This is a genomic window from Luteibacter sp. 621 (assembly GCF_050435445.1).
Lineage (GTDB): Bacteria > Pseudomonadota > Gammaproteobacteria > Xanthomonadales > Rhodanobacteraceae > Luteibacter.
This window is the reverse complement of the sequence record NZ_JBNDKI010000001.1, coordinates 281821-338456: the sequence shown is the minus strand read 5'-3', so window position 1 is coordinate 338456 and position 56636 is coordinate 281821. Positions and strand designations below refer to the sequence as shown.

Sequence of the window (56636 nt, the reverse complement as noted above, 5' to 3'; positions counted from 1 at the left end):
CCATTGCTGCGAGTATCTTGATGCGAACCGTGATGCGCATGACGTTTCCCCTTTTGAAACGTACGTGTCCAGGCCACCGGCCAGAGCGCCGTCGGCGGTACTTCGCCGAATCAGGCGTCCGGTGCTGGCTTGGGAAAGGTGGCGCCCGGTGAAGTGGCCCATGGCCCCTGCACCGGTCGGTTTTGATAGCTGGCCGGAGCGGACGTCAGATGCCCTGGAGTGCCGAGACGAGTTCTTCCGTCGACAGGATGGCGTGGGCGTACATCGGCGCATTGATCTTCGCTGCCAGCATGCCGTCTTTGCTGAATGCGGCCGTCGCGTCGGTGACCAGGGTCACGTGGTAGCCAAGCTCCATGCCGAACCGTGCCGTCGATTCAATGCAGCTGTTGGCGATGAGACCGACGAGGATGATGCGCTGGATGCCGTGCTGCTTGAGGAGGTGGTCGAGGTCGGTGTTGGCAAAGCCGCTCTGTGCCCAGTGCTCCTTGACGATGATGTCGCCGTCCTTCGGGCCGAACTCGGGGTGAAACTCACCGCCCCAGCTGCCGACCTCGAAGGCCTTGTTCGGCAGACCGGCCTTCTGGAACATGTTGAGATGCTGCCAGTGGTCAAAATCGCCCGGATGCGAGCGGTGGTGGGGGACGATGAAGACCTTGATGTCTTTTTCGCGGACCAGGGGAATGATCTTCCGCAGGTTGTCGAACAGGCCGGCTTCCGTGGCGGTTTCCTTGATGGCATTGAACAGCTTGCCACCCTCGCTCATGAAGTCGTTGTACGGGTCGACAATCAGAAGGGCGGTGCGGTCTGCCTTGTATGCGGTGTCAGTCATGGTCTTGTTTCCGGTGGATGGGGCAGGCTGGCCCGTGAACGTTGGATGCAACGACCCGCTGCGGCGACGTAACGGTCGCTTCAGTCCAGTTATGGGTTGTCGCTTTGGTAAGTGAAGCGACTATATCTTGCGGTGTCAAGAAACTGTGTGAAGCGCCACAGAAAAACCGTCCGGGACGACGGGATTAGCCAAGGCGGGGCAGCTTTTTTCATGCGCCCGCTGCAGGCAGGGGCGCTGCAATGGTTTGGTCCAATTCGGCACCGGCCTGCAAGGTACGATGAGAAAGAGCAGGGCCCGTCCGTCCGGTCCTTGGCCAACCCGCATCCACATCCAGGAGACTCCCAATGCCCCAATCTCCCCCAACGCCGCGTCGCGCGCTCATCATTGGTGCCAGTCGGGGCCTTGGCCTCGGGTTGACCGCACGGTTTCTCGAACGCGGCTGGTCCATTGTCGCCACCGAGCGCGAGGGCCGGCCGAGCAAGGGGCTCGGCGCGTTGCTGGTCGCCGAAGTGCCCCTTTCCATTGAGCAAGTCGACATCGACGACGAGGCCCAGATCCTCTCCCTGCGCACGCGGCTCGCAGGCGAGCGGTTCGGCCTGGTCTTTGTCAACGCAGGCATCCTCAGCGACCCGGCACTGCCCTATGCAGAGCAGGTCTTGCAGGTGATGCGGACCAATGTTGCTGGTGCGATGCGGGCGGTGGAGGTGTTTTCGGATCTCGTGGTCCGGGACGGGGCCCTTGCCGTGATGTCCTCCGGCCTTGGCAGCATCTCCGGGAATGTTATGGGCGGGTGGGAGCCGTACCGCTCGAGCAAGGCCGCGCTCAACCAGTCACTTCGAAGCTTTGCCGCCGAGCATCCCGACATGGGGTATGCACTCAGCGCCGTGGCACCAGGGTGGGTGCGCACCGAGATGGGCGGGCCGGACGCGGCGCTTGATGTTGAAACAAGCACCTCGGGCATTGCAAAGGTCATTGAAGGACGGCTTGGCGACCGAGGGCTTCGCTTTGTAAACCACCAGGGTGCTGACGTCGTCTGGTAGACCCTTGAAGCGTCCGGGACAACATGCCCCGGACTGGCATCCATCAGGGAATGGCGGTCCAGATGACCTTGCCCTGGTAGACGATTGCCGCCTTGCCGTCGTTTCTCATGTCGAGCCAGGCGCCCGGATGGCCCGCCGTGTTGCTTGCCCAGCGCGGCGTCCCGTCGGTCGCATATTCGACGAGGTTGCCGTCCCCCTGCATCACCACCGTTGCCACCGGCTGGCCGCCAGTACCGCTCGAATAAAGCGGCGTATCGCCCCGGAAGACCACAAGGTCGCCGTTCTTTTCAAGGCTCGCATGCACGAGCTGGCTGCAGGAGAACAGGGGTTTGCCCGGGTTGATGACCCCATTGGGGCCGAGAACGCCACAGGAGGGTGCGGGGTCGAGCGGGCCCGGGTCGCTCGGGACCGTGTCGGTGAGCGGGTCTTCCCCTCGCAGCACGCGTCCGGCGTTCCAGGCGAGGCGCAAATACCAGTCGGACGGCAGCTGATAGCCATCGGCATCAAGGTTGAGCCACGTGCCCTGGTCTGGCGCCTGGCTTGCGTTCTCGGCAACCTTCAGGATGGACGTGCCCTCATTGACCTCGTCGAACATCGCAATCTTGATGACCTTCGCACCGACGCTCTTGGCCGTATAGAGCTGGTGCCAGAAGAAATCCCCGCCATTTCGCGCCGCGCCCTGCCCGACGACATCATTGCTGTCGCGGCCGGCGACACCGGGTTCGATGACCGGCATGTAAATTTGCCCGTTGGCTTCGGTGGCCTTGATCTCGGGGATGAACTTGTTGGTCTTCCACCAGTCGATGTTGTCCCTGTTGCTCAACGCGCCGACGGTCCACGGCTGGATGATGTCGGCTTCCTTCAACACCTCCCCCCAGGCAGGGTCCCCGCCGTTGTCCGGCGCATCGTAGTTGTTGGCCACGCCGGCCATGACTTCGACGTGGGCGACGGTCTTGAACCAGTGGATGATGCGCCCGGCAAGTGCTGCCCGCTTCGGTCGGCTGTCGTCGTTGCTGAAGCCAAGCCCCCAGAGTGAGACAAGCGGCTTGCCGACCTCACGTTGATAGGCTGGAGAGTCGGTGACGTGCACGTCGTTGACCAGATGCAGCCAGTCATTGGTGATGTCGGCAACCACCTGGTCATCCGGGACGACATCGTAGTAGTCGCCGTGGGAGAGATCGTATTCGATGGCGAACGTTCGCCCGTTTTCCTCAGCCGCCTTCATGGCATGCCGGACGATCGCCTCATTTTCCGTGATGAGGTCCGGTATGGTGCCGGTGAAGCGCTGGAGCAGCGCGCCATCGATGCCGTACTCGCGCATCCAGCGGAAATGGATGTCGGCCGTCTCCTGGGGGAATGACGAGAAGAAGTAGGCAGGCTGGCCGCCGATGGTCAGGGTATCGACCTTGCAGCGGGCCGGCCCGGTCCATTCGGTGGTGATGGGATAGTTGGAGATATAGAGGTTCTTGCCATTGGGCTGACCCTCCGCCAGATGGCTCCAGCTGCCCGAGGGGCTGCCGTCGCCCGGGCAGCGGAACCATCCCTGGTAGCCGACGAGGATGTGGCCCGTGATGGTGCTCGCGTCAGCGGGAGCCTGCTGCGCGTGGAGGGCACCGCCACCCATGGTCAACAGAATGGCGCTGGCGAGCCTTGCAGCTGTGCGGCGCGGCGAGCGCCGGTGCGGAAGGGTATGCATGCGAATCCTTGGGGTTGGTTGAGGGAGGCGCAGCCGACGCCCGACGGCCTTCAGGACGCGGAGCACCGCTGCCGCAGCATCGTCCCCGAAAAGAATTGCGACAACCGTGCACAAGAGCACAAGAACGTCATAGGCTTCAGAAAGCAAAGCATGTATACATGCCGCTTCCAAACCACCGTCTTCCCGTCATGGACAAGCCAATCCCGCGCCGACCCTCCACACGGTTTGAGGCCGCCCGCGCAGGTGCGTTTGGCGTCCTCGGCTGCATCAACCCTGTCTTGCGGGCCGCTGGAGGGACGGGCATGTGTTGCAAGGCGGCGCAGGATGCCGGAGACCGCATGGACGTCATCCGCCGTGCCTTCGACTTCGACGCGAGGACCTGTGAGCAATCGGAGGGCGAGTTGCCAAAACAGCAGGTTTACGCGGCCGGGAGCGGCCTCACGGCATTTTATCCCATCGACATTCCCGGGCCTGGCCTTGACGCATGGTCGGAATGTTTCCTCGACGCCCTCATTGGCATCGCCGACGCCCAGGCTGCAAGTCTCCTCCTGCATGGGGAGGTGCTGTCGGGGGTGTTGGGGTTGAGCGGCGAGGCGACCTGCGGTGCGGTTGGCGCCAATGCCGGTCTGACGAAAGGCACCAATCCCGGGCTCCCCGTGTTTGCCATCGACGCGGCGCTCCTTGCCCATGCAGATGCCCATGCAATCCTTCGCGGCCATGCGCACGAGCTCAACCCGGTTGCCTCCCTGGTCCGCACCTTCAGTGGCCAGGTCCGTGGCCAGCCCGTCAGTTTCTCCCACCTCGATTACATGCGCGTGTGTATGGAGACGGTCGACTGGCCGGATTCCGGGGCGCGCCTTGCTGCCTTTGAGGCTGCACCGCCCGGACCCATGCGCCGCGCCATCGTCGAGGCGGGTTACCAGGCCAGCGTGCGCCAATGGCTCTTGGCCCACGCGGCGCGCATCACCATGGCCTTCTCACAGGCATCCGTGGTTGAGCGCGAAGCCATCGAATGGCTGGCCGGGTATCACAACGTCACGGTGAAGGAATGGGGCGGTGACGCGCTCTGCCTGTGCATTCTTGACCCCGAGGCAGAGCCCACCCGCCCCCCATTGTCCAACGAGGAGTAACCATGAAAATTTTCGTGACCGGAACGTCAGGCTACATCGGCGGGTCCGTTGCCAAGGTTCTTGTCGATGCGGGCCACGAGGTCCGGGGCCTTGTGCGGCGGCGGGAGAGTGTCGGATCGCACCGTCAGGCGGGCATTGAGCCGGTTGTTGGCAGTCTTGACGACGCCGAGCTCCTCGGCAGCATCGCCAACTGGGCGGATGTGACGGTCAATGCGGCAAGTTCCGATCATTTCTGGGCCGCCCACGCCTTGATTGAGTCCCTGTCGGGCACCGGCAAGACGCTCATCCACACGAGTGGCTCGAGCATTGTGGGGGATGACGCCGCCGGCATGTATGCGTCAACGGTGGTTCATGCCGACGACATGCCCTTCGAGATGATGCTCAACCGCTCCCCGCGCAATGAAATCGACCGCCTTGTGCGCAGTGCCGGCATTCACCGGGGCATCCGCACGGCCGTCATCTGCCCGACGATGGTCTACGGGCGGGGCCTGTTCGAGAAAGCCGACAGCGACCAGATCCCGAAACTGCAAAAGAAATCCGCCCAAGCCGGTGCCGGCGTCTACATCGGCGAGGGCAAGAACATCTGGTCGAATGTGCATATCAGGGACCTCGCCGAGCTCTATGTCCTCGCCATCGAGCGGGCGCCATCGGCATCGTTTTACTTTGCCGAAAGCGGTGAGCTTGCCCTGCGCGACGTTGCCGGTGCCGTGAGCGTTTCATTGGGCCTCGGCGGGAACACGCAGAGCTGGAGCGTGGACGATGCGGTCGCCGAGTTGGGACTTTGGCCGCGCATTGCCCTCGGCACCAATTCCCGCGTGCGCGCGACCAATGCAAGGCGTGCGCTCGGCTGGGTTCCGACCCAGCCAGGGCTGATTGAGACGGTGTCGAACAACCTCTGACAAGGCGGGCCCTCACGCGGCCCGCGTTTCCCCGGGACGATGCCCGAAGCAGGCCTTGAAGGCGCGACTGAATGCGGCATCGGACGAATAGCCCACGCGCTGGGCAACGTCACTGATTCGCGCGTTTCCCGTCTTCAGCATCTCCGCTGCAAGGTGCAACCGCCACCGGGCGAGGTACCGCAGCGGTGACTCGCCCACGACCGATGTGAAGCGCTCGGCGAAGGCCGAGCGCGACATCGAAGCGGCCCCGGCAAGTTCCGCCACGGTCCACCGACGAAGCGGGGCGTTGTGGATGGCGGCAAGGGCATGGCCGACCCGCTCGTCCGTCAGTCCGGCAAGCCGGCCGAAGCGGCCGTCCCCGACCGTCGCCCATGTGCGAAGCGCGCGGATGACCAGCAGGTCGATGAGGCGCGAGACCATCAGGCGTGACCCGGGTTCCCCGTGGGAAGACTCCTCAAGCAAAAAGTGCGTCAGCGCCATCAGCCAGTCCGGCATTGCCCCGTTCGCAGCAACGTGGACTCGTCGGGGAAGCGCGGCGAGCACCGGGGGCAGGGCATTGCCTTCGAAGCGGTAGAGCCCCTCGACGTACCGGACTGAAGGGGGCGTGGAGGGGTCATCGGCCAGCGCAGTGAGCTGATGCGCGGGCCCTCGCGGCAGCAGCACGAGGTCTCCCGTGCCCATCGTCAAGGCATCGCATCCGGCGATGGCAAGCGTGCAGCGGCCATCGGCGATGAAGTAAAACCGCCCCGGTCCGGTCGGAACCTGACGTGTCTGTCCCGGGGCGAGGGTGCCCGTAAACACGGCCTCCCCCGTCAGGCGCACCCATGTGAGCGCCTGCGACAGAACGTCCAATGCACCATCCCCACGATTTGTGGACGACGAGGCAAAAAGCGCGGCGTTTGGGTCATTTTTTGTCGACTGCATCCTACCCACCTCTTGGGTGTCCAACCAACCGAGACACCATCATGAACAAGCTTGCTTCAATTGTTGCACTCTCTGCCATGGTCGCTGCTGGCGGCGCCGAAGCTGCCACCAAGCCGACGATCGCGCTCGTCCACGGCGCGTTCGAAAACGCCCAGGTGTGGCAGGGCGTCACCGCCCAGCTCAAGGCGGATGGCTACACGGTGATTGCCCCGAACCTGCCGGGACGGCCGGGCAATCCGTTGTCCCCGGACAAGGTCAGCCTTGATCTCTACCGCGACACCGTCATCAAGGCCATCGACCAGAGCAAGGCGCCGGTGGTGCTCGTCGGCCACAGCTTTGGTGGCATTGTCATCTCCGACGTTGCCGAGGCGGCCCCGAAGAAGGTGCGCACGCTCGTTTACCTTGCCGCCTACCTGCCGAAAGATGGCGAGTCCCTCATGAGCCTCGCGCAGACCGACGCAGACGCGAAAATCGGGCCGCATCTGGTCATTGACAAGGAACATGGTGTCGCGTCCATCGAACGTTCGGCACGCGCCGACCTGTTCGCCAACGATGCGCCTGACGCCGTCAAGCAGATGATCCCCGACCAGATCATCGACGAGCCGCTTGCACCGCTGGCCACGCCGGTCAAGCTCACGGCCGCAAATTTCGGCTCGGTCAACAAGGTCTATGTGCACACCAGCCTCGACCAGGTTGTGAGCCCGTCCCTGCAGGCGCGCATGGTTGCCGCAACCCCCGTGCGCTCCGAGACCACGCTCAAGACCGGCCACACGCCGTTCATCACGGACGTCAAGGGCCTGGCGAAGGCGATTGAAGACGCCGCTGTGCAGAAGTAATCCAACGGGCGGGACGGGCCAGCGCCCGTCCCGCCAGAGGCTTTGAGATGTCGATCAACAAATCCGCAAGACCCCTCGACGGGCTCGAGAAGGCGTTCTGGCTCCTCGACCAGCATCGTCCCACCCACTTCGTCATGGCAGGCGATGTGCGCGGCAAGACAACCGCTGACGAATGGATTGAAGCGCTCGACCTGACGGGGCGTCAGCTGCCCCAGCTCGCGCGACGGATTGCAACCGTCGAAGGGCAGCCGGCTTTCGTTCCCACCGACCCGCACGGTATCCCCGTGCAGGTGGTGGACGGTGAGGCCGGTGACTGGAAGGCGCATGCCGAAGCGGAGCTCTCCTCGCGCTTTGACACCGAAAATGAGCCCCTTGTCCGTGCGCGTCTGCTGCATGGACGACACCGCTCCGTGCTCTTGCTGGTTTTCCACCACACGATTGCCGATGGTCCGTCTGCGGTCTGGTTGCTTCGTGACATTCTCCATCGCGTGGCGGGCAAGCGCGTGGTTGCCAGTGACGAAATGCGCTCGCTTGAACAAATCGTCGACGACGGCGGCTTTGAGGGCCTTGACATCCCCGATCTGTTTACCGACGGGACAAGGGCGCCGCCGGGATTCCGCTCGCCGGCGAAAGACAAGGCCTCCGTGTCCAACGCGATGCTCGATGACGCGTCGACCGCCGTGCTTCGCGAGCGCGCCCGGTCGGAGGGAACCACCGTGCACGGCGCGCTCGCCGCCGCTGCCATGCGGGCCCTCGCGTCGCTGTCTGGAGCAGATGGCCACCCGCCACGCGTCTTTTCGCCCATTGACGCACGGCGACGGGTGATGGACGGCGCCGAGCACCTGGCGGTCCACGTCAACGCGCTCACGGTAAGGCCGGACAGGGTTGCAGACGATTTCTGGGATGACGCCCGGCGATTTGGCGGGGCAGTCGGCCGCTTCAACCAGACGGAAATCCTCGCCACCGGCATACGCGCTGTGCGCGAGGCGGTCATGCCGGTGTCTGACCCTGTGGAGATGGCGGCCGGCTGGGCGTTCGTCTACGGCGCAGAGATCCTCCTGACAAACCTTGGGGTGGTCGACATGCCCCGCCGTTACGGCGAGCTTGCCCTCGATGCCGTGTGGGGACCGATGGTGTCGACCGGCATTGAAGGGGAGCAGACGCTCTCGGCCCTCGGCTTCGATGACAGGCTGCATCTTGTCCATACGAGTTTCGAGCCGGCGTTTGGTTTTCTCGATGGTGTCGTCAGGGAGCTGCAACAGGCCACCGGCGAATGAACAAAGGAGGCCCCTCGGTGGGGCCTCCGAGCCATGCGGCAAAGGGGTGTTTACGGGACGATGTCGCCGATGTCGCGGCCGAGGTTGTACTCGAGCTCACTTTTGGTCTGCAGACCCTTTTCCATCAGCTGGCGCGTGACGGAGCCGAACTGCGGGTGGGCGGTTGCGCCCCAGAAGGCGTCCGAATGCAGCGGATACTCGCTGTCGGGCAGGCGCGTGTACTTGTTGATGTAATCCTTGATTTCGGAGATGACGCGGCGGTCCCACTTCGATACACGGGTCGCCCATGCATCGACAAACGCCTCGAACTCGGCGTCAGGGATGGCACGGTTGATGTAGCCGTACTTCTCGGCGAGCGGAGCAGGGTAGTCCTCGCCGCTGAGGAGGATCTCAAACGAGCGTGCGCGGCCAACGAGTGCCGGAAGGCGGCCGGGTGCGCCGCCACCGGGCAGCGCGGTGAAGCCCACTTCCATCTGGCCGAGGATGGCCTTCTCGAGGCTGCCGAATCGGATGTCGGCCGCAAGCGCAAACTCGCTGCCGGCACCACGGGCAATGCCGCGAATGGCGGCAACGGACACGGCGTGGATATGCGACAGGCGCACCGTCACGTCGACCCAGGCGGCATAGCCCGTCTTGCTTGGGAGGGCCTCGGTCGCCTTGTGGTCGGCGGCAAGGTCGTAGTGGGCGAGGTAAAAGTCCGGGTCGGCGCTGTCGAAGACGACCACGTTGACGGTCTGGTTGGATTCGAGTTCGGTCAGGAGCTCCTTGAGCTCCTTGATCATCTTCGTGCCGATGACGTTGACCGGCGGATTGTTGAACGTGACCTTCCAGTACTGCGGGGTCACGGCGGTGACCGTCAGGTGCTCGGGTTTGAACGTGTCGAGAAACATGGGTGTCTCCTGCCAGGCACGGCCATGGGCCGGCCTGGCGTGTTGGGGAAGGGGCAGTCGGCCGGTCAGGCCAGCCGGCTCTCTTACGGCAGGAGCGTTGCGGTCATGCCAAGGTCGAGCTTGAGCAGGAGCGCGATGGTGCACGTCGTGCGTGCCCGCTCGACGCAGTAGTCGAACTTGTCCTTGGGGATACCCGGGACCTTCGCCTCGGTCGTCACGGCGGCGCCGAGAATGGCCGGGTGGCCATTCTCGCCATAGCCGAGCTCCACGGTCACCGACGTGTGGATGCTGTCGGCCTCAAAGCCAATCATGCCGAAGTTGTTGGCAAGCGCCTGGTTGAAGCAACCTGCCTGGGCGGTGGCGAGAAGCTCCTCGGGGCTGCCGCCGGGCGTCCCTTCAAAACGGCTCGAGAAGCTGTAGGGTTTGTCCTTGAACGTGTCGGTGGTCGTCGACAGGGTGCCTTTGCCCTGCTTCCAGTTGCCCTGCCAGGTGGAAATGCCGGTGGCCTTCATGGTGTCACTCCGGGTTGTGGATTGCCCTCAGGCTAGGCCGGTGGTCGCTTTGTTTATTGCAGCAGACTGAGGCGGAAGAACCTGCGGTCTCTTCCGCGTCGGTCAGCGCCCGGCGGTCCCTGTCGACCAAACGGCCCCCTGGGGGCTGTAGATGACAAGGTTTCCGTCTCCCTGCAGATACAGGTGTGCACCGGACTGGCCGCCTGAGCCCGACGACCACAGGAGTTCGCCCAAGGCGCCCCGCAGCTCGAAATTTCCATCGGGCGTCAGCCACGCCTGCGCCGCATCCGAGCCGGACGTGCCCGTCGCGACCAGCGTCTCTGTCCCCGACGTGAGAACCAGGTCCCCGTCTGTCTTCAGCGTGACCGCATGGGTGCCGTCACAAGACAGCAGGCTCTGGCCGGGCTTGAGACCCTGGCCCGGTTCGATGGTGCCGCACCCGGCCGGTGGATTGACGGGTGCAAGGTTGACCGGCGGGAAGAACGCGAGGTCGACCGCATTGGCAAAGGCCTGGTAGCCAGCATCGGATGGATGGAGGTTGTCGGCGGCCACATAGGCCGGCAACGTGTAGGTGGGGCGATTGGGGTCTTCCAGCACCTTGTGGAGGTCGACCACGCCGTCGCATCCGCTGTCCGGCGACAGGATGAAGGCATTGAGCGCGTCCGCCCGGCGCTGCCCCTCCTCGGTCCAGTTTTCAGCCGCATGGAACGTCGGCATGGTTGTGCAATAGAACTTGATGTCCCGGGCATGGGCCTCGGCAATGAGTGTCCGGTACGCAGCAATCATGTCGTCGGCCGTGGCATTGGCGGCCACAGGCAGGATGTCGTTCATCGGTGCGTCAGAGAAAATCACCCATCGCACACCGGGCTGGTCGAAGACGTCGCGCGAGAAGCGCTCCAGGATGTTCGGGCCATTGTTGATGAGGCCGTTGCCGCTGATGCCTTCATTGACGATGCCGACTTTCATGTCTGCGGCATTGAGGCGACTGGCCAGGAAGTTCGGATATCGGTGGTTGGCGCCGTAGGTCGACGCATACCCGTCGGTGGCCGACGCGCCGAGGGCGACGAGGGTGCCCTGCAGGTCGTCCCCCTGGACGTCCATGTTCAGCAGGAACTGGTAGTCGCCTTCCTCCGTTGCCTGGATCTGCGGCTGACCGCTGACGTCTCCCGTGGCCACCCATTTGGACTGGTTGCTGTAGCTGTGCCCGGTCACCGCGTTTGTCGCTTCGGGGACATAAAAGCTCACCGCCACGTCACCCGATTGGGGGATGGAGATGTCTACGGCATCGGTCGCCACGCTTTGTCCGACGGGGATGGTCACCGAGCGCTGCCCACCGAATGTGGCAACCCGGTCCGTTGCGCCGTCGACCGTCGACCCCGTTGGGTTCAGGGCCAAGTGCACATCGCTGATGACAAGGGGGGCGTCGCCATAGGCGTTGGAAAAGCGCAGCCGCGCATGGTTGCCGCCGACGCTGGTGTGGACAATCTCTCGCAGCGTTTTGCCACCGTAGTTGACCGGACCCATGGGAACGGGCGCAACGCCCCATGTGCCAATCCAGGGCAGGTTGCCCGACGCGTGGGTGACGAGGGGAGTGAGGGCGAGCATGGCAACGACGGCGATGCTGCGTGATTTCGACGGGATGCGGTGGGGAAGGGGCATGATGTGGCTCCGGCGTGGGGACGGCGGGGATGAGGCGTCAGGACGCCTCGACGAGGGTTTTCATGGCGCTGACGCCGCCTTCGAAGCGCTGCGTGAGTCGTTCGTGCTCAGCTGCCCGTTGCTCATTGGAAAAAAGGGTCTGGTCGAAGGTCAGCGTCCATGTCAGCTCACACGCATCCGGACCGTCTGCTTCGACGGCCACACAACCGTGATAGCACAGTGTTGCCATCGGGCCCTCAATCTGGGCATAGGTGTAAGACGTCCGGGTCTGGCCGACCATGACTTCGACAACGGTGTCGCCCACTTCGCGGACGGAGCCGAGGTTGCCGTCTCCCTCGGTGACGCGGCTTTCGATGCCAAGGAAGCGGCCAGCGTCGGCAAAGTTGCCGATGCGCGCCCAGGCCACACGGGCGCTGACGGACAGCTTTCTGCGGACGACCACCGTGGCGAACTGCGGAAAAATGCTCATTGGGGCCCTTTCAAAGGAGGGGCCGGCAAAGCTGCCAGCCCCCTCGTTCTCAACCGTGGACGACCGGGCTCTTGCCGGTGAGAAGGTGCTGGAAGGCCAGCGCATACTCGGACGCCGACTGCTGGTTCTGCCCGGTGACGAGACGACCATCGACGACGACGCGTACGCCCTGGGGCTCGACGTGCACAAAGTCGATACCCGCCTCTTCCATGACCGGCTGTGGATAAAAGGGGATGAACTTCGGTCCGTAAATCGCTTCCGCCGCGATGTCCTCGCTCAGGGTAAAGCCGGTTGCCTTGCGGCCGGTGACACGGTCGGGATTGTTCGCCAGTGCAATGGAGCCATGGCAGATGGTACCGACGACCTTCCCGGTTGCCCAGAAATGCTCGAAGAGATGTGCAAGCTCTGCGTTCGGATAGAGGTCCACCGCTGCACCGGTGCCACCCGCGACGTGGATGGCATCGAACTGCACGGGGTCGACGTCCGCGAGACGAATGGTGTTGCCGAGGCGCTCAACGAGTGCAGCGTCGGAGAGGAAGCCCTTGCTCACCAGGTCATTGGCCTCAAAGGAGCCGTCCGTCGACGGATCGCTCAGCTTGTCCCAGATGACCTTACCGCCCTTGGGACTCGCGAAGGTGATCTCATGGCCGCGTTCGGAGAGATGCCAGAACGGGCGGGTGACTTCCGCAAGCCAGGTGCCAAGGGGCGCGCTGGTAATGACAAAGAGAACTTTCATCAGTCGAGGAACTCCGTGAGGTACGTCAAGAGGGCATCGGGCTTTTCTTCAGCGATGAAATGACCGCTGCCTTCCACCCGATAGGTGGTCGAGGTGGTCGCCGTAGCCTCGAGCGAGGCCTTGAGGCGGGTGTAGCCGGGGCCGCCGAGACCGAGCACCGGCATCGTGAGCTTGGCGTAGGTCTCCGAATCGGCGATGTCCTGGCTGAAGGCCTGGTACCAGCCGTTGCTCGCACGGATGGCGTCACGGCTCGCGTAGGCCGCCTTGTAGACAGCCCGGTCGCGCGCATCAATCGCGGCTTCGTTCTTCGTCATGTAATGGAAAAACCATGCCTGCTCGCGGTCCTCCCGTCCTTCCATGAGGTCTTCCGGGAGGCCCTTGACCTGGTGGAAGGCAAACCACCAGAGGTAGGGATGCTCCTCGTCAATCTTGTCCGCGAAGGTGCCGGCGTCGGGAAGCATCTTCAGCTGGAGGTATCCCTTTGACGGGTGGCCCACGTCGAGCAGCACGAGCTTGTTGACCACCTCGGGATGATTGACGGCGAGGCTGAAGGCGACCATCGCGCCAATGTCGTGACCGACGACATCCGTCTTTCCGCCGCCGAGCGTCTTGATGAGCTCGGCGATGTCCTGGGCCATCGTCTTCTTGTCAAACCCGCCAGTGGGTTTGTCGGAGGCTCCCATGCCCCGCAGGTCGACGGCGACCACGCGATGGGTCCTTGCCAGTTCCGGCATGACCTTGTGGTACGACCACCAGGTCTCCGGCCAGCCTGGCAGCAAGACAATGAGCGGGCCCGCGCCGCCGGCGACGTAATGCAGATGGATGCCGTTGACGGCCACGGTTTGATTGGCGAACCCGGGCAGCGTCTTGACGAGGGCCGCGTCCGAGGTCGCCTGCGGGTTTGGTGCGGGATGGGCCGCATGGGCGGGAAAGGCGAGAGCAAGGCAGAGCGCTGCAACAGCAAGCGGGGATTTCATGGAGTGGTCCGGGATGAGAAGCCGTGATTACGCCGACGGGAGACAGGGGCGTCTTGGACCGGGCTGCGGCAGGAAAAATGTTTGCGTTTGCAAGGCTGAAGCGGTTGCTTCAATTACAAAAGCCTAGGATAGTCGGGAGGCATTCCCGTCCCCATCACAGGCAAAGCCCCATGAAAACCGTGCGCTTCCACTACACCGGCGGCCCCGACGTCCTGCAGTACGAGGATGTTCCCGAGCCGGTTCCCGGCCCCGGTCAGGTCAAAATCAAGGTCGATGCCGCCGGCATCAATTTCTCGGACATCCTTCGTCGGCGCGGCGACGATTACCCCGAGAGCTCACCGACCCCGTTTACGCCCGGCAGCGAGATTGCCGGCACCGTCTGTGCGCTCGGCGAAGGGGTCGAAGGGCTTTCCGTGGGCGACGCCGTGTATGCCGCACCGAGGAAGGGCGGGTACGCGCAGTATGTCGTGGTCGATGCCGCCACAGCCGTGCATCTGCCGGACGGCATCGAGGCGGCCGAGGCAACCTCGCTGGTCATCCAGGGGCTTACCGCACTGCTGTCATTGCGCGATGCGGGGCGTCTTCGCGCGGGCGACACGGTGCTCATCGAAGCTGCAGCAGGTGGCGTCGGTGCCTATGCGGTGCAGCTCGCCAAACTGTCGGGTGCCGGCATGGTCATTGCGGCGGCAAGCACGCCCGAGAAGCGGGCGTTTGCCGAATCCCTCGGCGCGGACGCATCGGTGGACTACACCCAGGAAGGTTGGCCGGAGCGCGTGCGCGAGCTTACGGGCGGGCGGGGTGTGGACATCGTCCTTGAGATGGTCGGCGGCAAGGTCCTCGGTGAGGCGCTCCGTGCCATGGCCCCGTATGGCCGGATGGTCGTCTACGGTCAGGCCAGCGGTGAGCGCGCGTTTGTCAATCCGCAGGATCTGACAATCGACAACATCTCTGTCATCGGCTTTTACATCGGAGGGTACTTCAAGCACCGGCCGGATCTCATCAAGGGTTTGCAGGAAATCATCGGCCACGCCCGGGCAGGTCGTCTGTCCATCAACGTGGGTGGGCGCTTCCCCTTGTCGCGTGCCGCAGACGCCCATCGCTTTGTCGAGGGCCGCCAGAGTTCCGGCAAGGTCGTCCTCGAACCGTGGGTCGACGCCTGATGGAGACGGTCATGAAGGCCATTGGTTACTCCGACTGGTCGGGGAGCTGGAAGGAAGGCGCGGGCAGCATCTCCACGGAGAGCCTGACCGTGCCCAAAACGTATTACAGCTATGCCACGCGTTTTGAGGGCGCAAATGGCGCCAGCCCCGAGGAACTGCTTGCTGCGGCGGAGGCCGGGTGCTTCAACCAGGCGCTGGCCAACAACTTTGGCATGAACAACCTCAAGGCCGACTCCATCGCAACGAGCGCGGTGGTCGAGATGGGGCGCGACGAGAAAGACAGCCCGGTCATCGCCGGGATCGTCCTGCAGGTCGAGGCTGTCGTTCCTGGTGCGACCACGGACGTGTTCGATGCGTGCGTCGAGCGGGCAAGGACGCGGTGCAGCATCGCCAAGGTGCTCAAGGTCGACATCAGCGTCCAGGCGACGCTGCGGCCGGGTTGAGTACCGCCCGGGCGGTCGCCGTTCAGCCGGGGGCCGCCCGGGGCGCTGCCATGGCCGGATGACTGGCGAATCCGATGGCCATGAGCGCGGCAACACAGTCAGCAGGCTCGATGATTCCTTCGCGGGTTGTCGAATCGATGGACCCTGCCAGTCGCGCCAGGGCGGAGGCGGGCATGGACGGGGCGACGTGCAGCGCATGGGCAAGGAGTGTGGGTGCCATCGCCAGACGAGGCCCCTGGGGCGTGTCAATCGACGCGGTCACCCAGGAGGCGCTGGTCGCGCCGGGGAGCGTCAGGCTTCCACCCGATTCGGCGACAAGCGCACAGGCGTCATGGGGGGCGTTGTCAGACCCTTCAAACGACGCGCACACGGGCAGCAACGCCCCAGGGTTGGACGTCTTGCCGATGGGGGAGAGAACGAGGACCTGCACACCGTCCCTGACCTGGGTTTCCCCGATGAGAAAGGGAATGCGCGACTGCAGGGCAAGCGTGCGCCATGCAGCCGAAAGAGCACGGACGCTGGGTATGGTTTCCGTGGACGCCGGTGGAGGCATGCTCCGGGGCGCGTTGGCGAGCGTTGCCCACACCGCTCGCGCAGCACCTTCTCCCGTGTGCCATGCAACGCGCGCAATCAACGTCGCTGCGAGCACCGGCCGGGGCAGGCCATTGGGCATCTGGCAGGTCGTCGGGGTTGTTGAACCGGCCCGGACGTCCGTTCGTGACGACGGGTGCATCGCTGCGTTAGAAGTGCTTGCGAACGCTTCCGGCGACGGGGCGAACCACCCCGGCAACATGCTGTTGAAGCTGGCCGGTGTTGCAACGGTGGCCACGGCAAGCAGGAATTTGGCTCGGGTAAACATGGGGTCCATGAAGGGATTGGCACGAAGGCGTGGCAGCAGCGCGGCTTTGAACGCGTCACGGGTGCGAAAGTTCACAGATTGAAGTGACAGGGGCAACAGCGTCACTCTCCTCCAAGGTCCGCGACGTGACGAGGTCGCACGATGGGCGCCATTCCCCAACTCCCAGTCACCATGCTGCGTCGCCACACCTTCTTCGTCAGCGCCGTTGTTGCACTCATCCTCGCTGCGTCGCCCTGGACCACGCCATCGGCTGCCCCTGTTGCTGCGCAGGCGCTGTCAGCGGGAGGCCACGACGCGACCGTCAACGGCGTCAGGCTCCATTACGATGTTGGCGGCAGTGGACCGCTTCTGGTCATCCAGGCGCCCGGATGGGGCGTTGGCAGCAGCTACCTTCGAAAGGGCCTTGCCCCGCTCGAGGCATCGTTCACCGTGGTCACTGTCGATCCGAGAAACAGCGGACAGTCCGACCGCGTGCGTCAACCCGAAAAGCTGACCGACATGCAGATGGTCGACGACCTCGAGTCGTTGCGCAGCGTCTGGGGTGTTGAGCGATTCGCGCTGCTTGGACACTCCAACGGCGGCGCCATCGCGCTGGCCTATGCAGAACTTCATCCTGACCATGTCTCCCGGCTTGTCCTCGTCGGAACCGAGCTGCCGACCTTCGCGCGGCGCGGTGACCATGCGGCGCTGGACCATCGGCGACATGGTGACAAGCGGTTCGAAGACGCCTACCGGCATGTCGATGATGCGACCGAGACCGACGGTGCGTTCCTGGCCAATCTCAAGGCCACATTGCCATTGTATGTCTCAGACCCGGACCGGTCGGTGAAAGCGGTGGCCGAGACCCTGCCCGAGACGGTCACGGTCTCCTCGACCGCCGTCTATGCAACCGGGCATGGAAAGCCGGCGCTGCCTGCATCGTCTGCCGCCGCGCACATTCGGATACCGGTCATGCTCATCGTGGGCGAGGACGATTGGCCCTGCACCCCGGCCCCGTCGCGCCTCATCCATGAACGCATTCCGGGGTCCGTCCTCCGCGTGTACCCGCAGGCGGGCCACTTTACGTGGATTGAGCGCGCGGATCTGTTTTTCCCCGACGTCATCCAGTTCCTGTCCCCGCAATTGTCCCAGGGACGCTGAACGGAATTCGTCAGGCGCGACGGCGCGCGGCCTGTTCCTCGCGCCACCGGTTGGGAGACTGGCCGTGGATGCGGCGGAATGTATTGGTGAGGTGCGCCTGGTCGAAGAAGCCGCAGTCGGCGGCAATCGCTGTCAGGGACGACGAGGAGCTGAGAATCATGTCCCGGGCGCGGCGAAGCCGGAGCTCCATGACCCAGGCATGGGGCGTTTTCCCCATGCGGAGCACGAAGGCGCGGTGGAAGTAGCTCACGCTCAATCCGGCGACCTCGGCAAGACGGGACGTCGGGAGACTGACGTCGATGGACGCCTCGACAAACCGCCGCAAATCCGCAAAACGGTCGTCCGACAAGGCGAGCGTCCGCCGGTGACGTGCCACGCCACGCACAGGGGAATCGTACGGCGAATCAATCCGAACGAGGCGAAGGGCGGGCGGCGTGAATTTCGTTGAGAGCGGTCGCGCCGTGCATGGGCGCCCGGTTGCGGTAAAGCAACGGCACTCAAACAGTCCACGCGCGGCCAGGGGCACGGAATGCAATCGCAAGTTCGCCACTCTCCCCCACATGAATGTGGGCCAGTCGGGGTGCATCGCCTTCCTTCCTGCCCGGAGGCCGAAAGCGGACCATGGATTGAGGTTACTGTAAAAACTGAAGTGGCTCTTGGACGAAAATCGCCTCTTCGCCACATCACGACGTCTTGTCCATTTGCGACGTCTGGATTCGGACCATGGAGCGGCGACCTCCATGGACCCACTTGACGACGTGACATGCGAAAGCTCCCTTTGCGCCCCGGATGTTTTGCCTTCTCGCAACGTTTTTAGACGGATGACGACGACTTTGCGCCAACGGTGAGAATTTTCTCACGCGTCCATTGACAGCCTCGCGTTTGGACGTCTAATTTGAAACACGGTCTTAACGTCCTGTCCGCGATTCGTTGCTCGATCGCCGACACCACTGCCGCGATTTGCCAGTGCTGTGTGCCCGTACACCCGGGGAGGGTGGGGCGTCTTCAACCAGCCGGTGATATCGGTGCCATCTTCTGGCCATATGGCCTTTTGCAACAACGGTCCTCATTGGGCCTTTCGGGGAGTGTCTTGATGCACGTTCAATCCTTCCGACGCCGGGCGCTGATGCGTCCGACCGCGCTTTCCTTTGCACTCATGATGGGGATGGGCGCAGTTGCGCCTGTGTTTGCCCAGTCGACCACCGGCGCCATCTTCGGCCAGGCGCCCGCCGCCTCCGGTGAGACCGTCCTCATCTCGGGCTCGACCGGCTTTAGCCGCGAGGTCCCTGTTGACGCGCAGGGCCGTTACCGTCTCGGCAATCTTCCGCTTGGCAGCTACAACGTGAGCCTCAAGCGCGATGGTGCAGTGGTCGATTCGCGCAAGAACATCCAGATTACGGTCGGCGGCAGCACGGACGTGTCGTTTGACGCCGCTGTGGCGTCGACCGCGAACGCCCAGTCGCTCGACTCGGTGACGGTCGTTGCCAACAGCCTTCCGCCGATCGACACCACGGCGGTCGATTCGCGCACCGTGGTGACGTCCGAGACGCTTGCGCGTCTTCCGCTCGGTCGCAACGCCGAAGCCATTGCGCTGCTCGCACCGGGTGCCGTGCCCGGGTCTTCAAACCTTGGTAACGGCCGCTTCCGCACGGTGTCGTTCGGCGGGTCCGGTGCGTCGGAAAATGCTTACTACATCAACGGCTACAACACGACCGACCCGTACAAGAATCTCGGTGGTGTCGGCCTGCCGTACGGCGCGATTGACCAGCAGGAAGTCTATACGGGCGGCTACTCGGCCAAATACGGCCGTTCGGACGGCGGCGTGATTTCGCAGGTGGGCAAGCGCGGCACGAATGACTGGCATTTCGGCGCGCAGATCCTCTGGGAGCCAAAGTTTGCCGCCTCGGCACCGGGCAGCATCTACTACGGCAACCGGCAGCTGCCGACCGGCTATGGTTACCAGGACCCGTCGAAGGCCGGTGCCATCTACAAGTCGGGTGAGGACAACACCAAGTGGACGACGACTTACAGCGCTTACGTCGGCGGCCCGCTCATCAAGGACAAGCTGTTTTTCTTCCTGGCTGCGGAAGCTGAAAAGTCCGAAGGGGAGAGCACCAACTCGGTGGAGGCCAACCCGGTTGGTACGAACCACTACACCTACAAGCTGCCCAAGTATTACGCAAAGCTCGATTGGAACATCAATGACTCCAACATCCTGGAGTTGACGGGCATCCATTCGACCGACGAGCAGCGCGGGTACTACACCGGCTACGATTACGACACGCGCACCAACACGGGCCGCACGGGCGGAGACGCCGATACGTCGAAGATTGAGTCGAAGTACGCCATCGCCAAGTACACGTCGTACATCACCGACGACCTGACCCTGTCTGCGACATACGCCAAGGGTTGGACGGACGACTACCTGTCGAACCCGACGCCGAATCTTGACCAGCAGCCGTACATCTACAACCCGTACCTGCAAAACCCGGCGCTCAACGGCGGCAATCCGACGTCGAACCTCAACGCGTCGAAAGACACGCAGGACCCGTCTGCGGGCAGCCGCACGCATGGCCTGCGTCTTGACCTCGAGTGGCAGGTCGGTGACCACCACCTCGCCGGCGGCATCGACAACATGCACTACAAGGGCATTGACGAAGGCACGGCCACCAGCGGCCCGGGCTATTACTGGCGCTATTTCCACTCGGCCAACCCAGGGACGCCCATCAGTGTCTCGCAGGGCGTCGGCGCGCCGGGTGGGGCGGGCTACTACGTGCGCAAGGTCATCTTCTCGACGGTGACGAACATGTCGCTTGACCAGCGCGCGCAGTACCTTGAAGACCGCTGGCAGGTCAACGACAAGGTGCTCGTGAGCATCGGTGTACGAAACGATCGGTTCAAGAACTTCAACGACGAAAACAAGCCCTACGTCAACCAGGCGGCCCAGTGGGCGCCGCGCCTCGGCGCAACCTGGGATGTGTTTGGCGACTCCTCGCTGAAGATCTACGGCAACCTTGGCCGCTATTACCTCGCGCTGCCCAACAACGTGGCCGTCCGTGGCGCCTCGCCGTCAACCTACACGTTTGAATACTTCAACTACACCGGCATCGACCAGAACGGTCGCCCGACCGGGCTGACTCCGCTCGGCAATGGCCCGGTCTCCCCCGACGGTGAGTACGGCCAGCCGGTGGACGCCCAGGCGGTCGCTGCCCGCGATTTGAAGTCCCAGTACCAGGACGAAGGCATTCTCGGCTTTGACAAGACTGTCGGTGACGGTTGGGTGGCTGGTGCGAAGCTGACGGTGCGAAAGCTCCGTACGGCCATTGATGACGTGTGCGACACGGGCAAGATTGGTGACAAGCTCTCGGCCGAAGGCATCGACCCCGATTCGGTGGTCATTCCCGGCTGTGTCATCTTCAATCCGGGCAGCACCAACACCTTCTCGCTGGCCAACAGCAATGGTGTCGGCCGCACCGAGGTGAAGATGAACCAGTACGACTGGGGCTTCTCCGACAAGGCCAAGCGCAGCTACTACGCGCTCGACATGTACATGGAGCATCCGTTTGACGGCAAGTGGCAGGGACGGATTGACTACACGTTCTCGCGTTCCTACGGCAATACGGAAGGCCAGACGAAGTCGGACATCGGCCAGACCGATATCTCGAAGACCCAGGACTGGGACTCGGCCGAACTGATGCGCTACTCAAACGGCCTGCTGTCGAACGACCGCACGCATCAGATCAAGGCGTATGGGTCTTATCAGCTGACCCCGGAATGGCTGCTGTCGGGCAACCTGCGCCTGGCTTCCGGTGCGCCGAAGTCCTGTCTTGGCTATGAGGACGGCGAGGCGGACCCGGATCCGCTGGGCTACCAGTCTGCCTATCACAACTGCAACGGCCAGCCGTCGCATCCGGGCGCCAAGCGCAACGCCTGGTACCGCCAGGTGGACCTCGCGACCACCTATCGCCCGGCGCGTTTTGACAGCAAGCTGGCCTTCGGCGTCCAGGTGTTCAACGTCACCAATGAGCGAAAGCCCCTGAACTCGTTCTCAACGTACGAAGCGTCTCCGCAGACGGTTCTCAACAACTACGACCTCGGCGAGTACTACCAGACCCCGCGCTACGCGCGCATCACGGTCTCTTACGACTTCTGATGTGAGCTGACGCGCCAACAGGCCCCGCCTGCACGGATGCGGGCGTACAACAACAACAGCAACTCCCCATTTGTTGGTCGCCTGCTCCCACAGGCGGCCTTTTTTTGTCGGGGAAAGCGAACCATCCCTAAGGATAGGTTGTCTTATTCGTCATCCACTTCAAAAATGAGAGTTTCGTCCTTCGGGGCACCCAGGCGGCACATGGCGCATGATTGACAGACCTGAATTCGACCCGGTGGACACCGCCGGCATGGTTCCCGAACCGTATCCGCGCCTTGCCGAGGAGATGGTCGAGCGCATTGGCCGGCATGGCCTGTTTGATGCTGTTGAAGAGGGCGCGTTCCTCTATCAGCGCGGGCAACGCTCGGTGGATTTCTTCGTCCTGTTGTCAGGCACGGTAACCGTGTTTGACATTGATGCACGCGAGCGGGAGCGGACGGTCGTCGTCCATGAGGCGGGCTCATTTACCGGTGAGCTCGACTTGTTTGACGACCGGAGCATTCTCCTCAACGGTCGTGCGGGGCCTGGGACAACGGCGTACCGATTGTCCCGCGAGCAGTTCCGCCACATGGTCGCCTGTGAGCCGGACATTGCCGAATTCCTGACCCGTTGCATTATCCTGCGCCGGTTTGGTCTTGTGCGCCGGGGATTTGGAGGGGTCATGCTGGTCGGCCACCACACCTGCATGGACACGGCCCGCATCCGACGGTTCCTGGCCCGGAACGGCTATCCCCACCGGTTGCTTGACTCAACGAAGGACCCCTGTGCGCTGGAGCTCATCGAGCGCAGCGGCCTGCATGCCGGCGACCTGCCAGCGGTCATCACCGGGGGTGGGGCGGTCGTGAGGAACCCGACCACACCGCAGCTGGCCGACTTGCTTGGATTTTCGGCCCCCGGCGAGCCGGGTCACGTCTACGATGTGGCGGTGGTCGGCGCCGGTCCGGCGGGGCTTGCCGCAGGCGTTTACGGGGCGTCCGAGGGACTCGACACCATCGTCATCGAAGGGCTCGCTCCGGGCGGGCAAGCGGCGACGTCCTCAAAAATTGAAAACTATCTCGGCTTCCCGTCGGGGGTCTCGGGACACGCACTGGCGAGCCGCGCCCAGGTGCAGGCCCTGAAGTTCGGGGCAAGACTGACCATCTCGCGCACCGTCTTGCGTCTGCGGCAGTTTGAGTGCCATTTCGAGCTTGACCTCGACGACGGGACCACCGTCCGCGCCCGGGCCGTTGTTGCTGCAAGCGGGGCCCGGTACCGCAAGCTCGAGCTGGACGACTTTGACCGGTTCGAGGGACGTGGCATCCACTATGCCGCAACGGCCATCGAAGGTTCGGGGTGTGCGGGCAGTGACATCGTGGTCGTCGGGGGCGGGAACTCGGCGGGCCAGGCGGCGGTCTATCTCTCGCGTCTTGCCGCGCACGTCCACGTGGTCATCCGGTCCGGTGGGCTGGCCGAGACCATGTCCGATTACCTGGTCCAGCGCATCAACAACTCGCCTCGAATCACACTCCATGTCCACAGCGAGGTCGTCTCCCTGTCTGGCCGCGAACGCCTGGAGCACGTCTCCTGGCGCAATGTTCGCTCTGGTGAGCAGACCTGTGTAGATGCCGACAACCTGTTTGTGATGATTGGCGCGTCCCCCAACACCGAGTGGCTGCGGGATGCACTCACCCTGGATGCCAAGGGGTTCGTTCCGACCGGTGACCAAGTCCTGTCCCACCGGACGGGTGTCTTTGGCACCGAGCTCCGGGGGCTCTTTGCCGTGGGCGATGTGCGTTCGGGCTCCGTCAAGCGTGTCGCGTCGAGCGTCGGGGAAGGCTCGGTGGTCGTCCAGGCCATCCACCAGTTCCTCAGGCCGGAACTGGCCTAGGGCCGGCTCAGTCGGACTTCGTGGCGGCAGCCCGTCGTGCGGCCCGGAACGCAGCGGCCCGCCCCTCGCGTTCCGCCTTGAACTTTCGGCCCACGGTCGCGTCGCAAAGGTCGAAGGTGAACGGCGTGTCGGCCTTGCCCGGCACCCAGTCGGCATCCACGACGTCTCCGTTGCGCTTGAGGGTGAGAAGCACCGCCGGTGGCTCGTTTTTCCGGTACTTGCCCCATCGCATGCCCCAGCTGCGGAGCGCGAGAAGAACCGGGTCGAGCTCCTTGCCTTTTTCCGTCGTGAAGTACTCATAGCGGACGGGGCGGTCGCTGTAGGGAACTCGCTCGATGACGCCGTCCGCCTCAAGCCGCTTGAGCCGGGTCGACAGGAGAAACGATGACATGCCCGTCTGGGCCTGGATTTCGTCGAACTTCGACGAGCCCATGGACAGTTCACGGAGGATGAGCAGCGTCCATCGGTCGCCGACGACGGACAACGACCGGGCAATGGGGCAAACGCTCTCGTCGACTTCGTCCCAACTCATGAGGGGCTCCTTCAGAATTAGCAGCAGATTCTCCGCCGATTCTCGGGGCGCCGCAAGGCGTGGCACAGTAATTTCCAAGACCTTGCGATCCGAACCCTGTCGCGATGGCGCCTAGACGACGAGTGGCGCGACCTGCAGGGGAGGGAGTGTGACGGCGTCCGGGGAGGGCGAATGCGGAATCTCGGCAAGGCCTGGCCCATCAGGATCGCCGTGGACGCGGCGCCAGCGGCTCGGCGACATGCCATGGAGACGCCGGAATGTGTTGGCCAGATGCGCCTGGTCGAAAAATCCGCCCGCAGCGGCGATGTCCCGGAGCGGGAGGTGGGTGCGCTCAAGCAGGGATGCAGCATGGCGAAGCCTCGCATCGAGCACATAGGCATATGGTGTCAGGCCGAAGGTGGCCTTGAACGCGCGATGGAAGTGGTTGACCGACAGACCGGCGACCCTTGCGAGATCAGCCGGTCCCAGAGACTCGTCGAGATGCGCGGCCACGTGCGCGCGCAAGCGGTCGCACACGGCGGGTGTGAGCAGCCTCGCCCGACGGATCCTCGGTGGAAGGGGCGTCACGGGGCCCGGATGCCCCGTGCGACCGGGCCGCCGCTGCGCAGGACGCTGCCGACCAGGGGTGCGTTGGTCAGGAACAGGCTTGCTACGGGCGGAACCACCGCAGGTTGGCCGAGGCGCGGGGGCACGACGCCGGCCTCACGCGAGGATATGGACAACGCAGTCCATCGCCCTTCCCCGGAGGGCAAGCAATGCCTGATAGGCCGGATCCGAGTGCCAGCGTTCGGCACTTTCGCGGTCAGGGAAGGAGAACAGGGCAGAGCGGCTGTGGGTGGATGCACCGAAGAATGTGGCAGCGGGCGCAGTTCCGACCAAAGTGCCGCCATGAGCGGATACCAGGGGAAGGGCAGCTTGCGCATAGGCGCTGGCAGCGCTGGCGTCGAGGACATCAAACATGAAAAGGACATGCGTCACGGTGTGTGTCCTGTGTCGGTGAGCGGGCGGTTCGGGTGTCGGATTACCAGCGCGTTGCGTTCGAAACATGCGCCGGAGATGACGGCGGCCAGGAACGTGACATCGGGGCGGACGAGAAGGGCGGCGTCACTGGGCGAGCGGGTTTCGGCGATGGTCATTGCAACTCCGGCGTCATTGGCGCAGTCCTGGCGGTCAGCCGGACAGAAACCACGCTCTTTCGAGCTTGGCTTGGGTTGCGGCATGGCCGCTTGGTCATGACTGCGGCACGCCCATGTTCATGACCGTGATGGAGGTCATACACACGTGTGCTTGACGGTGCTTTGTCAGTGGCTTCAGGATATGAAGCAAATCTGGGTTGTCTGTCCACGCTGTTGCCTCGACGCGGGCAAGGCTGGCTCCTGCGTGACGACCTGCCGTTGCACCACCTGGACCCGTTCATGAACCAACCCGCCCCCGTGCCGGCATCGCCGTCTCCTTCTTTCGCAACCCGCTGGCTGGCCATCGGTGTCAGGGTGCTTATCGTTGTTGTTGCCATTGCCACCGTGTGGATCTTCGCTGCGCGCTGGAACATGTGGTCAGGCGCTGCAGCCCGGCAGCGAACCGATGATGCATACCTCGAAAGCGACGTTGTCCCGCTGTCGGCACACGTCCCGGGCTACGTCAAGGCGGTCCATGTCGGCGATTTCCAGCAGGTGAAAAAGGGGGACGTCGTCGTAACGCTTGCGAGCGAGGATTACGAGGCGCAGGTGGCACAGGCCGAGGCGGCTTTTGCCCAGGGCCAGGCACAGATTGCCGTCCTCGAGCGCCAGCGCGACCAGCAGGGCGCGACCATCTCGGCCACGGTGGCAAGCGTCACGTCTGCCAATGCCGGTACGAAACTCAACAAGCTGGAAGTCGAGCGCCAGCGCAACCTTTTCTCGACCGGACACTTTGCCTCACGGCAGGCTGTCGACCAGGCCGAGGCAAGCAATGAGCAGGCAGCGGCCGCCCATGCGCAGACAATGGCGCAGGAGTCGGCCGCACGGAAAGTGCTCGGCACCCTCGACGCGCAGCTCGCTGCGGCACATGCGTCACTTGCGTCCGAGAAAGCCGCACTCGACCTTGCGCGCATCAACCTCGGGTACACGAAGATTCGGGCACCAACCGATGGTGTCGTTGGTCTCCGCCAGGTGCGACCGGGCCAGTACGTGGGGACGGGTACCCAGGTCATCAGCGTGGTCGCGTTGCCCAATGTCTGGGTCGTGGCCAACTACAAGGAGACACAGCTCACGCGCGTGCGGGTCAACCAACCGGCCAGGGTGTCGGTCGATGCCTTCCCGGGCAAGGTGTTCCACGGTCATGTCGACAGCTGGTCACCCGCGTCGGGCGCGCGCTTCTCGCTCCTGCCCCCGGACAACGCCACCGGCAATTTCACCAAGGTCATCCAGCGGCTCGCCGTGAAGATTGTCCTCGATGATGTGCCGGCAGAAAGTCGACCATTGCTCCGGCCGGGGATGTCGGTGATTGCAACCATCGACACGCACGGCACGGAGGACTGAGGCGTGCTGGAGGCTGGACAGGGCCCGCAGCGCATTGCCACTGGCCCCGTGGAGAATCCGACGAGCCGGCCATGGCTTGGTGTTGCGGCAGTCATGCTCGCCGCGCTGCTCTCGACAATGTCGGCTCGTCTGACGAGCTTCGGCCTCGTCGATATCGGCTCGGCCATCGGGGCGGGGGTCGATGAGCGCGCCTGGATTACAACCTCGTTTAGCGTCGCGCAGATGCTCATCGGGCCCGTCTCTGCATGGCTCGGCTTTGTCTTCGGGTTGCGGCGCACCTTGATGGGGGGCGCCATCCTCTATGCGGTGTCCCAGTTGTTGCTGCCCTTTTGCCCGGGGCTGCCGAGCTTTTTGTTCATGCAGTTCCTCGCCGGCCTTGGGTCTGGCACCTTCATCCCGCTGACCATCGGTGTCGTCGTCAAGACGCTGCCCAAGCCTTTCTGGGTCCTCGGCATCAGTGCCTACGCACTGAACCTCGAGCTCACCCTCAACATCGCCGCAACGCTCGAAGGCTGGCACATCGACCACGGCGGATGGCGATGGATCTTCTGGCAGAACCTTCCCGTCGCGCTCATGCTTATGTTCTGCATCAGGGCCGGCATCCCGAGGGAGCCCGTCAACCGGGACGAGCTCGGCAAGGGGGACTACTGGGGCATGGGGCTGGCTGGCCTAGGTTTCTCACTCATCTATGCCTGCCTTGACCAGGGCAACCGGCTTGACTGGGCGTCGTCGGGTCTCATTGTCGGTCTGGGGCTTGGCGGGCTTGTGCTGCTGGCCGGTTTTGCCTTCCACGCGTCGACCAGTCCCCACTCGGTCATCGACTTCCGCTTCCTGACGAAACGCAACATCCTCATCATGACCATGTTGCTTGCCCTGTCGCGCATGCTCGTGCTCAGCAGCAACTTCCTCGTTCCCCAGTTCCTGACCACGGTCGCTGGGTTTCGCCCCTCCGAGGTCGGTGACCTGCTGCTGTGGGTTGCACTGCCCCAGGTGCTCATCGGACCAGTCGTCGGCGCCATCCTGCTGCGTGTCGACGCCCGTTATGTGCTGGCTGCCGGGGTGGGATTTGTCTGCACCGCCTGCCTGCTTGCGAGCTTCGTCACCCCCGACTGGGCCGAACGCCAGTTCATCCCCTCGATGCTCCTGCAGGCGGTCGGACAGACGATGGTGCTCACCGCCCTCGTGTACTACTTCGTCTTGCACCTGACGCCGGCGCTCGTGCTGACATTCGGCGCCATTGCGCAGACAGCGCGACTGTTCGGTGGCGAGATTGCAGTGGCCGTCATCCAGACCTACCAGCGCGTCGCCGGTCAGGTGCGTTCCAACCTCATCGGGTTGCATGTAGGTGCAGGGGAGCCGGACACGGTTGCCCGGCTCAGCCAGTACACGAGCGGGCCCTTGGCGCGCTTTGGCAGCCAGGACCCTGCAAATACGGGGCGGTCCGTGGCCTTGCTCTCCAATGCGGTCCGGACGCAGGCGCAGACGATGAGCTACGCCGATACCTTTCTCATGGTGGCGGGGACCGCAGCGGCCGGGCTTGTGCTTGTTGCCCTCCTGCAGCGTCCGCCCCCGCCACCGGAGGCCGCCTGAGGGCGGCCACGGCCTGACCTGGGAAGCGTGATGGCCATTGCAGACAGTGGACTGGCGCTTGGCGTTGGTCTTCTCCTCGTTGACTTCCTTGCCTGGCGCTTTACCCGTGTCGACCGCAAGGCCACGCGCATTGCCATGCGCCTTTTGCTGTTTGCCGGCCTAAGCTATGCGCTCTGGCTGCTCGGCATCCATCCGTTTGACCCGCTTCCGGACGACCCGGATGCTGTCGAAGGCTCGGTCGACGCGGCCCTGGCACTCGTGTGGTGGTTCCAGGGAGCCCATCTGGCCGCCCTCATTGCAAGGCACCTCTTGCCCGCAAGCTGGCGGGAGGAACGGCTGACCCAGGATCTCGCCAGCGCTCTCGTGTTTCTTGTCGCCCTGCTCGGGGCCGTCCGGTCTGTTTTCGATGTGCCCATCCGGGGCGTTCTTGCCACATCGGGCGCCGTGGCCATTGTTCTTGGCCTCGCCGTGCAAAGCACGCTTGCCGATGTGTTTTCCGGTCTTGTCCTCAACGCGACCCAGCCCTTCCGCCTCGGGGACCTCGTCAGGATTGGCGAGACGGAGGGGAAGGTTGTCCAGCGCAACTGGCGTGCGACGACGCTCCTCAATGAAAACGGCAATCACGTGGTCGTGCCCAACAGCGTCGCGGCAAAGGCTGACATTCTCAACTACAGCCAGCCGTCAAACCTCCACGGCGTCACGGTCAGCATCCACATCCCGCACGTCCACAGCCCAGGCGTCGTGCTGCCTGCGCTGCGCCATGCGCTTCAGGCATCGATGCGTGCACTGGCCGACCCGCAGGCCAGCGCGACGGCGGTGAGTGTCGGAGACCGCAGCATCGCCTATGAGCTTGTGGCCTACGCGCCCACGGCCGGGACACGCGGCGAGGTCAGAAGCGAGCTCATCGAGCTCGCCTGCCAGCACCTTGCAGCCGAGGGCGTGATGACCGTCACGGCAAGCGACGAGGGGCGCCGCGATACACGTGCCCTGGCGCTTCTCGCCGGGCTCGAGCTTTTTTCGCCGCTGACGATGGACGAGCTGAGGACGCTTGCGGCCACGGCAACATGGGTGCATTTCGGGCCGGGTGAGACCATTCTGGATGATGACCGAGACAGCACGGATGGTCATGCGCTCTTGGTCTTTGCACGCGGGGTCGGCTCTCTTGACAAGCCTTCCGGCCCGCACCGCGAGGTCAGACGTCTGGGTCCGGGGGAGGCCCTCGGCCGCGCAGGCATCCTGACTGGCGCTGGCGCCGGCGTGCGTGTCCGCGCCATCACCGCCGTGGATGCGCTCCGTCTGGCCAAGGCAGACCTTACGGCGCTTCTCGCATCCCGGCCCGAGGTCGCGCGGTTGATGCTCGACTCGCTCCTTGACTACCAGGCGCGCGCCGAGCGGCAGGGGAATGAACCCGGCCGTGGCCCGCAGCACCCGGACGGGTTCATCCGCCGCCTTCTCGAAGGCGTCTTCCGTTTCCACGGCCTTGCGCTGCCGAAGGCGGACGCATCGCCCGCTGCCAAGCCGGGAGATGGTGCGCTTTCGTGACTTCAAATAATGAAGTAATATGACCCCGTCATGCCCGGGGTCTGTCTGCGAGTGACCCCGCATGGCACCACGACCATGCGGCGCCGGAGGGGCCATGAGCGGACGAATCAACCAATCAGTGGTCCCCATGCGGGCGGTGCCCCGGAGTGCGCAGGATGAACCCGGGGAAGGGGCGCGTATGGCGGGGCGTTCTGGCCCACCTTCGGCCTCTGTCACCTGCCTTCACGCCTTGCCGTCCGGAGCGCTTACCGAGCGTCGGCGCAAGGCGGTCCTTGCCATGATTGAGCAGGGCTATGACCGGGCGCTGACGGGTGGCGAACTGGCCGCATGCGCCGGCTTGAGCAAGGGCGCGTTCCACCGTGCATTCAAGGCCACCTTTGGAACGACGCCGTTCCGGTTCCTGACCCGTCGGCGGGTCGAGGCGGCGGCTCGCTTGATGGTCACGACCGACATGAGCCTTCTGACCATTGCCGTTGAAACCGGCTTTTATGACCAGGCCCACCTCTGCCGCCAGTTCCGCAAGGCCTTCGGGGAGTCGCCGGACCGCTGGCGGCGTCGGGAGCGCGAAGCCGGCCGCCTTGCCGCACACGGCTGACTACCCAAAGGTGGTCGCCGAGCGCCGCCAGACGCCGGGCGGCGTGCCCGTGGTGTTGCGGAAGATGCGAGTGAAGTGGCTTTGCGATGCAAAGCCACACGCGAGGGCGACTTGCAGGAGGGGTGTCGTTGTCATGGCCAGCAGCCGCTGGGCCTCGGCGATACGGCGATCGAGGAGCCAGCGGTAGGGCGTCTTGTCGGTGCTGGCCTGGAATGCACGGGCGAAGTGACCCGGCGACAAGGCGCAGGCGGCCGCCATGTCGGCAAGCTTCAACGGCTCGCTGAACCGTTCCTCGATAAAGGCCAGTGCCCGACGCAACTGCGCGTCCGACAGGCCCGAAGCGGGGGGCCCCTGTGCGGCGCCCCCGTCACCGGCGAGGGCCTGGAGTGCGAGGGCAAGGTGGGCAAGAAGGCGGCTGTTGGCGGGCATCGTGCGCACCGCGTCGTCCAGGGCGTGCGCGAGGGCTGCGGTGCCTTGCTGTGTCCGGGCCGCCGGGCCGTTCGTGAAATTGACGAGAAGCGGGCGGGGCACCGGCGCGCTGGCAATGCGAAGGCCTGCAAAGGTGATGAGGAGCATGTCACGTCTCCCTGCCGACGCGTGGACATGCAGCACAAGTGCCCGCTCCTGGACGAGGGCCATCTGGCGAAGCGAGACGGTCTCCTGGCGGGCGCGGCCTTCGCAGCGGCGGGTGTCTGCCACGACGGTGGTCAGCCTCACCAAATCATCCCGGGGCCCGGGGCCGGGGCCGGGGCCGGGGCCGGAGGCAGCGGCATCCGGCTCGTCCGGCGCGCGCACGGAAGACATCAGGCGCTCGCCAACGCCGGTGTGGCGGGCGTCGGTGCGTGTGCGGGGATAAGTCCGGCCGCCTTCAGCTCAGCCCAGAAGGCATCCGGGATGGGCTGGGCGAGGAGCGCGACGTTTTCGGCGACTCGTGCCGGCGTTGACGTGCCCGGGATGACCGATACAACGGCCGGATGGGCTTCGCAAAACTGCAGGGCCGCCGCGCGCAGGTCGACACCATGGCGTGCTGCCACCGCCGTCAGGGCGTCGCGCGCAGCCACCTCGTGCGTTTCGGCCTCGCGGTAGTTGTAGTTGTTTCCACCAGCAATCAGTCCCGAGTTGTACGGTCCTCCAACGACCACGTCCACGCCTCTGGCGAGGCAGTCCGGGAACAACTTGTCGAGTGCGGGCGTGTTGAGCAGGCTGTAGCGGCCGGCGAGAAGGAAAATGTCAGGATTGCTTTGGCCGAGCGCGCGCTCGCAGGCCTCGACAGTGTTCACGCCCAGTCCCCAGGCCCGGATGACACCCTGGCGTTTGAGGTCATCGAGCGCTTGCGCAGCGCCAGTCATTGCCTCGTCAAAAAGCGGCTTCCAGCCCGGACCATGGACGTCCTCGGCAATATCGTGGATGTAGACGATGTCAATGCGTGACATGCCAAGGCGTTGCAGGCTGTCTTCCACCGAGCGTTTTGCGCCATCGGCACTGTAATCATAGGCAACATCGAAGGGCAGGCCGCCGACGAAGGGACCCACGTTGCCGTCAGAGCCAGGGTTGGCGCGCAGCATGCGTCCCACCTTCGTCGACAGGACGAATTCGTCGCGCGGACGGCTCCTCAGGGCGTGCCCGAACCGGTGCTCGGAGAGCCCGGTGCCGTAGACCGGTGCCGTATCGAAGTAGCGGATACCGGCATTCCATGCGGCATGGAGGGTTTCCTCCGCCTGCGCTTCGGTGACCGCACGGAACATGTTGCCCAGCGGCGCGCCGCCGAAGCCGAGGGGGCCAATGGAGTGGCGGAGAGAGGGCAGGTCGGACATGGCTTGGCTCACTTGATAGACACTTCAGATATTGAAGCGAAGGAAAAAACATGTCAAGGAGGCGTTTGTAAAAACCCGTTGTTTTCGTTGGATGCTTCGCGTGAAACATGGCTTGACATGTCAATGTCATGGAAACGTCTCGGGACTGCCATGGAGAAAACTGAGCATTTGCGGCGGTTTGGCGCACCATCGCGCCAATTAGACGTCCATCAGGGGTATACCTTCCATGTCATCCGTCCCGTCCGCCAGGTTGGCGCTTCGTGCTATTTCCGCCTGCGTATGCATCGCGCTCGCATCGCACCCTTCTTCCGTCATCGCAGCGACCAAGAAGTCGATACCGGCTAAATCCGGTACAGACAGTGATGAAGTGCTTCAGGAAATGCAGCGTCAGATTGCCGTTCTTCAGGGAACCATCGCTGATCTCAAGGCAAGGCAAGACGCGCAGGCGGACGCCCAGGTCGAGACGGCAAAGGTGGTCAATGATGTGCAGATGGCGACCGCAAAGCCGTCAGACGCCCTTGCCAAGAAGCTCGACGCACTCGACAAGCTTGTTGCCAACACCAGGGTTGGCGGAACAATGTTTTTTGATGTGACCAACCAAAGTCACGATGAGAAGACCGGCACGGGCGCAAACAGCAAGCGCGACGGACACGGCGCGGTGAACGGCACTGGCTTTGATGTCAAGCGTTTTTACCTGACGGTTGACCACACGTTCGATGATGTCTGGTCGGCGAACCTCACGACCGACTTCAACTACATCGGCAACATCTCCTCGTCGTCCGGCACGGTCAACTTCGGCTCGACCATTCTCTTCGTGAAGAAGGCTTACGTGCAGGGCAAGTTCGACAGGCTCTTTACCGTCCGCTTCGGTGCGGCGGACATGCCCTGGATCCCGTTCGTCGAGAAGTGGTACGGCTACCGTTTCGTCGAAAACACCATCACCGACCGTTCGTTTGAGGGTGGTCGCAGCGGCAGCACGGCGACGGCGGGCGGCGTGGGCGCGTTTGGCAACTCCTCAGACTGGGGCATCCACGCCCTTGGCGCAACAACGGGCGACAACTCGGTCAACTACCAGGTCTCTGTGGTCAACGGGCGCGGATACCGGAACCTCAGCCGGTCGAAGTCGGTGGACACGGAAGCGCGCATCGGGTACTCGCCCATCGAGCAGATGGTTGTCGCCGTGGGTGGCTACAGCGGCAAGCGCGGGAATGACACGGACGGCGGTGCGCCGACCCGCACGGCGACCCGTGGCGATGCCTTGCTCGCCTGGCGCGACGCGTCCTGGGGTATCGGTGGCGAGTATTTCCACACCGAAAACTGGGACGACATCCTCAAGTACCAGGGCGCGGGAGCGGGGGTCGGTACCGCGTCAGGGACCACGAAGGACAAGGCTGACGGGTACTCCCTGTGGACTGACTGGAAGTTTGTTGATCAGTGGGCGGCCTTTGCCCGCTACGACAACGTGGACTACAAGTACGAAAACCTCGCCAGTGTCCAGCGGAAAATCAAGGACAAGTACTGGAACGGCGGCGTGTCTTACGAGGTGCTCAAGAACATGAAGCTCGCGCTTGTCTACAAGCACAACAAGCTCGATGGACCGGACGCCACGCCCTATCACTACAAGACGAACGAAGTGGGCGTCTGGGGCATGCTGACGTTCTGAGGTTTCCACGACAGGCAAGGAAAAGGAGGGGGCCATGCGGCCCCCTTTTTTTGCTGTCTCTGGGTCGCACAGATGCGTTTGCCGTAAATGTGTACGATGTGGCCGCTGACGGCGTCTTCCATCGATGGGCACATGAAGCAATAATTGAAGTGGCATCTGTCCGGGTCTGGAAAATCGCCACGCGGTGGTGGCAGACTGTGTGACTGGCGCGTCGTGTCGACCCAAGGGAAACAGGAGCGTTGCATGAACTGGGAGGAAATCTCCGGGAGCCTTTGCCCCATTGCGAGAACCCTTGCGGTGGTCGGTGACCGTTGGACCCTGCTTATCCTCCGGGAGCTGGCCATGGGCAATGCGCGCTTTGACGAGATTCAGGCGCAGACCGGGATGTCCTCCTTTCTCCTTTCCACCCGTCTCAAACGGCTCGAGCACGACGGGGTCATCGAGCGGCGCCAGTATACCGACCGTCCTCCGCGCTATGAGTACTACTCAACGGACAAGGGCAAGGAGTTCGATGCCATCTTGCTGGCCATGCGGGACTGGGGCGTGCGGTGGACGGCATACGCAGACGATGAGCCACTGCCCATCACGCTGGTCGTCCGCTGCACAGGCGAGGCCATCGAGCCTGGCGAGCGGATGCCGGAGGAGGCATTTCCCTTCCGGTTCGACGAATGCATCACGGCCATCAGCCCGTCGTTTTCGGACGAGCGCGCAAGGCGCCGTCACGCCTTCTTCGACGTGCGGCGCCATCCCCGGGGCGTGGACGCCTGAGGCGTCAGCAACAGGTCATGACGCGACGGGCACCTGCGCACCCTGACGCAAGCGTCGAGTCTGTTGCCAGGAGGACACGCCGAGGACCGCTGCGGCGACGAGCGCAATGACACCGGCCGCAACGAATGCCGGGAGGTAAGACCCTGCCGTCTGCCGGACTGCTCCGGCGCCGACGGCAGCGCCGGCTGCGCCCAGCTGATGGGCGACGACGACCCAGCCGAAGACGATGGGCGCGTCCTGCTCCCCGAATGCCTCGTTGGCGAGTCTGAGCGTGGGGGGGATGGTTGCTATCCAGTCGAGGCCGAAGAACACCGCGAAAACCGTCAGGTTCGCGGTGGAGAATTCGACGAAGGGCACGATGAGCAGCGAGACGGCCCGGAGGGTGTAAAAGCCGATGAGCAGGCGTCGGGCGTCGTAACGGTCGGTCAGCCAACCCGAGGCGGTCGTGCCAATGAGGTCGAAAAGCCCAATCATCGACAGGAACCCGGCCGCATGCACAGGGGGTATCCCATGGTCGCCACAGTAGGCGATGAGGTGGGTGCCAACGAGCCCGTTGGTGGTCAGGCCGCAGGCAAAGAAGGTTCCGGCAAGAAGCCAGAACGCCGGGGCCCGCCAGGCGCGGGACAGCACATGGATGGCGGCCATGGGCGTCTTTGCCTGCCGGGGCGCGGGCGGCGGCGGGGATGCGTCGGTCTCGCCCACGCGCCGTGCGCCGACATGGTGGGGATGCTCCGGCACGAGAAAGTACACCACGGGGACCATGGCGAGTGATGCGGCGGAGACAGCGATGGCGACCGGCTGCCACTGGGCATTGCGGGACAGCCAGGCAAGAAAGGGCAGGAAGATGAGTGAGCCGGTCGCCGTGCTTGCGCTGAGAATGCCAATCATCAGGCCCTGGCGCGTGGCAAACCAGCGGTTGACCACGGCGGCGCCCAGCACGCCGGCGAGGGCGCCCGAGCCAATGCCCGAAAACACGCCCCAGGTCAAAAGGTAATGCCAGGGCTCTGTCATCCACAGGCTGGCAAGGGTCGCAGCACCAATGACCAGCAAGCCACTCATCATCGTCCTGCGGATGCCAAACGAAAGCATCAAGGCGGCCGCGAACGGGCCGACCAGCCCATAGAGGAAGATGCCGGTTGCAGCACCGGTCGACACCACCGAGCGGTCCCAGCCGAAGGCGATGCCCAGCGGCACCATGAGGACGCCGGGCGCAGAGCGGATGCCTGCAGACAGCAGCAAGGCAATGAAGGTCACGGCGACGACAAGATACGCGTGCCGGCGGCGATGGGCATGGGTCATGGATGGACTTCCATCGGAGGGGTGGTGCGCCGCCGACGCCCCGGCCTTGCTCGCAGGGACTGGACGCATGCGGCAAGCGACGCGGCGAGCAGCAACCCCTGGGTCGCGAGGAAAAGCCGGGGGGCATGGATGGCTGCCGGAGTGGAGCCGGGCTGGGAGAACACCTGCAGCGTTGCCATCAATGCCAACAGGTAGGTGCTGGTGATGACGCCGACGCGGTAGATCCCCCGCCAGGCGCCGTGCTGGTGGGCCACCACGTAGCCGCGCAGCGTCACGCCAAGGACCATGAGCGACGCGATGGCCGCAAGGTGCGTCGGGAGAATGTCCCGGTACGGAAACAGGAAGCCCGTGGCGTCAGTGAGGGAGGCAAACGCAAAGAAGAAGCGGAGCAGCACCCCGGGCGGCCGGTGGGACACGAGTCTGCCAGTGGCCACAAGGCCCGTGCCGAGTCCAAGGGTCGCAATGATGGCGTGGACCAGTGTTGTCCATTGCAGGGCGCTCATCGATGTCCTCTGTCTGTAGGCTTAGCGTCAAGGGGCTCGGCCGGATGGGGTGTCCCTTGTACAAGCGCCGGGCCGAGCGCTTCTTCCGTCTCGCACCAGCTTCGCCCGCGTGGCGTGGGTATCCAGATGGTGTCACTCAGTTGCTCGGCAAGCCCGTGCTCCTTGAGGACAGCTGCAACCGGCCGGCTCAGGTTGGCCGGTCCATGCCGGCCCTGGCTGCACAGCCTGCGCAACTGCTGGCGGATCTCGTCTTCCGTCACGGCATTTGCTTCCATCGGATCCTCGTGCTGATTTCCGGGGCGAGTTACTGGCGGCCCGAGCCGCGTCCGACGAGCCAGGCGGCCGGCATCGATTGAAGACTTCAAGTATTGAAGCGAAGTCGGAGCAAGTCAACGTTATACGAAGGTGTGGACATCGTCTTTGCGGTGGCCTCATCCAAGCGTGGTGCAAAGAGCCGGTTACAGTGCGTTCCGATAACAAGGGCGACCGCCGTGCCGGGCGGCTGGGCCGTGGAGCGCGACCTGGGGAGGGTTTGATGGCCATCGTGGAGGGGCAGGGGGCCGGAAGCGCCGGCCTGGCAGACGCAAAGTTGGTGACGATGGATATCCTCCATCTGGCTGCGGCGCTCGAGGCTTGTCCTGTCGAGCGCGTGCGCTGGTTTTTCGAAGCGGGGCTTTCGTGCTGTGAGGGGCTGACGTCGCATCAGCTCGTCGAAGCCGGGCGGGCCGGGGAAGTGCTCGCCTTCCTGCGCCGGGCTTTGTTCAACGAACAGAGGGAGTGGTCTGCCCGGCCGATTTGACCCATTGATTGCTGCGTGTTTTTCCTTGCCTTGTCGAAAAATCCATGTACGCTTCAAATCATGAAGCGGCGCAAGGTGCGCCCTGCGTGAGAAGGACCCTTCGGTGGCCACCTCTTCTGTCGGTTCGAGCTCCATTGACGTCAACCAGATTGTCAGCTCCCTTGTGGCCAACAAGCGGGCCGCAAAAGACAAGCAGATTGCTGAAAACAAGTCGCAGGTCACGACCCAGCTGACAGCCATCGGGACGCTGACCTCGGCGCTGTCGGCCCTTGACTCTGCCATCAAGGGGCTGTCGGACGGGACGGCCTTCAAGACGAACAAGACATCCGTGTCGGACACGTCGATTCTTTCGGCGACATCAGACTCGGGCGCGCAGCCGAACGCCTACAAGATTGTTGTCGACAAGCTCGCCACAGCACAAAAGACGAGCTCGCCTGCGCTGGGCGATGCCAAGAGGGCCTTGGGCACGGGCAGCCTCACCATCTCGGTCGGTGGCAAGAGCATGACGCTGCATGTGAAGTCCGATGCCAATACGCTCGAAAACATCCGTGACTCCATCAACAAGGCCAAGGACAATCCCGGTGTGACCGCGAGCATTGTCAACGGCAGCGATGGCGCGCATCTGGTGCTGTCCTCGTCAAACACGGGAGCGGCCAACGCGTTTACGGTCACGACCTCGGGCGGTGACGGGGGCCTTGACGGTCTTGCGTTCGACCCGTCCAAGGACACCCCGACCGTCAAGGCGCAGGATGCATCGTTCACGGTCGACGGGCTCTCGGTGACCAGCGCGTCAAATACCGTGAGCAACGCCATCGACGGGGTCACGCTGACGCTCTCGAAGGCCGGGGAGAGCACGGTGACGGTGGCCAATGACCCGGACGCGACCGTCACGGCCATGCAGGCACTGGTGAGTGCGTACAACAACTTCCAGTCGAGCTACAAGACGCTGACCATGTACGACAAGGCGCACAAGCAGGTCGGTGCGCTCATTGGTGATGCAACCATCACCTCCATCAAGGGCCAGATGTCGCAGATCCTCGGAACCCAGGTGCATGACGGAGGCGATGGTCCCCATTCGATGAGCGATCTGGGTCTGTCGTTCCAGGTCGATGGGACCCTGAAGCTCGACACCAGCAAGCTCAAGACCCAGCTTGCAAACCATCCGCGTGAAACACAGGACCTCGTCTCGGGCGAGAAGGGCATCGCCGGCAAGCTCGACAAGGCCATCACGGGCTGGACAGCGTCCAACGGCATCTTGACCCTGCGCACGAACAACCTCAACAAGAAATCCGACGACCTCGATGACCAGTCGGCGGATCTCGACACCAAGATGGACGCGTACGGCAAGCAGCTGACCAAGCAGTACACGGCGCTCGACAACCTGATGACAAAGCTCGGCAGCACGGGCAGCTTCCTCCAGCAGCAATTTGCAGCACTCTCTGCCAAGCAGTGACGGCACATGCGCCGGAGGCGGCTGGGGGAAGCCTCATTGTCCATCATCTGGTCGAATCGCGCTCGTTTCGCGTCCTGTGGCTTTGCGAAGAGCTTGGAATTGACTACCAGCTCGTGTCCCACACAAGGCTCAGGGGGATGCGTGCACCGGCTGCGCTGGGCGAGCTCCATCCGTTGGGCAAGGCACCGCTCATCATTGACGCCGGCCTGGTCCTTGCCGAGTCGGGAGCGATACTCGCCTATCTTCACGACCGGAACAACGGCGCGCTGAGGCCGGCAGCTGGCACGCCCGCGCGCGCCATTCATGACGAACTCTTCGAGTTCGTCGAAGGCAGCGGGATGCCCCCCTTGATGTCGACACTGCTTGGTCGCCTCACCGATGGCTTCACACCGGTGATGTGGTCGGTTGTCCAACGCGAGCGAGCGCAGGCCCTGGCGCGCGTTGAAACCGCACTGTCCGCAAACGATTATCTGTGCGGAGCTCGCCTCATGTTGGCCGACATCCAGATGGCGTACCTCGTTGCCTTTGCCGACGGACTGGGCCTTGTCGACAGGCATGGTGGTGTCCTTCGCCGCTATCTCGACAGGCTCCATGCCCGCGACGCCTACCGGCGCGCGGTGGTCATCGGGGGCCATCCCGTGGGAACCATGCCAGCGCGCGTGCCAGGGGAGCTGGCAGGTTGACACTCAGTGGGCGGGGGGAGGCATCAGGTCCAGGAGCACCTTTCCGACCACGCCACCTTCCTGTTTCTCGTGGGCTTCGACGATGTCGGCAAGCGGAACACAAAGCCCGATGGCCGGGTGATAGGCACCGGCCACAAGGCAACTGGTGATGTCCCGGATGGCCTCGTCCTTGGCGGCGCGGGGCGTGGTGTAGGTAAACACAAAGCGGAACAGGGCGCCCTTTTCCATCGCCCGGAAGAGCGGGACGGAGAGGGACTCGCCGGGCGTCGTGAAGGCGTAGCTGCTGATGACCCCGCCTGGCGCGAGACAGGCGAGGTCAGTCTCGAGATTGGCGACGACGTTGACCTCGATGATGCGGTCGACGCCAATGCCGTCGGTGCCAATCCGGACGGCGGTTGCAACGTCGGTGGCCGTCCGCAGGATGACGAGATCCGCACCCGCCCTTGATGCAACCGTGGCCTGGACCTTGTTGCTCACGGTTGTCGCCACCCATGCCCCTGCCCACTTGGCAAGCAGGATGGCGGCCGTGCCCACCGCGCCTGCGCCACCCTGGACGAGAACCCGGCGCCCGTGGAGGGGGCCGTCGGCGAACAGGCACCGGTGGGCCGTCATGGCCGGGATGCCAAGGCAAGCCCCGGTCTCCAGCAGGCTGTTGTCCGGCAGCCGGACGGCGTTGGCGGACGGGACGACAACCCAGTCGGCGGCGGTGCCATTTGGACGACCAAATTGCGCCTCATACACCCAGACGCGCTCGCCCACCCTGTGCGCACCGACGCCGGGGCCGACGGCATCGATTTGACCGGCGCCATCCTGATGGGGGATGACCCGTGGATAGCGCATGGGCCCGGCAAAGCCGTCGCGCGCCTTGATGTCGGTGGGATTGACCCCGGAGAAATGCACGCGGACCCGCACCTCGCCAGGACCCGGCTCAGGCGTCGGGAGGTCGCGGACGGCGAGGACATCACGGGGAGTGCCCTGGTGTTCGTAGATGGCGGCCTTCATGGACGGAACTCCAGCGGATGCAGTCGGATGACTATATCGCCATCATGCTTCATATTTTGGAGCGACACGTGTACAAGACTGCCGGAGCAGTGTCGTGGACGATGGTCGCCATGGTCAGGAATCCCGGGGAACAATGATGATGGTCGATGTGCAGGTCAACGGTGTGGTGCATCAGGTTGAGGCGCCGCCCGACATGCCGTTGCTGTGGGTGCTCCGGGACCTCATCGGTCTGACCGGCACCAAGTTCGGCTGTGGCATCGCCCAGTGCGGCGCGTGCACGGTTCACCTCGACGGCCATCCCGTCCGCTCCTGTGTGCTGCCAGTCAGTGCTCTGAAGGGACGTGCCGTCACCACCATCGAGGCCGTTGGACAAACGCCGGCGGGCAGACGGGTCCAACAGGCGTGGCTTGATGTCGACGTCGTCCAGTGCGGGTACTGCCAGTCAGGCCAGATCATGTCGGCCACAGCCCTTGTCGAACGGGTCGCGAGCCCCACGGACGCTGACATCGATGCGGCAATGGCCGGAAACCTTTGCCGGTGTGCAACCTACGTGCGCATCCGGACTGCCATCAAGAAGGCGGCCATGATACCGCTCGCAGATGTCTTTGCCGCACCCGAAGGGGGCGAGGCGTGAGGCCCGCCAATGATGCACCCGTCAATCCTTCCCGCAGGCGCGCCCTGCAAACGGCGGGCGGTGGCCTTGCCATCGCCTTCCTGTGGCTGAATGCTGGTCCCGCAAAGGCCATGATCAGCGCGCGTCGTCAGCCCGGCGACGCTGCAGCGGCGATGGCGGACGGCAATCCGGCGTTTGCGCCTAATGCCTTCATCCGCATCGACTCAAACGGCGCCGTGCGCCTTGTCATTCCGAGCGTGGAGATGGGTCAGTCCATCTACACGGGGTTTGCCATGCTTCTTGCCGAGGAGCTTGAGGTCTGCCTCGACCAGGTCAAAGTCGAGCACGCGCCCCCGAGCACGGAGCTTTATGGCATGCCGCTCGTCGGCGGCCAGCTGACGGGTGGGTCGACCAGCACACGGAGCGGCTGGCAGGTGCTGCGCGAAGCAGGCGCCGTTGCACGGACCCTGCTGGTCAGCGCGGCGGCCGCGCGATGGAAGGTGCCCGAGACTGAATGCAGTGTCGCGCGGGGTGTCATTACACACGGGCCGACTGGTCGGCATACAGGGTATGGCGATGTTGCATCCGCCGCCGCCGCGCTGCCGATGCCCGGCGCCGTCGCGCTGAAGTCGCCGGCGGATTTTTCCCTCATCGGCAAACCGGCGCGGCGGGTGGATGCCTCCGGCAAGGTTGACGGCTCGCTGCCCTTTGGCATTGACGTCAAGGTCCCCGGGATGAAGGTCGCCACCGTCCGGGCCAGTCCTGTGTTCGGAGGTCGGCTCGTTCGCGTCGATGACACCCGCGCGCGGACGGTTCCCGGCTTCGTCGCGGTCCTCCGGCTCGATGACGCGGTGGCCGTGGTCGGGGAGCACTTCTGGGCTGCCAGGACAGGCATGGAGGCGCTCGACATCGAGTGGGACAACGGGCCGAACGCACACCTGACGACCGACACACTCTTTGCGATGCTCGAATCGGCGGTGGGACGGGTTGAACCAATTGTCGGGCGGAAGGCCGGCACGCGGCCGGCCACCGGACAGACCATCTCTGCCACCTACCGGCTGCCCATGCTCGCCCACGCGACCATGGAGCCGCTGAACGCGACCGTGCACGTCACGGCTGACCGCTGCGAGATTTGGGCAGGAAGCCAGGTTCCGGTGCGCTGCGTGGATGCGGCCGTTGCGATCACCGGCCTCACTGCCGACAAGGTCGTGTTTCATCCCCAGTACCTGGGGGGTGGCTTTGGACGGCGGCTCGAGCACGACTATGTCGAGCAGGCCATCCGCTTCGCCAAGCAGGTGGCGTATCCGTTGCAGGTCATCTGGACCCGCGAGGAGGACATCCGGCAGGACATCGTGCGGCCACCGTACCTCGACCGTGTCGAGGCGGTGCTCGACGACAGCGGGTTGCCTGTGTGGTTTGCCGACCGCACGACAGGCCCGTCGGTCCTCGCGCGCTTCATGCCAGCGGCACTGACAAAGGATGGGCTCGACGGCGATATCGTTGAATGTGCCGCAGAAACCCCCTACGACCTTCCCAACGTCCAGGTCGACTGGGTCCGCCAGGACATGCCGGCGGGCATGCGCGTCGGGTGGTGGCGAGGGGTCGGACCGCTGCACAACCTCTACGTGGTCGAGGGGTTCATTGACGAGTTGGCGCATGCGGCGGGCCAGGACCCTGTCCGCTACCGTCGGCGGCTCCTCCACAAAAATCCGAGGACGCGGGCCGTCCTCGACCTTGCTGCGGATAAGGCGGGGTGGGGTCGGAAACTGGGGCCAGGCCGGGGCATGGGCGTTGCGGTGGGTGAACCCTTTGGGAGCCATGTTGCGGCCGTGGTCGAGGTCGAGGTCGGTCCCGACGGCCTTGTCCGGTTGAGCCGCGTCATCGTCGCCGTCGATTGCGGCATTGCCATCAACGAGAGCTCCGTCGAGGCGCAAATCCAGGGGGGCGTCCTGTTCGGGTTGAGTGCAGCGCTCTTTAGCCGCGTGACGGTCAAGGATGGCGCCGTCGAGCAAAGCAACTTCCATGATTACCGCGTGCTTCGCATCAATGAAGTGCCGGTTGTGGAAGTGCACCGGGTGGTGAGCACGGAGAGCCCCGGGGGGCTCGGCGAGCTCGGCACGGCCATCATCGCACCTGCACTTGTCAACGCGGTCTTCGCCGCGACCGGTGTTCGCCTGCGTGAACTTCCTGTCGACCCGGCAAAACTGGTCAAGGGTGTGCACCCGGCCGGGACGGGACCCTCGGGAGACCATGGATGAAACGTCGAATCATTCTCGCCGGCGCCGGTGTCCTCGGGCTCATCGCTGTCGCAGGCTATGTGCTTCTCAACCGGGTCGACCCGGCGGAGGGCGTGGCACCCATGCTTGCCGGTGCACCTGCGGGCGCGTCCGTGCTTGAGCGCGGCAAGTACCTCACCGAGATGGCCGACTGCACCGCATGCCACACCACGCCGGGTGGCAAGCCATTCGCTGGCGGCGTCGCGTTTGTGCTCCCGTTTGGCACCATCTATTCGAGCAACATCACCGCCGATCGCGACACTGGAATCGGCTCGTGGACGGACGAGGCGTTCTTGCGCGCAGTACGGGACGGCATCCGGGATGATGGCGCACACCTGTATCCCGCGTTCCCGTACACCGCGTACACAGCCTTGAGCCGGGCGGACGTGCTTGCCATCCGTGCCTATCTCGCAAGCCTGCCGACGGTCCGGCAGCCCAACCGCGAGAACAACCTCGGGTTTCCCTTCAACCAGCGATGGGCGATGGGGTTCTGGAATGCGGCCTTCTTTGCCAACCGGCGGTTCGTTGCCGACCCTGCACGGGGCGAGGCGGTCAACCGGGGTGAGTACCTTGGGACCGCCCTTGGCCACTGCGCGGAGTGCCATACACCCCGCAATCTCGGGTTTGGCCTCCGCCATGGTGACGAACTCGCCGGCGAAACCGTCCAGGGCTGGCGCGCATGGAACATCACCTCCGACGCGAGCCATGGTGTGGGCGGGTGGAGTGACGCCGAACTCGTTGACTACCTGACGACGGGTCACGCAGCGGGTCGCGGATCCGCCATGGGACCGATGGGTGAGGCCGTCGAACACAGCCTGCAGCACCTCCATCCGGAGGATGCAAAAGCGCTGGTCGCATGGCTGCGCACGGTGCCTGCACGCAAGGGCGGTTCGCCGGTCACGGTCGACAGTGCCGCTGCCCCCATGGTGGCATCGACCGACCTTCTGCCGGCAGACGGTTCGCCCCAGTCGCTCGGCCAGCAACTCTTCGCGGGCAACTGCGCCGCCTGCCACCAGTACAACGGGCAGGGCCAGCAAGTTGCCCATGCCGCACTCAAAGGCGCGACGAGCGTCAATGACCCCTCGGGGCAGAACGTCACGCAGGCCATCTTGCATGGCGTGCGCATGCGCGTGGGGGAGACGGACATCTTCATGCCTGCGTATGCGCGGAGCCTGACCGACAGCGAAGTTGCAGCATTGGCCAACTATGTCATTGGCCATTTTGGTGGAAAGCAGGGGCAGGTCACGGCTTCGGATGTGGCCAGGGCGCGAACCCTCTGATGGGGCAATTGCTGACCATCGGCCCGGATGCCGTTTCCGAACGAACCTGGTCCGGTGCGGTCTCCGGCACACGGGCGGATGCCGATGGCTGCGCTTTTGTCTTTGCGCCTGAAGAACTGATTTGCCGTTTCGATACATTCCCTTTCTTTGTTTCCTCTGGCCCCCTCCATGCGTCCTTCCTTTCCCCATCGTCTCATTGGTATCGCAAGTATCCTGGTCGTTGCGGCCAGCGGAGCGGCGGCCGGCGACACCTCACCCGGGTTCGCGGCATCGCCGACATTCACACTGTCAGCCACCGACGACCAGGCGGCAGCGGCGAAAGTGGCCATGCTCTTCATGACGCGTTACCACTACAGGCCCCGGCCGCTGGACGAGGACTTTTCGCGGGTTGTCTTTGACGATCTCATCGACGAACTCGACCCGCAGCGGACGGTGTTTACCGCCGACGACATCGCGCGGTTCGGACCACTGCGCGCAACGCTTGGCGCGTCCATTGACCGGGGCGATCTTTCTGCCGCGTTCGAGCCCATCAATGTCTATCTTGGCCGTGTCGCAGCGCAGGCGAGCTATAGCGAGGCATTGCTCGGCACGGGCTTTGACTTCACGGAAGAAGAATCGGTCCAGGTGGACCGCAAGGACGCGCCGTGGCCTTCGTCGATGAATGCCCTGCATGAGCTCTGGCGCGAACATGCCAAGGACGACTGGCTGCGCCTGAAACTGGCCGGAAAGGACGACGCCACCATCCGCCAGACCCTGGCCCGCCGCTACAGGAATCTCGCGGCACGGGTGGGAAAGACCACGGCCGATGATGCGCTCCCGCTGTTCATGACGGCCTATGCAGAATCCACCGACCCTCATACCGACTATTTTTCGCCGAAGGCGGCCGCACAGTTCAATTCGGAGATGTCACTGTCACTTGACGGCATCGGTGCCTACCTGCGGGTCCACGATGAGTACGTTGAGGTCACCGAATTGGTCGCCGGCAGTCCCGCGATGCGCTCGGGGAAGGTGCGGGTCGGCGACCGCGTCACAGGTGTGGGTCAGGGGGCCAGTGGTGCAATAACCGATGTGGTGGGATGGCGGACGGACGATGTGGTCACGCTCATCCGGGGCAAGGCCGGGACGGACGTGCGTCTTGAGCTGCTGCCGGCAGAAGGAAAGGGCGATGCGGCGCCCCGGACGGTTCTGCTGACCCGACGCAAAGTCACCATTGAGGACCAGGCAGCGCGGATGTCGGTCATCGATGTCGGGCACGGCCGGAAAATCGGCGTGGTATCGGTCCCCTCGTTTTACGAGGACTTCGAGGCCAAGCGCGCAGGGGACGCGAATTACCGGAGCGTCACCCGGGATGTCGGCGCGATGCTGGCCAAGCTCAAGACTGAGCGCGTGGACGGGGTCGTCGTCGACCTTCGCAACAACGGCGGCGGGTCACTTGATGAAGCCCAGGGTCTGGTCGGACTTTTTGCCGGCGCGGGTCCGGTCGTCCAGGTCAGGGACGCTGTCGGTGCTGTCGACGTCCAGCACAGTCCGGACAGTGCGGCGCTCTGGACGGGCCCCCTTGGCGTGCTTGTGAACCGGGGGTCGGCGTCGGCGTCGGAAATCTTTGCTGCCGCATTGCAGGACCGGGCCCGGGCGGTGGTCGTTGGTGAACAGACGTTCGGCAAGGGAACGGTGCAGAACCTCGTTGACCTTGACGACGCCATCGGTCACGGGCCCGACGGCAAGCTCGGCGAGCTGAAACTCACCATTGCCCAGTTCTACCGGATTGACGGCGTGAGCACCCAGCGCAACGGTGTCGTGCCCGACATCGTGTTTCCGGACATGCCGGGCGATTTCGACCTCGGGGAAGCAACCTACAAGAATGCGCTGCCTGCGTCGACAATCGAGCCCGTTGCCTTTGAGGCAGATGTGGCCGGTCACGCACGGTTGGCGCTGTTGTCCAAGGCGCATGATGTGCGCGTGGCGAACAGCCCGCGCTGGAAGCTTGAACTCGACGAGGCTGCAGCCGTGCGCACCATTGCCGGGCGGAGCACCCTGTCGTTGAACCTCGCATCGCGGAAGGCAAGCAGGGAAAGTGACCTCCATGTCGCTGCCGGTCTGGCAGCGCGTCGCCGCGCCCTTGATGCAGCGGCAGGACTTCCTGTCGAGCAAGACGGTGTGCCGAAGGGCGACGATGGGCTGGACGCCACCGAACGTGGCGCCGATGCGGTGTCACGGCCTCGCGCCGACTTGCCACGTGCTGACGCGTATCTCGAAGAGGCGGCGCACATCGTCGAGGACGACGCCGCGCTCCTGATGACGGTTGCGCGCAGCGATGCAGACAATCACCGGCACACCCCTTGACAGCGGGCCGATGTCTGCTTGACTGAGGGCGTCCAGGAAGGACGTTTGCGCCAGGGAGGCGCCCATGGATTCAAGGAAAAGCCGGCTGCTTTGCGATGCGGCATGGGATGGCCACACGAAGCGTGTCCACCAGTTGCTCCAGGACTCCGATGTGATGGCATGCAGTGACGTGAATACGGCGCTCCTGCACGCTTGCCATCGAGGGCACGTGGAGGTTGTGCTGGCGCTGCTGGGTGGGACAGATGCAAATCCCCGCGCCCGCAATTCCGAAGCGCTCTGGCGCGCCGCCCGTCACAGGCGTGGTCGTGTGGTGCGCCTGATGGCCCCTTTGTCTGATGTGTCGCGTTGGGAAGACTGGCAGTGGGACGAGTTGCCAGCCGCCATGCAGGCACGGCTCGGACGGTCGGGGCTGTAAGGTCAAGCTCGCGGGACATCCTCGCTGTAGAGCCGCACACGGTTCTTTCCCGCTTCCTTGGCCTCGTAGAGCGCTGTATCGGCGTTGCGGAGCAATGTCGGCGCATCGGTTCCGTCACAGGGCGACACCGCAATGCCGACGCTGAGCGTCACGTGGAGGGCCATGCCCGACCAAGGGAATGGCTCACCGGCAATGCGGACGAATGCACGGGCCCGTCGGAGCGCATCCGCTGAAGACGACCCTGGCGAGAGCAGCGCCGCAAATTCGTCGCCACCAAGGCGACAAACGACGTCCCCGGCCTGGGCAACATCCAGAAACCGCGCGGCTGCCTGTTTCAGCAGCTCGTCTCCGGCGGCATGACCGTGGACATCGTTGACGGCCTTGAATCCGTCAAGATCCATGAAAAGGATGGCGACCATGTCGGTACCCGTCCGCTCACGCAAAGCCCGGGCGAGGTGCTCGTCGAACGCCATGCGGTTTGACAAGCCCGTCAAGGCGTCCGACTCGGCCAGGTGGCGCATGCGGTCGGCAACCGACTGGGCGATGGACACATCGCGCAAGACGAGCACGCCGCCGACCACGATGCCGTCGCGCATGCGGATGGGCGCTGCGACATCCTCGATTTCAATTCCGTCACCCCCCTCGCTGAGGACGAGCCTGCGGGGCGCGAGCATGTCAACGAGGCGCTCTTCCTCGATGGCCCGGGACAGGGAGGTCTGGGTGACCCGGCCCATGCGGTCGACGAGCCGGATGACCTGGTCGACATGAACGCCGAGCGCGCGGTGGGCGACCGGGGCGAGCATCTTCCGGGCGCGCCGGTTGAGGAATGTGACGATGCCGGTCTCGTCGGTGGTGATGACCGCGTCGCCGAGGGAATCGAGGGTGACCTGTGCCATCTCCTTGGCGGCATAGAGTCCGTCCTCAAGCGTCTTGCGGTGCGTGACATCGGTGACGAGGACATAAAACCCACAGACACGCCCGCTCTCGTCGAACTCCGGGGTATAGCTGACCTCGCCGACGAAGGCGAGGCCGTGGAGATTGCTCTGGGCCATCTCAAGGCGCACCGCGCGGCCCGAGATAACAGTGTCGATGGAGGGCTTGAGACGAAGGTAGGCGCTCTCGCCGAGGAAGTCGCGGATGGTCGAGCCTACCCTGGGCGCCGCCTCGCCAAACCACGCGGCGTAAGTGGCATTGACGAACTGGTAGGTTTCGGTGACATCGATGTGCGCCATGAGCGCCGGAACCGCGTCCATCATCCGCTGCAGGCGGGTCTGGCTCCGGCCCAGCTCCTCCTGAAGGACCCGTGTCGCCGTAACATCCTGCATCACGGCGATGAAACCGGTGGTCGTACCGTTGACCCGCACCGGGACCGCATGCGCTTCCGCCCAGGTGGGTTGCGGCATGCCTGACTCGAGCCGGAAGATCTGGTCGAAGCGCTCGGCGCCTCCGAGAAGACGCTGCCAGGCCGCCCTGACGCGTCCTTTGTCATCCGGGTGCAGGAGCGCATGGAGTCGGTCGGTGACGTCCGCTGGGGCCGTGGCCGACAACCACCGGGCCGCGTGCGAATTCGTCCACAGGGGAACGCCGGACAAATCCGTGTGCACCATCGCAAGGGGCGCGGCATCGGTGAGTGCGGCAAGCTCCGCACGGCTGTGCTCGACGGCGCGAAACGCGTCCCGCAGGTTGCGGACAACGGCGCGCGCCGTCCGGCGAGCCCTGCGCAGGCTCAGGGTCACGACGGTCACCAGGACGACGAGCACGGCTCCAGCCCCAATGAGCACCCGACGCTCGCGTTGCTGCAGGGAGTCGACCCGTTCAATCTGGTGCGACCGAAGGCGCGCCAGCGCGGTTGCAAGCTCGTTGTTTCGTGCCTGGTAGGCTGGTGCCATCATCTGGCTGATGCGCTCATCACCCGGCTCGCCTGCGCGGGTTGCCAGGAGCGGTGTCGCCGTATCGATGCGCTCGTTCAACCCGTTGGTGACTGCACCAATGAGCAAGCGGCCCTGCGGGTCGGTCTGTGAGCGTCTCCGAAGCGCCCCGAGGTCGACCCTCGCCACTTGCGAGAGACGTATCCATTCCGCGCGTGAGCCGGCGTCCCCGCGAAGGACCCAGGAGGCCATCGAGAGGCGCATCGCCTGGACTTCCGAGGAGATGGCATCGGCGGCGATGAGGGTGCGGTAAGCGTCGGCCAGCCGGTGCTGTGCGGCCAGGACGCCCCAGGTGGCCGCAAGGGTTGCGGCCGGCAGCAAGATGACGAGGGCGAGGCTGGTCCCGATGCTCCGGTCGATGAGGCGTGAGAGGAGCTTGTGGCGTTCCTGGGGCATCGGTGGACCGGGGGAGTAGACAGATGGGCGCACCGGCCACCGCTGGCCGGCGCGGGAAGGGCGAGGCTGGCTGCTTTCCGTTGAGCGTCAGCGGGTTTCTTCGGCCTTGCGGTTTTGATAGATCTGAAGGTTTGCATAGGCGGCCTCGAGGACCGGTGCCGCCAGGCCGAGGGACACGGCCCGTGCCAGCATGTCCCCGACTATCGCATCCGCTTCCAGGCGGGGCCGCGACTGGTTGATGTCCCGCATCATTGACGCTGCCCAATTGGACTGGACGGCAATCAGGTATCCTTCCGTGAAGGCAAGGGTGTCGGGTGCCAGGGCGTGGCCGGAGGCGGCCGCCACCGCTGCACATTCGCCGATGGCGCTGCGCATGATTTTCTCGCCCGCATTGGTCTGCAAAATCTCCCGCAGGGTGCCGCGAAGCAGGCAGCACACGGCCGCGCCGGCGGCCAATAGCACCCACTTGTCCCAGAGCGCCTGGTCGATGTCTGGCGCATATTTGCGCGAACCCGGTGTCGTGCTGGCGAGGTCGAAAAAGCGGCGGGCAACCGATTCCGCAGCCCGCGCGCGGGGGCCGACAATCATGGTGTCGGCGTCGGCCAGATGCTGTACGACGCCTTCGTCGGTCAGTGTGGTTGCAATATAGGCAACGCCTCCAAGGACTTTGTCCCTGCCAAACCTGGCATCAAGACGGTCGTAGGCGCCGAGACCGTTGAGAAAAGGAAGCACGGCCGCGCCCGCGTCGACGGCCGGCGCAATGGCTTCGATTGCCCCGTCGAGGTCGTATGCCTTGCACGTGAGCAAGACAAGGTCACTTTGACCAGCATCGGAGGCTTTGATGACGGTGTTTACCGCGTGGTCGAAACGGCCCACCCCGCTTTCAATCTGCAGGCCCCGGGTTTGCAGCCGGTGTTGCCTGGCAGGGCGCACCAGGAATGTCACATCAGCGCCGGCTTCGATGAGGCGGGCACCATAATAGCCGCCGATGGCACCGGCGCCGAGAACGAGAATCTTCATGGAAAGGAACCTGGAAGTGATTGGAATGCCCGGGCGTCCGGCCCACGGGGTCCAGTGGCGGACCTGTTGCCGTTTTACCGTGCGGCGTGCCGTGCCAATTGGACGAGAGTGATGCCGCAGCGGGGACTTTGGTCTAAGGCAAAGTGCGTGGGGCGTGGTCGGGCATGCGGATCGTCTGCACTTGACTGAAAGATGTCAGACACTTCAGTATATGAAGCAACAACGTCAATGGTGAACCTGCCTCGGAGACGTTTGACCTTTGAGGTGCACGTGGCCGACGACATTCATCTAGCAGAGCTTGCCGACGGCCGTGACGCCGATACCTTTCCCCGCCTGAGCGACGACATGCTCCGTCGTCTGGCCCGGTTTGGCACGGAAGAGGACATTGCTGAGGGCGTAGTGCTCTACGAGCGCGGGCAGCGCTCCCCGGACTTTTTCGTTGTTGTCCGGGGAAGCATCGAAGCGTTTGAGCGCGATGTGCACGGCACGCTTCGCACCGTCACCGTCCATGGTGCAGGTCAGTTGTCGGGCGAACTCGATACATTGACCGACCGGGAAATCAAGGTTTCAGGCCGTGCCGGCCCGGATACCCGCGTCATCCGGCTGCGCCGTGACCAGTTCCGCTCGATGGTGTCGTTTGAGCCCGATATTGGCGAAGTGGTGATGCGCGCTTACATGTTGCGCCGCGCCCGCATCCTCAAAACGAGCGTCGGGGGCATGGTCATCATCGGCCCGACCCACTCAGGCGACACGCAGCGCATCAGGCGGTTTCTCGAGCGCAACAACTATCCTTATTCGCTCATCGACACGGAGACCGACGAGGGTGGCCGGGCGGAACTCGAGAGCTTCGGGCTGACCGGGGCGGACCTCCCGGTGGTTTTGACCAACCGGCGCGAGGTGCTCAAGAACCCTGCAGCGGGCCAGTTGTCGGACGCGCTCGGCATGACCGAGCTCATCGAGCCGGGCCACGTGTTTGACGTGGCAGTGGTTGGCGCAGGCCCGGCGGGTCTTGCCGCAGCTGTCTACGCCTCGTCCGAGGGGCTCGACACCCTGGTCATCGAAAGCCTGGCGCCGGGCGGACAGGCGGGAACGTCGTCAAAAATCGAAAACTACCTCGGCTTTCCCATGGGCATCTCCGGCCACGACCTCGCCGGACGTGCCCAGGCGCAAGCGCAGAAATTCGGTGCGCGGTTGTCCGTGTCGCGCGCGGCCGTCTCGCTCGATTGCAGCCAGCGGCCGTTTCTCATGACCCTCGACGACGGCCAGGCGGTGCTGACCCGCAGCATCGTGGTGGCAAGCGGGGCGCGCTACAGGAAACTCCACCTTGCCGACTACGAGCGATTCGAGGGGCAGGGCATCCACCATGCGGCAACGCACATGGAGGCACAGCTGTCGGCCGGGACGGAAGTCGTGGTGGTCGGCGGTGGCAATTCGGCGGGTCAGGCTGCCGTGTTCCTGTCGTCGACGGCGTCCCATGTGCACATTGTGGTGCGCGGCGAGGGGCTGGCGGCCACGATGTCGGACTATCTGGTCCAGCGCATCAACCAATCCTCCCGCATCACGCTCCACAGCCACTCGACCATCACGCGGCTCTCCGGAGGCTCGAACCTCGAGCAGGTCAGCTGGCAAAACGCCATGACCGGAGGCGTCGAGTCACACCCGGTGTCGGGATTGTTCGTGATGATTGGCGCCGAACCAAACACCGACTGGCTGGGTGGCTGCCTTGCGCTCGACGCGGCGAGATTCGTGCTCACGGGCGCCGATGCCGGTCTGGCGCCGGACCAGGGGGGTGCTTTCGCGACGGGCACGCCAGGCATCTTTGCCATCGGTGATGTGCGCTCCGGGTCCATCAAGCGCGTTGCGGCAGGCGTGGGCGAAGGGGCCGCTGTGATTGCCTCCGTGCACCAGTTCCTCGCGCCCCCAGTCTGACGTTTCACAAAGCGCCCGCTTGGCGGGCACTGTGTGACGCGGCCGTTATCTTGCTGATGCGGCTTCTTCAATGAGCGCCGCGACCTCGTCGGCGTGCGGGACCATGACCATGTGCGATGCGCCCGACACCACGATGGTCTTCCGTGATGCCGCGCGCTCTGCCATGAAGGCCATGGCAGCGGGCGGAATGCATTTGTCGGCGTCTCCGTAGATGTGCCAGGAGGGAATGTGGGTCCAACTGGCAACGGTCGGTGCGCTGTTGAGCGCGATGTCGGTCACCGGGCGCTGACCGGAGGCCATTACGGCCGCCTCTGTTTCGGGAAGGTCGGCGGCAAACTGCCCGTGGAACTTCGCTTGCTGGACGTAGAGATCATGGCCCCCCGTCGGCAAGGGGACTGGCGGCGCCAGGGTCGGCCCCAGGGTGCTCCCCGGATACTTCGCGGAGAGGGCCATGCCAGACTCGCCGGCTTCGGGGACAAATGCGGCGACGAACACGAGGGCTTTGACATTTCCCTTTCCTTCGGCCGCTTCGGTGATGACCGAGCCGCCATAGGAGTGGCCCACAAGCACAACGTTCCCCTGGATGCTGTCAATGACGCCTGCCACGGCAGCCGCGTCCTCGCCGACTGACCGGAGCGGGTTTGCGGCCGCGACGACCGTGTAGCCGTTTTTGTGCAGTCTTCCGATGACGTTGTTCCAGCTTGACGTGTCGGCAAACGCGCCATGGACCAGAACGATCGTCAGTTTTGGCGTGCTGGCGGTGGCGCCGGACGAGTCTGACCGTACGGGGTGGTTGGAAGATGCCATCTGAGGGTCCTGTTGGGAGGGGCATGCGGCCCGGAAGTGACCCGAAGTCTCGTCAATCGACCGGCAATGGACTTGTTTCAGACTGAGGCTCTCGCCCGCCGCAGTCCTGTCCAAGGAGATTGGCCGCTTGCCTGAAACAATCGCGCGGCAATCCGTCCGCCCCCATTCCTACCGCGCCCCGGAACAAAGGACCCGATCCCATGCCTTTCGACATTGCCCTCAGCGGCATCAACGCTGCCTCCACGGATCTTGCGGTGACGGCCAACAACATCGCAAACACCAGCACGGTGGGCTTCAAGGGGTCACGGGCCGAGTTCTCGCAGGTCTATTCAGTCGCCGGGCAGAACCTGTCGGCGACGTCCGCTGGCAACGGCGTGCGGGTGACCAACATCGCCCAGCAGTTTGGCGACGGCAACACCACGCAGACCGGCAATGCCTATGACATGGCCATTACAGGCGCGGGTTTCTTCACCCTGCGCGACGGGTCCGGATACTCCTACACGCGGGCCGGCAATTTCCATCCGGACGACAACAACTTCATTGTCAACTCGACCGGTCAGCATCTGCAGGTCTATCCGCCGACGGCGTCCGGCGGATACGACATGAGCGCTTTGAAGGACCTCCAGCTGACGTCCGGGTCGTCTGCGGCGAAGGCAAGCAGCAAGGTTGGCATCACGGCGAACCTTGCCGCGAGCGCGAAGGCTGCCACCGGGACATTCAGTCCCACGGACAGCAACACGTACACCTCCATGTCGACCTTCCAGGCCTTCGATTCGCTGGGCGCCACACACACGGTCAATGTGTATTACGCCAAGAGTGACGCCAGCACGAATACGTGGACCGCGTACATGACGGTTGATGGCAACCAGGTCGGCGGCGCGAAGACGCTCAATTTCTCCACCGGCGGCGCGCTGACGTCCCCGACCGATGGCAAGCTCGACTTTGGTCCGATTTCGGCAAATCCCGGCGCCGAACCGCTCGATGTCAGTCTCGACATGAGCAAGGTCACCCAGGTTGGCGACTCGTCATCGACGACCAGCACGACGAATGACGGTTACCCGGCAGGCAAGTTCTCGAAGATTGACGTGTCGGACACCGGTGTTGTGTCGGCGATCTATTCCAACGGCGTGACGACTCCCCTGGGCCAGGTCGCGCTGGCGACCTTTGCCAATCCCCAGGGCCTGCGCCAGCTCAATGACACCAACTGGGCAGCGTCCGCCGAGTCGGGCCAGCCGGTCCGGGGCGCGGCGGGGAGTGGTGACGTTGGCAGCATCGGGTCGGGCGAGCTCGAATCATCAAACACGGCGGACCTCACCGCGCAGCTGGTCAACATGATCAAGGCCCAGCGCAACTACCAGGCCAATGCACAGGTGCTGTCGACGGACAACCAGCTGACCCAGACCATCCTCAATATCCGCAACTGACGACGGTTTGCTGCGTGGGGAGGGGCGGCGCGCGCCTCCCCGGGGGCGCCCGAGCGACTTCTCCTGAGGGCCGGAGTCTGGCCAAACCTCAGGGAAGCAGGGGCCCGCGCGCCGGAGCCCAGGCGTTGTCCGCCATCCACTTTGCCAGGTCGTTGCCGAGAAAGCGCCGCGTGCTTGATGCAGCGATGAATTGTGAGGCAAGGGCGAGGCGGACCACATGCAGCCGGACAAGACCCGCGCCTTCATAGCGAGACTCGACATACGGTGGAAACAGTGCGACCGCCTGTGCGATTAGGTTGTCGTCTGCGTGCGGCGCCAGGCCGGCCAGCTGGTTCGCGAGACTCACCAGCTTGTGATGGTGCGGAGGCGTTGTTCCGGCATGGGCAATGGCGGCTTTCAGCGAGAGCTCGGCCGTCAGGCAGATGGGCTGAAGCACGCTGTCGACGCCTCCCGTTTTCGGCAGGATGTCAGCAAGGTTTGCAAGGTTTTCCCCTGCCATGTGCCAGAGTGATGCTGCCTGTGCGTTCCCGTGGCGCAGGGTGTCGGCGCCGATTGCAAAATCGTGGATGTCCGCCATGGCGTGGACTGTGCCTGTGATGATGCCGCTGTCGTCCTGACACCATTCGCGCCACAATGTCTCGCTATCGAACCCGAGATACCGCCAGGGCGGCGGGAGCGCCGGGCTACCGAAGGGGATGCCGGCGATCACCTTCCTCACGTCGTCCGTCGACGCGATGATGCCGGCGCCGAGCCCTGGCCATGTGTCATCTCCGGCAGGAAACAGTGCGCGAAACCGGGCGGTGATCGCCTCGACCTCCGGATTGCCGCCCGCGCCCATCGAGAACGAACCCTTCAGGATATCGACGGCGGCACGCAAAGGCCGCTGGAAGGGCTTGAGGCCTGCTTCAGCGTACTGTCTGTTGAGGGCGCGCAAGGTCTCGTCAGTCCAGTCGCTCATCGGTCCGTGCATTCCTGATGGTGAGAGTCAAGCTATGGGGGTGACTCGTCAAGGAACAAGGGAGATATTCACCAGGCGATATGCTGCAAGAAAGAACAACGGTCAGCGTTGTCCAAGCCAGTGTGCATCAGACGGCGTAGCGTCTGCGGAGGCCGGCCGTAAACGGGCTGCGTGCGCTGCTGGTCTCCACCTTGATTCAGACCGAACTTTCGCAAGGAACCATGAGCAAGCAAACCTCCCCGGCGACACAGGCCGCCATCGTGTATCTCGACAGTTCCGACATCTCCGAATTGACCAAGCCGGATCGTGCGGAACTCAAAAGCGAGCTGCTTGCGCTCAAAACCAGCGGCCTCGCAAAGTTCCCATTCAGCGACATCCTCGTGCTCGAGTGCCTGCCGAAGGACCCGGACAATGTTTTGCCGGACGACAGGAGCCTGCAGCGCATCCGGACCATCGCGGAGCTGAGCGGTCTGGAACATCACCCTTCCGCGTGGTCAATCCTTGACCATGAGATCCGGCGAGTGGTTGCACAACACCATCGCTCCCGCGAGCGGCCGAGGCTGCGGAGGGACTGGTATTACCGTGCGCCGCAGATCCCACCGCTCTGGGACCTGGTTCGCAAGGAGTTGATGCAGGATTGGCGGAATGCCGGGGCAAGCCGCAATGAGCGGCGTGCCAGGTTCAAGGGCGCGACCAGACTTCTTCGTGACAGCAAGAACTCCGACGAGGAGATGCGATTGCTCGATGAGTTGGTGCGCAGGTTTCCGTTTCGTCCCGGCGACCAGGCGAAACTGCTGACGGATCTCAAAACATCAACCAACCCTGCGGACCTCAACCGACTCTACCGCGAGGCGCTCGACGATATCGTCAATCTCTCCGAATGGGTGGTCAAAAGTGGTGATGCGGGGCGACAGTATGTTGATGAGCTGCGCGCGAAGGCGCGCAGCATGGAAGAGGTTGTCGTCGAATACTTCAACCGGACCAAGGCGACA

53 protein-coding genes (2 of these 53 only partly in view) are annotated in these 56636 nt (G+C 64.2%); 28 read left to right on the top strand and 25 right to left on the bottom strand.

From position 1 onward, the window contains the following. A protein-coding gene (locus ABIE56_RS01560; RefSeq protein WP_429242078.1) for a methyl-accepting chemotaxis protein crosses the window boundary here: on the bottom strand, positions 1 to 40 show its start. The gene continues 1595 nt to the left of window position 1, outside the view; 40 of the gene's 1635 nt are visible here — the first part of the coding sequence; the start codon lies at positions 38 to 40; the stop codon falls past the left edge of the window. 165 nt (positions 41 to 205) lie between these two features. Continuing rightward, entirely contained in the window at positions 206 to 829 is a 624-nt protein-coding gene (locus tag ABIE56_RS01555) for an isochorismatase family cysteine hydrolase (RefSeq protein ID WP_429242077.1), read from the bottom strand. Between the two features lie 344 nt (positions 830 to 1173). On the opposite strand from ABIE56_RS01555, the gene ABIE56_RS01550 reads away from it, so the two are divergent. Next, complete coding sequence (locus tag ABIE56_RS01550) at positions 1174 to 1869, top strand: SDR family NAD(P)-dependent oxidoreductase (protein WP_429242076.1); 696 nt, start codon at positions 1174 to 1176, stop codon at positions 1867 to 1869. Between the two features lie 43 nt (positions 1870 to 1912). On the opposite strand, the gene ABIE56_RS01545 is transcribed toward ABIE56_RS01550, so the two are convergent. Continuing rightward, the gene (locus ABIE56_RS01545; protein ID WP_429242075.1) at positions 1913 to 3565 is read right to left on the bottom strand and encodes a hypothetical protein; all 1653 of its coding nucleotides are present in this window, start codon (positions 3563 to 3565) and stop codon (positions 1913 to 1915) included. Between the two features lie 338 nt (positions 3566 to 3903). Here ABIE56_RS01545 and ABIE56_RS01540 point away from each other — a divergent pair, with 338 nt between their 5' ends. Both ABIE56_RS01540 and ABIE56_RS01535 read left to right on the top strand, forming a co-directional pair. Beyond that, entirely contained in the window at positions 3904 to 4695 is a 792-nt protein-coding gene (locus ABIE56_RS01540; RefSeq protein WP_429242074.1) for a hypothetical protein, read from the top strand. Between the two features lie 2 nt (positions 4696 to 4697). Continuing rightward, positions 4698 to 5594: an NAD-dependent epimerase/dehydratase family protein gene (locus ABIE56_RS01535; protein WP_429242073.1), complete on the top strand. Its 897-nt coding sequence runs from the start codon at positions 4698 to 4700 to the stop codon at positions 5592 to 5594. A 12-nt stretch (positions 5595 to 5606) separates the two neighbouring features. Here ABIE56_RS01535 and ABIE56_RS01530 read toward each other — a convergent pair whose 3' ends face one another. Next, positions 5607 to 6446 carry an AraC family transcriptional regulator gene (locus ABIE56_RS01530; protein WP_429242072.1) on the bottom strand — a complete coding sequence of 280 codons (840 nt, stop codon included), beginning with the start codon at positions 6444 to 6446 and terminating at the stop codon, positions 5607 to 5609. 113 nt (positions 6447 to 6559) lie between these two features. Between ABIE56_RS01530 and ABIE56_RS01525 the strand changes: the two genes are divergently transcribed. Then, the gene (locus tag ABIE56_RS01525; protein WP_429242071.1) at positions 6560 to 7354 is read left to right on the top strand and encodes an alpha/beta fold hydrolase; all 795 of its coding nucleotides are present in this window, start codon (positions 6560 to 6562) and stop codon (positions 7352 to 7354) included. Positions 7355 to 7401: 47 nt separating this feature from the next. Next, complete coding sequence (locus ABIE56_RS01520) at positions 7402 to 8631, top strand: phthiocerol/phthiodiolone dimycocerosyl transferase family protein (protein WP_429242070.1); 1230 nt, start codon at positions 7402 to 7404, stop codon at positions 8629 to 8631. A gap of 50 nt (positions 8632 to 8681) precedes the next feature. On the opposite strand, the gene ABIE56_RS01515 is transcribed toward ABIE56_RS01520, so the two are convergent. From ABIE56_RS01515 to ABIE56_RS01490, 6 genes are all read right to left on the bottom strand, one after another. Beyond that, positions 8682 to 9521 carry an enoyl-CoA hydratase/isomerase family protein gene (locus ABIE56_RS01515; protein WP_429242069.1) on the bottom strand — a complete coding sequence of 280 codons (840 nt, stop codon included), beginning with the start codon at positions 9519 to 9521 and terminating at the stop codon, positions 8682 to 8684. Positions 9522 to 9604: 83 nt separating this feature from the next. Then, positions 9605 to 10033: an OsmC family peroxiredoxin gene (locus ABIE56_RS01510; RefSeq protein ID WP_429242068.1), complete on the bottom strand. Its 429-nt coding sequence runs from the start codon at positions 10031 to 10033 to the stop codon at positions 9605 to 9607. 102 nt (positions 10034 to 10135) lie between these two features. Next, positions 10136 to 11692 carry a GDSL-type esterase/lipase family protein gene (locus tag ABIE56_RS01505; protein WP_429242067.1) on the bottom strand — a complete coding sequence of 519 codons (1557 nt, stop codon included), beginning with the start codon at positions 11690 to 11692 and terminating at the stop codon, positions 10136 to 10138. A 37-nt stretch (positions 11693 to 11729) separates the two neighbouring features. After that, entirely contained in the window at positions 11730 to 12161 is a 432-nt protein-coding gene (locus ABIE56_RS01500) for an SRPBCC family protein (protein WP_429242066.1), read from the bottom strand. Positions 12162 to 12210: 49 nt separating this feature from the next. Then, positions 12211 to 12897: a type 1 glutamine amidotransferase domain-containing protein gene (locus tag ABIE56_RS01495; RefSeq protein ID WP_429242065.1), complete on the bottom strand. Its 687-nt coding sequence runs from the start codon at positions 12895 to 12897 to the stop codon at positions 12211 to 12213. Further along, positions 12897 to 13874, bottom strand: coding sequence for an alpha/beta fold hydrolase (locus ABIE56_RS01490; RefSeq protein WP_429242064.1), 978 nt, complete (start codon positions 13872 to 13874; stop codon positions 12897 to 12899). The genes ABIE56_RS01495 and ABIE56_RS01490 overlap by 1 nt, the downstream gene beginning before the upstream one ends. Positions 13875 to 14044: 170 nt before the next feature. On the opposite strand from ABIE56_RS01490, the gene ABIE56_RS01485 reads away from it, so the two are divergent. Beyond that, the gene (locus tag ABIE56_RS01485; protein ID WP_429242063.1) at positions 14045 to 15034 is read left to right on the top strand and encodes a quinone oxidoreductase family protein; all 990 of its coding nucleotides are present in this window, start codon (positions 14045 to 14047) and stop codon (positions 15032 to 15034) included. Between the two features lie 11 nt (positions 15035 to 15045). Next, positions 15046 to 15477, top strand: a complete 432-nt coding sequence (locus ABIE56_RS01480) for an OsmC family peroxiredoxin (RefSeq protein ID WP_429242062.1) — start codon at positions 15046 to 15048, stop codon at positions 15475 to 15477. A gap of 22 nt (positions 15478 to 15499) precedes the next feature. Here ABIE56_RS01480 and ABIE56_RS01475 read toward each other — a convergent pair whose 3' ends face one another. After that, a complete protein-coding gene (locus ABIE56_RS01475) occupies positions 15500 to 16441 on the bottom strand; it encodes a hypothetical protein (protein ID WP_429242061.1) in 942 nt (313 codons plus the stop codon). A gap of 36 nt (positions 16442 to 16477) precedes the next feature. Here ABIE56_RS01475 and ABIE56_RS01470 point away from each other — a divergent pair, with 36 nt between their 5' ends. Continuing rightward, positions 16478 to 17476: an alpha/beta fold hydrolase gene (locus ABIE56_RS01470; RefSeq protein WP_429242060.1), complete on the top strand. Its 999-nt coding sequence runs from the start codon at positions 16478 to 16480 to the stop codon at positions 17474 to 17476. Between the two features lie 10 nt (positions 17477 to 17486). On the opposite strand, the gene ABIE56_RS01465 is transcribed toward ABIE56_RS01470, so the two are convergent. Then, a complete protein-coding gene (locus ABIE56_RS01465; RefSeq protein WP_429242059.1) occupies positions 17487 to 17825 on the bottom strand; it encodes a helix-turn-helix domain-containing protein in 339 nt (112 codons plus the stop codon). 744 nt (positions 17826 to 18569) lie between these two features. Here ABIE56_RS01465 and ABIE56_RS01460 point away from each other — a divergent pair. Together ABIE56_RS01460 and ABIE56_RS01455 are read left to right on the top strand one after the other, a co-directional pair. Beyond that, complete coding sequence (locus ABIE56_RS01460; protein WP_429242058.1) at positions 18570 to 21629, top strand: TonB-dependent receptor; 3060 nt, start codon at positions 18570 to 18572, stop codon at positions 21627 to 21629. A 208-nt stretch (positions 21630 to 21837) separates the two neighbouring features. Beyond that, positions 21838 to 23496: an FAD-dependent oxidoreductase gene (locus ABIE56_RS01455; protein WP_429242057.1), complete on the top strand. Its 1659-nt coding sequence runs from the start codon at positions 21838 to 21840 to the stop codon at positions 23494 to 23496. Between the two features lie 7 nt (positions 23497 to 23503). Here the strand turns inward: ABIE56_RS01455 and ABIE56_RS01450 are convergent, their stop codons facing one another. The 4 genes from ABIE56_RS01450 to ABIE56_RS01435 all read right to left on the bottom strand — a co-directional run bounded on the left by ABIE56_RS01450 (position 23504) and on the right by ABIE56_RS01435 (position 25164). Further along, on the bottom strand, positions 23504 to 24028 hold the full coding sequence (locus tag ABIE56_RS01450) for a winged helix-turn-helix transcriptional regulator (RefSeq protein ID WP_429242056.1): 525 nt from the start codon (positions 24026 to 24028) through the stop codon (positions 23504 to 23506). A gap of 111 nt (positions 24029 to 24139) precedes the next feature. After that, positions 24140 to 24520, bottom strand: a complete 381-nt coding sequence (locus ABIE56_RS01445; protein WP_429242055.1) for a helix-turn-helix transcriptional regulator — start codon at positions 24518 to 24520, stop codon at positions 24140 to 24142. A 210-nt stretch (positions 24521 to 24730) separates the two neighbouring features. Beyond that, on the bottom strand, positions 24731 to 25006 hold the full coding sequence (locus ABIE56_RS01440; RefSeq protein WP_429242054.1) for a DUF1330 domain-containing protein: 276 nt from the start codon (positions 25004 to 25006) through the stop codon (positions 24731 to 24733). Beyond that, positions 25003 to 25164, bottom strand: coding sequence for a hypothetical protein (locus ABIE56_RS01435; protein WP_429242053.1), 162 nt, complete (start codon positions 25162 to 25164; stop codon positions 25003 to 25005). The genes ABIE56_RS01440 and ABIE56_RS01435 overlap by 4 nt, the downstream gene beginning before the upstream one ends. A gap of 279 nt (positions 25165 to 25443) precedes the next feature. On the opposite strand from ABIE56_RS01435, the gene ABIE56_RS01430 reads away from it, so the two are divergent. The 4 genes from ABIE56_RS01430 to ABIE56_RS01415 all read left to right on the top strand — a co-directional run bounded on the left by ABIE56_RS01430 (position 25444) and on the right by ABIE56_RS01415 (position 30271). Further along, the gene (locus ABIE56_RS01430; RefSeq protein WP_429242052.1) at positions 25444 to 26544 is read left to right on the top strand and encodes an HlyD family secretion protein; all 1101 of its coding nucleotides are present in this window, start codon (positions 25444 to 25446) and stop codon (positions 26542 to 26544) included. 93 nt (positions 26545 to 26637) lie between these two features. Further along, positions 26638 to 28134, top strand: coding sequence for an MFS transporter (locus ABIE56_RS01425; RefSeq protein WP_429242051.1), 1497 nt, complete (start codon positions 26638 to 26640; stop codon positions 28132 to 28134). Positions 28135 to 28164: 30 nt separating this feature from the next. Further along, positions 28165 to 29676 (top strand): mechanosensitive ion channel domain-containing protein, encoded by a 1512-nt coding sequence (locus ABIE56_RS01420; protein ID WP_429242050.1) that lies wholly within the window; start codon positions 28165 to 28167, stop codon positions 29674 to 29676. Positions 29677 to 29953: 277 nt separating this feature from the next. After that, positions 29954 to 30271, top strand: a complete 318-nt coding sequence (locus tag ABIE56_RS01415; protein ID WP_429242049.1) for a helix-turn-helix transcriptional regulator — start codon at positions 29954 to 29956, stop codon at positions 30269 to 30271. On the opposite strand, the gene ABIE56_RS01410 is transcribed toward ABIE56_RS01415, so the two are convergent. Together ABIE56_RS01410 and ABIE56_RS01405 are read right to left on the bottom strand one after the other, a co-directional pair. Continuing rightward, a complete protein-coding gene (locus tag ABIE56_RS01410; RefSeq protein ID WP_429242048.1) occupies positions 30272 to 30847 on the bottom strand; it encodes a helix-turn-helix domain-containing protein in 576 nt (191 codons plus the stop codon). A gap of 227 nt (positions 30848 to 31074) precedes the next feature. Continuing rightward, positions 31075 to 32085, bottom strand: a complete 1011-nt coding sequence (locus ABIE56_RS01405) for an aldo/keto reductase (RefSeq protein WP_429242047.1) — start codon at positions 32083 to 32085, stop codon at positions 31075 to 31077. A gap of 226 nt (positions 32086 to 32311) precedes the next feature. Between ABIE56_RS01405 and ABIE56_RS01400 the strand changes: the two genes are divergently transcribed. Beyond that, complete coding sequence (locus tag ABIE56_RS01400) at positions 32312 to 33748, top strand: porin (protein WP_429242046.1); 1437 nt, start codon at positions 32312 to 32314, stop codon at positions 33746 to 33748. Positions 33749 to 33991: 243 nt separating this feature from the next. Continuing rightward, a complete protein-coding gene (locus ABIE56_RS01395; protein WP_429242045.1) occupies positions 33992 to 34516 on the top strand; it encodes a winged helix-turn-helix transcriptional regulator in 525 nt (174 codons plus the stop codon). Positions 34517 to 34531: 15 nt separating this feature from the next. Here ABIE56_RS01395 and ABIE56_RS01390 read toward each other — a convergent pair whose 3' ends face one another. Together ABIE56_RS01390 and ABIE56_RS01385 are read right to left on the bottom strand one after the other, a co-directional pair. Beyond that, positions 34532 to 35815, bottom strand: a complete 1284-nt coding sequence (locus ABIE56_RS01390; RefSeq protein WP_429242044.1) for an MFS transporter — start codon at positions 35813 to 35815, stop codon at positions 34532 to 34534. After that, positions 35812 to 36318: a hypothetical protein gene (locus ABIE56_RS01385; protein ID WP_429242043.1), complete on the bottom strand. Its 507-nt coding sequence runs from the start codon at positions 36316 to 36318 to the stop codon at positions 35812 to 35814. The genes ABIE56_RS01390 and ABIE56_RS01385 overlap by 4 nt, the downstream gene beginning before the upstream one ends. A gap of 44 nt (positions 36319 to 36362) precedes the next feature. Here ABIE56_RS01385 and ABIE56_RS01380 point away from each other — a divergent pair, with 44 nt between their 5' ends. The 4 genes from ABIE56_RS01380 (at position 36363) to ABIE56_RS01365 (ending at position 39253) form a co-directional block, all read left to right on the top strand. After that, on the top strand, positions 36363 to 36674 hold the full coding sequence (locus tag ABIE56_RS01380) for a hypothetical protein (protein ID WP_429242042.1): 312 nt from the start codon (positions 36363 to 36365) through the stop codon (positions 36672 to 36674). Positions 36675 to 36853: 179 nt separating this feature from the next. Next, entirely contained in the window at positions 36854 to 37117 is a 264-nt protein-coding gene (locus ABIE56_RS01375; RefSeq protein ID WP_429242041.1) for a hypothetical protein, read from the top strand. Between the two features lie 103 nt (positions 37118 to 37220). Continuing rightward, positions 37221 to 38570 carry a flagellar filament capping protein FliD gene (gene fliD / locus ABIE56_RS01370; protein ID WP_429242040.1) on the top strand — a complete coding sequence of 450 codons (1350 nt, stop codon included), beginning with the start codon at positions 37221 to 37223 and terminating at the stop codon, positions 38568 to 38570. Then, positions 38567 to 39253 carry a glutathione S-transferase family protein gene (locus ABIE56_RS01365; RefSeq protein WP_429242039.1) on the top strand — a complete coding sequence of 229 codons (687 nt, stop codon included), beginning with the start codon at positions 38567 to 38569 and terminating at the stop codon, positions 39251 to 39253. Before fliD ends, ABIE56_RS01365 begins: the two co-directional genes overlap by 4 nt. A gap of 3 nt (positions 39254 to 39256) precedes the next feature. Here ABIE56_RS01365 and ABIE56_RS01360 read toward each other — a convergent pair whose 3' ends face one another. Beyond that, entirely contained in the window at positions 39257 to 40255 is a 999-nt protein-coding gene (locus tag ABIE56_RS01360; protein WP_429242038.1) for an NADPH:quinone reductase, read from the bottom strand. A gap of 94 nt (positions 40256 to 40349) precedes the next feature. On the opposite strand from ABIE56_RS01360, the gene ABIE56_RS01355 reads away from it, so the two are divergent. From ABIE56_RS01355 to ABIE56_RS01335, 5 genes are all read left to right on the top strand, one after another. Continuing rightward, complete coding sequence (locus ABIE56_RS01355; protein ID WP_429242037.1) at positions 40350 to 40889, top strand: (2Fe-2S)-binding protein; 540 nt, start codon at positions 40350 to 40352, stop codon at positions 40887 to 40889. After that, positions 40886 to 43126 (top strand): molybdopterin cofactor-binding domain-containing protein, encoded by a 2241-nt coding sequence (locus tag ABIE56_RS01350; RefSeq protein WP_429242036.1) that lies wholly within the window; start codon positions 40886 to 40888, stop codon positions 43124 to 43126. Before ABIE56_RS01355 ends, ABIE56_RS01350 begins: the two co-directional genes overlap by 4 nt. Continuing rightward, a complete protein-coding gene (locus ABIE56_RS01345; RefSeq protein ID WP_429242035.1) occupies positions 43123 to 44424 on the top strand; it encodes a c-type cytochrome in 1302 nt (433 codons plus the stop codon). Before ABIE56_RS01350 ends, ABIE56_RS01345 begins: the two co-directional genes overlap by 4 nt. A 168-nt stretch (positions 44425 to 44592) precedes the next feature. Further along, positions 44593 to 46767 carry a carboxy terminal-processing peptidase gene (locus tag ABIE56_RS01340; RefSeq protein WP_429242034.1) on the top strand — a complete coding sequence of 725 codons (2175 nt, stop codon included), beginning with the start codon at positions 44593 to 44595 and terminating at the stop codon, positions 46765 to 46767. A gap of 64 nt (positions 46768 to 46831) precedes the next feature. Beyond that, the gene (locus tag ABIE56_RS01335) at positions 46832 to 47182 is read left to right on the top strand and encodes an ankyrin repeat domain-containing protein (RefSeq protein WP_429242033.1); all 351 of its coding nucleotides are present in this window, start codon (positions 46832 to 46834) and stop codon (positions 47180 to 47182) included. A 2-nt stretch (positions 47183 to 47184) separates the two neighbouring features. Here ABIE56_RS01335 and ABIE56_RS01330 read toward each other — a convergent pair whose 3' ends face one another. Beyond that, on the bottom strand, positions 47185 to 49506 hold the full coding sequence (locus ABIE56_RS01330) for a diguanylate cyclase domain-containing protein (protein ID WP_429242032.1): 2322 nt from the start codon (positions 49504 to 49506) through the stop codon (positions 47185 to 47187). Between the two features lie 87 nt (positions 49507 to 49593). After that, on the bottom strand, positions 49594 to 50526 hold the full coding sequence (locus ABIE56_RS01325) for a ketopantoate reductase family protein (protein ID WP_429242031.1): 933 nt from the start codon (positions 50524 to 50526) through the stop codon (positions 49594 to 49596). Positions 50527 to 50796: 270 nt separating this feature from the next. On the opposite strand from ABIE56_RS01325, the gene ABIE56_RS01320 reads away from it, so the two are divergent. Continuing rightward, positions 50797 to 52455 (top strand): FAD-dependent oxidoreductase, encoded by a 1659-nt coding sequence (locus tag ABIE56_RS01320; RefSeq protein WP_429242030.1) that lies wholly within the window; start codon positions 50797 to 50799, stop codon positions 52453 to 52455. A 45-nt stretch (positions 52456 to 52500) separates the two neighbouring features. Here the strand turns inward: ABIE56_RS01320 and ABIE56_RS01315 are convergent, their stop codons facing one another. Next, positions 52501 to 53262 (bottom strand): alpha/beta fold hydrolase, encoded by a 762-nt coding sequence (locus ABIE56_RS01315; RefSeq protein ID WP_429242029.1) that lies wholly within the window; start codon positions 53260 to 53262, stop codon positions 52501 to 52503. A gap of 200 nt (positions 53263 to 53462) precedes the next feature. On the opposite strand from ABIE56_RS01315, the gene flgE reads away from it, so the two are divergent. Then, positions 53463 to 54686, top strand: a complete 1224-nt coding sequence (gene flgE, locus ABIE56_RS01310; RefSeq protein ID WP_429242028.1) for a flagellar hook protein FlgE — start codon at positions 53463 to 53465, stop codon at positions 54684 to 54686. 88 nt (positions 54687 to 54774) lie between these two features. On the opposite strand, the gene ABIE56_RS01305 is transcribed toward flgE, so the two are convergent. Continuing rightward, positions 54775 to 55644 (bottom strand): HEPN domain-containing protein, encoded by an 870-nt coding sequence (locus ABIE56_RS01305; RefSeq protein ID WP_429242027.1) that lies wholly within the window; start codon positions 55642 to 55644, stop codon positions 54775 to 54777. Positions 55645 to 55865: 221 nt separating this feature from the next. Between ABIE56_RS01305 and ABIE56_RS01300 the strand changes: the two genes are divergently transcribed. Next, positions 55866 to 56636, top strand: partial view of a hypothetical protein gene (locus ABIE56_RS01300; protein WP_429242026.1) — the 5' portion only. 444 nt of this gene lie beyond the right edge of the window; the window shows 771 of its 1215 coding nt (coding positions 1-771); its start codon is at positions 55866 to 55868; the stop codon falls past the right edge of the window.

Excerpts from the sequence above, each read along its gene's own strand:
- ABIE56_RS01555 (WP_429242077.1), bottom strand. The coding sequence starts at position 829 with ATGACTGACACCGCATACAAGGCAGACCGCACCGCCCTTCTGATTGTC.
- ABIE56_RS01550 (WP_429242076.1), top strand. The coding sequence starts at position 1,174 with ATGCCCCAATCTCCCCCAACGCCGCGTCGCGCGCTCATCATTGGTGCC.
- ABIE56_RS01545 (WP_429242075.1), bottom strand. The coding sequence starts at position 3,565 with ATGCATACCCTTCCGCACCGGCGCTCGCCGCGCCGCACAGCTGCAAGG.
- ABIE56_RS01540 (WP_429242074.1), top strand. The coding sequence starts at position 3,904 with ATGGACGTCATCCGCCGTGCCTTCGACTTCGACGCGAGGACCTGTGAG.
- ABIE56_RS01535 (WP_429242073.1), top strand. The coding sequence starts at position 4,698 with ATGAAAATTTTCGTGACCGGAACGTCAGGCTACATCGGCGGGTCCGTT.
- ABIE56_RS01525 (WP_429242071.1), top strand. The coding sequence starts at position 6,560 with ATGAACAAGCTTGCTTCAATTGTTGCACTCTCTGCCATGGTCGCTGCT.
- ABIE56_RS01520 (WP_429242070.1), top strand. The coding sequence starts at position 7,402 with ATGTCGATCAACAAATCCGCAAGACCCCTCGACGGGCTCGAGAAGGCG.
- ABIE56_RS01515 (WP_429242069.1), bottom strand. The coding sequence starts at position 9,521 with ATGTTTCTCGACACGTTCAAACCCGAGCACCTGACGGTCACCGCCGTG.
- ABIE56_RS01510 (WP_429242068.1), bottom strand. The coding sequence starts at position 10,033 with ATGAAGGCCACCGGCATTTCCACCTGGCAGGGCAACTGGAAGCAGGGC.
- ABIE56_RS01505 (WP_429242067.1), bottom strand. The coding sequence starts at position 11,692 with ATGCCCCTTCCCCACCGCATCCCGTCGAAATCACGCAGCATCGCCGTC.
- ABIE56_RS01500 (WP_429242066.1), bottom strand. The coding sequence starts at position 12,161 with ATGAGCATTTTTCCGCAGTTCGCCACGGTGGTCGTCCGCAGAAAGCTG.
- ABIE56_RS01495 (WP_429242065.1), bottom strand. The coding sequence starts at position 12,897 with ATGAAAGTTCTCTTTGTCATTACCAGCGCGCCCCTTGGCACCTGGCTT.
- ABIE56_RS01490 (WP_429242064.1), bottom strand. The coding sequence starts at position 13,874 with ATGAAATCCCCGCTTGCTGTTGCAGCGCTCTGCCTTGCTCTCGCCTTT.
- ABIE56_RS01485 (WP_429242063.1), top strand. The coding sequence starts at position 14,045 with ATGAAAACCGTGCGCTTCCACTACACCGGCGGCCCCGACGTCCTGCAG.
- ABIE56_RS01480 (WP_429242062.1), top strand. The coding sequence starts at position 15,046 with ATGAAGGCCATTGGTTACTCCGACTGGTCGGGGAGCTGGAAGGAAGGC.
- ABIE56_RS01470 (WP_429242060.1), top strand. The coding sequence starts at position 16,478 with ATGGGCGCCATTCCCCAACTCCCAGTCACCATGCTGCGTCGCCACACC.
- ABIE56_RS01460 (WP_429242058.1), top strand. The coding sequence starts at position 18,570 with ATGCACGTTCAATCCTTCCGACGCCGGGCGCTGATGCGTCCGACCGCG.
- ABIE56_RS01455 (WP_429242057.1), top strand. The coding sequence starts at position 21,838 with ATGATTGACAGACCTGAATTCGACCCGGTGGACACCGCCGGCATGGTT.
- ABIE56_RS01450 (WP_429242056.1), bottom strand. The coding sequence starts at position 24,028 with ATGAGTTGGGACGAAGTCGACGAGAGCGTTTGCCCCATTGCCCGGTCG.
- ABIE56_RS01435 (WP_429242053.1), bottom strand. The coding sequence starts at position 25,164 with ATGACCATCGCCGAAACCCGCTCGCCCAGTGACGCCGCCCTTCTCGTC.
- ABIE56_RS01430 (WP_429242052.1), top strand. The coding sequence starts at position 25,444 with ATGAACCAACCCGCCCCCGTGCCGGCATCGCCGTCTCCTTCTTTCGCA.
- ABIE56_RS01425 (WP_429242051.1), top strand. The coding sequence starts at position 26,638 with ATGCTCGCCGCGCTGCTCTCGACAATGTCGGCTCGTCTGACGAGCTTC.
- ABIE56_RS01420 (WP_429242050.1), top strand. The coding sequence starts at position 28,165 with ATGGCCATTGCAGACAGTGGACTGGCGCTTGGCGTTGGTCTTCTCCTC.
- ABIE56_RS01415 (WP_429242049.1), top strand. The coding sequence starts at position 29,954 with ATGATTGAGCAGGGCTATGACCGGGCGCTGACGGGTGGCGAACTGGCC.
- ABIE56_RS01410 (WP_429242048.1), bottom strand. The coding sequence starts at position 30,847 with ATGCTCCTCATCACCTTTGCAGGCCTTCGCATTGCCAGCGCGCCGGTG.
- ABIE56_RS01405 (WP_429242047.1), bottom strand. The coding sequence starts at position 32,085 with ATGTCCGACCTGCCCTCTCTCCGCCACTCCATTGGCCCCCTCGGCTTC.
- ABIE56_RS01400 (WP_429242046.1), top strand. The coding sequence starts at position 32,312 with ATGTCATCCGTCCCGTCCGCCAGGTTGGCGCTTCGTGCTATTTCCGCC.
- ABIE56_RS01395 (WP_429242045.1), top strand. The coding sequence starts at position 33,992 with ATGAACTGGGAGGAAATCTCCGGGAGCCTTTGCCCCATTGCGAGAACC.
- ABIE56_RS01390 (WP_429242044.1), bottom strand. The coding sequence starts at position 35,815 with ATGACCCATGCCCATCGCCGCCGGCACGCGTATCTTGTCGTCGCCGTG.
- ABIE56_RS01385 (WP_429242043.1), bottom strand. The coding sequence starts at position 36,318 with ATGAGCGCCCTGCAATGGACAACACTGGTCCACGCCATCATTGCGACC.
- ABIE56_RS01380 (WP_429242042.1), top strand. The coding sequence starts at position 36,363 with ATGGGGTGTCCCTTGTACAAGCGCCGGGCCGAGCGCTTCTTCCGTCTC.
- ABIE56_RS01375 (WP_429242041.1), top strand. The coding sequence starts at position 36,854 with ATGGCCATCGTGGAGGGGCAGGGGGCCGGAAGCGCCGGCCTGGCAGAC.
- ABIE56_RS01360 (WP_429242038.1), bottom strand. The coding sequence starts at position 40,255 with ATGAAGGCCGCCATCTACGAACACCAGGGCACTCCCCGTGATGTCCTC.
- ABIE56_RS01345 (WP_429242035.1), top strand. The coding sequence starts at position 43,123 with ATGAAACGTCGAATCATTCTCGCCGGCGCCGGTGTCCTCGGGCTCATC.
- ABIE56_RS01340 (WP_429242034.1), top strand. The coding sequence starts at position 44,593 with ATGCGTCCTTCCTTTCCCCATCGTCTCATTGGTATCGCAAGTATCCTG.
- ABIE56_RS01335 (WP_429242033.1), top strand. The coding sequence starts at position 46,832 with ATGGATTCAAGGAAAAGCCGGCTGCTTTGCGATGCGGCATGGGATGGC.
- ABIE56_RS01330 (WP_429242032.1), bottom strand. The coding sequence starts at position 49,506 with ATGCCCCAGGAACGCCACAAGCTCCTCTCACGCCTCATCGACCGGAGC.
- ABIE56_RS01325 (WP_429242031.1), bottom strand. The coding sequence starts at position 50,526 with ATGAAGATTCTCGTTCTCGGCGCCGGTGCCATCGGCGGCTATTATGGT.
- ABIE56_RS01315 (WP_429242029.1), bottom strand. The coding sequence starts at position 53,262 with ATGGCATCTTCCAACCACCCCGTACGGTCAGACTCGTCCGGCGCCACC.
- flgE (WP_429242028.1), top strand. The coding sequence starts at position 53,463 with ATGCCTTTCGACATTGCCCTCAGCGGCATCAACGCTGCCTCCACGGAT.
- ABIE56_RS01305 (WP_429242027.1), bottom strand. The coding sequence starts at position 55,644 with ATGAGCGACTGGACTGACGAGACCTTGCGCGCCCTCAACAGACAGTAC.